Source organism: Aliiroseovarius sp. S2029 (genome assembly GCF_023195575.1).
In the GTDB taxonomy this organism is placed as follows: domain Bacteria; phylum Pseudomonadota; class Alphaproteobacteria; order Rhodobacterales; family Rhodobacteraceae; genus Aliiroseovarius; species Aliiroseovarius zhejiangensis.
Map to the genome: position 1 here is coordinate 510,832 of NZ_JALPQE010000001.1, position 57,244 is coordinate 568,075.

At 58.7% G+C, this 57,244-nt stretch carries 52 protein-coding genes, 1 tRNA gene and 1 pseudogene (2 of these 54 running past the window's edge); 26 read left to right on the forward strand and 28 right to left on the reverse strand.

Annotated elements, in window-relative coordinates:
• Together MUY21_RS02565 and MUY21_RS02570 are read left to right on the forward strand one after the other, a co-directional pair.
• On the forward strand, positions 1 to 449 hold the 3' portion of the coding sequence (locus MUY21_RS02565) for an amino acid ABC transporter permease (RefSeq protein ID WP_248408819.1). The gene continues 382 nt to the left of window position 1, outside the view; only the last 449 of its 831 coding nucleotides appear in the window; the start codon falls outside the window, past its left edge; its stop codon occupies positions 447 to 449.
• Positions 449 to 1,177, forward strand: a complete 729-nt coding sequence (locus tag MUY21_RS02570; RefSeq protein WP_282568912.1) for an amino acid ABC transporter ATP-binding protein — start codon at positions 449 to 451, stop codon at positions 1,175 to 1,177. The genes MUY21_RS02565 and MUY21_RS02570 overlap by 1 nt, the downstream gene beginning before the upstream one ends.
• A gap of 17 nt (positions 1,178 to 1,194) precedes the next feature.
• Here MUY21_RS02570 and MUY21_RS02575 read toward each other — a convergent pair whose 3' ends face one another.
• From MUY21_RS02575 to MUY21_RS02600, 6 genes are all read right to left on the reverse strand, one after another.
• Positions 1,195 to 1,815 carry a YdeI/OmpD-associated family protein gene (locus tag MUY21_RS02575; protein ID WP_248408820.1) on the reverse strand — a complete coding sequence of 207 codons (621 nt, stop codon included), beginning with the start codon at positions 1,813 to 1,815 and terminating at the stop codon, positions 1,195 to 1,197.
• Positions 1,816 to 1,880: 65 nt separating this feature from the next.
• On the reverse strand, positions 1,881 to 2,408 hold the full coding sequence (locus tag MUY21_RS02580; RefSeq protein ID WP_248408821.1) for a DUF308 domain-containing protein: 528 nt from the start codon (positions 2,406 to 2,408) through the stop codon (positions 1,881 to 1,883).
• Positions 2,409 to 2,437: 29 nt separating this feature from the next.
• Positions 2,438 to 3,988 carry a phospholipase D family protein gene (locus MUY21_RS02585; protein WP_248408822.1) on the reverse strand — a complete coding sequence of 517 codons (1,551 nt, stop codon included), beginning with the start codon at positions 3,986 to 3,988 and terminating at the stop codon, positions 2,438 to 2,440.
• Positions 3,989 to 4,391: 403 nt separating this feature from the next.
• Positions 4,392 to 6,488: an FAD-dependent oxidoreductase gene (locus MUY21_RS02590; RefSeq protein WP_248408823.1), complete on the reverse strand. Its 2,097-nt coding sequence runs from the start codon at positions 6,486 to 6,488 to the stop codon at positions 4,392 to 4,394.
• A gap of 296 nt (positions 6,489 to 6,784) precedes the next feature.
• Positions 6,785 to 7,618: a methyltransferase domain-containing protein gene (locus MUY21_RS02595; RefSeq protein WP_248408824.1), complete on the reverse strand. Its 834-nt coding sequence runs from the start codon at positions 7,616 to 7,618 to the stop codon at positions 6,785 to 6,787.
• Between the two features lie 222 nt (positions 7,619 to 7,840).
• On the reverse strand, positions 7,841 to 8,698 hold the full coding sequence (locus tag MUY21_RS02600) for an NAD-dependent epimerase/dehydratase family protein (protein WP_248408825.1): 858 nt from the start codon (positions 8,696 to 8,698) through the stop codon (positions 7,841 to 7,843).
• 91 nt (positions 8,699 to 8,789) lie between these two features.
• Between MUY21_RS02600 and MUY21_RS02605 the strand changes: the two genes are divergently transcribed.
• Positions 8,790 to 9,674 (forward strand): LysR family transcriptional regulator, encoded by an 885-nt coding sequence (locus MUY21_RS02605; RefSeq protein ID WP_248408826.1) that lies wholly within the window; start codon positions 8,790 to 8,792, stop codon positions 9,672 to 9,674.
• Between the two features lie 170 nt (positions 9,675 to 9,844).
• Here MUY21_RS02605 and MUY21_RS02610 read toward each other — a convergent pair whose 3' ends face one another.
• Positions 9,845 to 10,477: a GntR family transcriptional regulator gene (locus tag MUY21_RS02610; RefSeq protein WP_248408827.1), complete on the reverse strand. Its 633-nt coding sequence runs from the start codon at positions 10,475 to 10,477 to the stop codon at positions 9,845 to 9,847.
• A gap of 200 nt (positions 10,478 to 10,677) precedes the next feature.
• Between MUY21_RS02610 and MUY21_RS02615 the strand changes: the two genes are divergently transcribed.
• From MUY21_RS02615 to MUY21_RS02635, 5 genes are all read left to right on the forward strand, one after another.
• Positions 10,678 to 11,643 (forward strand): tripartite tricarboxylate transporter substrate binding protein, encoded by a 966-nt coding sequence (locus tag MUY21_RS02615; protein ID WP_248408828.1) that lies wholly within the window; start codon positions 10,678 to 10,680, stop codon positions 11,641 to 11,643.
• A 21-nt stretch (positions 11,644 to 11,664) separates the two neighbouring features.
• Positions 11,665 to 12,105 carry a tripartite tricarboxylate transporter TctB family protein gene (locus tag MUY21_RS02620; RefSeq protein ID WP_248408829.1) on the forward strand — a complete coding sequence of 147 codons (441 nt, stop codon included), beginning with the start codon at positions 11,665 to 11,667 and terminating at the stop codon, positions 12,103 to 12,105.
• 21 nt (positions 12,106 to 12,126) lie between these two features.
• A complete protein-coding gene (locus tag MUY21_RS02625; RefSeq protein ID WP_248408830.1) occupies positions 12,127 to 13,632 on the forward strand; it encodes a tripartite tricarboxylate transporter permease in 1,506 nt (501 codons plus the stop codon).
• 24 nt (positions 13,633 to 13,656) lie between these two features.
• Entirely contained in the window at positions 13,657 to 14,028 is a 372-nt protein-coding gene (locus tag MUY21_RS02630) for a hypothetical protein (RefSeq protein ID WP_248408831.1), read from the forward strand.
• A gap of 71 nt (positions 14,029 to 14,099) precedes the next feature.
• Positions 14,100 to 15,359 carry a hypothetical protein gene (locus MUY21_RS02635; protein ID WP_248408832.1) on the forward strand — a complete coding sequence of 420 codons (1,260 nt, stop codon included), beginning with the start codon at positions 14,100 to 14,102 and terminating at the stop codon, positions 15,357 to 15,359.
• 266 nt (positions 15,360 to 15,625) lie between these two features.
• Here MUY21_RS02635 and MUY21_RS02640 read toward each other — a convergent pair whose 3' ends face one another.
• The 5 genes from MUY21_RS02640 to MUY21_RS02660 all read right to left on the reverse strand — a co-directional run bounded on the left by MUY21_RS02640 (position 15,626) and on the right by MUY21_RS02660 (position 21,516).
• Positions 15,626 to 15,943 (reverse strand): carboxymuconolactone decarboxylase family protein, encoded by a 318-nt coding sequence (locus MUY21_RS02640; protein WP_248408833.1) that lies wholly within the window; start codon positions 15,941 to 15,943, stop codon positions 15,626 to 15,628.
• Positions 15,944 to 15,965: 22 nt separating this feature from the next.
• Positions 15,966 to 16,982, reverse strand: coding sequence for a GTP 3',8-cyclase MoaA (moaA, locus tag MUY21_RS02645; protein ID WP_248408834.1), 1,017 nt, complete (start codon positions 16,980 to 16,982; stop codon positions 15,966 to 15,968).
• Positions 16,972 to 17,499 (reverse strand): DUF2478 domain-containing protein, encoded by a 528-nt coding sequence (locus MUY21_RS02650; RefSeq protein ID WP_248408835.1) that lies wholly within the window; start codon positions 17,497 to 17,499, stop codon positions 16,972 to 16,974. Before MUY21_RS02650 ends, moaA begins: the two co-directional genes overlap by 11 nt.
• Positions 17,496 to 18,767, reverse strand: coding sequence for a gephyrin-like molybdotransferase Glp (gene glp / locus MUY21_RS02655; protein ID WP_248408836.1), 1,272 nt, complete (start codon positions 18,765 to 18,767; stop codon positions 17,496 to 17,498). Before glp ends, MUY21_RS02650 begins: the two co-directional genes overlap by 4 nt.
• A gap of 79 nt (positions 18,768 to 18,846) precedes the next feature.
• Positions 18,847 to 21,516, reverse strand: a complete 2,670-nt coding sequence (locus MUY21_RS02660; protein WP_248408837.1) for a molybdopterin-dependent oxidoreductase — start codon at positions 21,514 to 21,516, stop codon at positions 18,847 to 18,849.
• 116 nt (positions 21,517 to 21,632) lie between these two features.
• Between MUY21_RS02660 and MUY21_RS02665 the strand changes: the two genes are divergently transcribed.
• Positions 21,633 to 22,346: a response regulator gene (locus tag MUY21_RS02665; RefSeq protein WP_248408838.1), complete on the forward strand. Its 714-nt coding sequence runs from the start codon at positions 21,633 to 21,635 to the stop codon at positions 22,344 to 22,346.
• Here the strand turns inward: MUY21_RS02665 and MUY21_RS02670 are convergent.
• Positions 22,319 to 25,120, reverse strand: a complete 2,802-nt coding sequence (locus MUY21_RS02670; RefSeq protein ID WP_248408839.1) for an ATP-binding protein — start codon at positions 25,118 to 25,120, stop codon at positions 22,319 to 22,321. The genes MUY21_RS02665 and MUY21_RS02670 overlap by 28 nt on opposite strands.
• A 37-nt stretch (positions 25,121 to 25,157) precedes the next feature.
• Between MUY21_RS02670 and torT the strand changes: the two genes are divergently transcribed.
• Positions 25,158 to 26,111 (forward strand): TMAO reductase system periplasmic protein TorT, encoded by a 954-nt coding sequence (gene torT, locus MUY21_RS02675; protein WP_248408840.1) that lies wholly within the window; start codon positions 25,158 to 25,160, stop codon positions 26,109 to 26,111.
• Between the two features lie 374 nt (positions 26,112 to 26,485).
• Complete coding sequence (locus tag MUY21_RS02680) at positions 26,486 to 26,665, forward strand: hypothetical protein (protein ID WP_248408841.1); 180 nt, start codon at positions 26,486 to 26,488, stop codon at positions 26,663 to 26,665.
• A gap of 27 nt (positions 26,666 to 26,692) precedes the next feature.
• Here the strand turns inward: MUY21_RS02680 and MUY21_RS02685 are convergent, their stop codons facing one another.
• The gene (locus MUY21_RS02685) at positions 26,693 to 27,262 is read right to left on the reverse strand and encodes a hypothetical protein (protein WP_248408842.1); all 570 of its coding nucleotides are present in this window, start codon (positions 27,260 to 27,262) and stop codon (positions 26,693 to 26,695) included.
• A 308-nt stretch (positions 27,263 to 27,570) separates the two neighbouring features.
• Positions 27,571 to 27,660 (reverse strand) — tRNA-Ser (locus MUY21_RS02690).
• A gap of 403 nt (positions 27,661 to 28,063) precedes the next feature.
• Here MUY21_RS02690 and MUY21_RS02695 point away from each other — a divergent pair.
• Both MUY21_RS02695 and MUY21_RS02700 read left to right on the forward strand, forming a co-directional pair.
• Positions 28,064 to 29,944 (forward strand): cation:proton antiporter, encoded by a 1,881-nt coding sequence (locus tag MUY21_RS02695; protein ID WP_248408843.1) that lies wholly within the window; start codon positions 28,064 to 28,066, stop codon positions 29,942 to 29,944.
• Between the two features lie 115 nt (positions 29,945 to 30,059).
• A complete protein-coding gene (locus MUY21_RS02700) occupies positions 30,060 to 30,743 on the forward strand; it encodes a Crp/Fnr family transcriptional regulator (protein WP_229836490.1) in 684 nt (227 codons plus the stop codon).
• Positions 30,744 to 30,931: 188 nt separating this feature from the next.
• Here the strand turns inward: MUY21_RS02700 and MUY21_RS02705 are convergent, their stop codons facing one another.
• On the reverse strand, positions 30,932 to 33,634 hold the full coding sequence (locus MUY21_RS02705; RefSeq protein ID WP_248408844.1) for a hypothetical protein: 2,703 nt from the start codon (positions 33,632 to 33,634) through the stop codon (positions 30,932 to 30,934).
• Between the two features lie 272 nt (positions 33,635 to 33,906).
• Between MUY21_RS02705 and MUY21_RS02710 the strand changes: the two genes are divergently transcribed.
• On the forward strand, positions 33,907 to 35,037 hold the full coding sequence (locus MUY21_RS02710; protein WP_248408845.1) for a helix-turn-helix transcriptional regulator: 1,131 nt from the start codon (positions 33,907 to 33,909) through the stop codon (positions 35,035 to 35,037).
• Between the two features lie 578 nt (positions 35,038 to 35,615).
• Here MUY21_RS02710 and cydX read toward each other — a convergent pair.
• The 8 genes from cydX to MUY21_RS02750 all read right to left on the reverse strand — a co-directional run bounded on the left by cydX (position 35,616) and on the right by MUY21_RS02750 (position 44,870).
• Positions 35,616 to 35,741, reverse strand: a complete 126-nt coding sequence (cydX, locus tag MUY21_RS02715; protein ID WP_248408846.1) for a cytochrome bd-I oxidase subunit CydX — start codon at positions 35,739 to 35,741, stop codon at positions 35,616 to 35,618.
• 25 nt (positions 35,742 to 35,766) lie between these two features.
• Entirely contained in the window at positions 35,767 to 36,927 is a 1,161-nt protein-coding gene (cydB, locus tag MUY21_RS02720) for a cytochrome d ubiquinol oxidase subunit II (RefSeq protein ID WP_248408847.1), read from the reverse strand.
• Between the two features lie 5 nt (positions 36,928 to 36,932).
• Positions 36,933 to 38,546 carry a cytochrome ubiquinol oxidase subunit I gene (locus MUY21_RS02725; protein ID WP_248408848.1) on the reverse strand — a complete coding sequence of 538 codons (1,614 nt, stop codon included), beginning with the start codon at positions 38,544 to 38,546 and terminating at the stop codon, positions 36,933 to 36,935.
• A gap of 99 nt (positions 38,547 to 38,645) precedes the next feature.
• Entirely contained in the window at positions 38,646 to 40,253 is a 1,608-nt protein-coding gene (locus MUY21_RS02730; protein ID WP_248408849.1) for an ATP-binding cassette domain-containing protein, read from the reverse strand.
• Complete coding sequence (locus MUY21_RS02735) at positions 40,250 to 41,914, reverse strand: ATP-binding cassette domain-containing protein (protein ID WP_248408850.1); 1,665 nt, start codon at positions 41,912 to 41,914, stop codon at positions 40,250 to 40,252. The genes MUY21_RS02730 and MUY21_RS02735 overlap by 4 nt, the downstream gene beginning before the upstream one ends.
• A 238-nt stretch (positions 41,915 to 42,152) precedes the next feature.
• Positions 42,153 to 43,793 (reverse strand): lysozyme inhibitor LprI family protein, encoded by a 1,641-nt coding sequence (locus MUY21_RS02740; protein ID WP_248408851.1) that lies wholly within the window; start codon positions 43,791 to 43,793, stop codon positions 42,153 to 42,155.
• Positions 43,769 to 44,404, reverse strand: a complete 636-nt coding sequence (locus tag MUY21_RS02745; RefSeq protein WP_248408852.1) for a hypothetical protein — start codon at positions 44,402 to 44,404, stop codon at positions 43,769 to 43,771. Before MUY21_RS02745 ends, MUY21_RS02740 begins: the two co-directional genes overlap by 25 nt.
• Entirely contained in the window at positions 44,391 to 44,870 is a 480-nt protein-coding gene (locus tag MUY21_RS02750; protein WP_248408853.1) for a hypothetical protein, read from the reverse strand. The genes MUY21_RS02745 and MUY21_RS02750 overlap by 14 nt, the downstream gene beginning before the upstream one ends.
• Before the next feature lie 457 nt (positions 44,871 to 45,327).
• On the opposite strand from MUY21_RS02750, the gene MUY21_RS02755 reads away from it, so the two are divergent.
• Complete coding sequence (locus tag MUY21_RS02755; protein ID WP_248408854.1) at positions 45,328 to 45,591, forward strand: hypothetical protein; 264 nt, start codon at positions 45,328 to 45,330, stop codon at positions 45,589 to 45,591.
• Between the two features lie 219 nt (positions 45,592 to 45,810).
• Here the strand turns inward: MUY21_RS02755 and MUY21_RS02760 are convergent, their stop codons facing one another.
• The gene (locus tag MUY21_RS02760; protein WP_248408855.1) at positions 45,811 to 46,596 is read right to left on the reverse strand and encodes a hypothetical protein; all 786 of its coding nucleotides are present in this window, start codon (positions 46,594 to 46,596) and stop codon (positions 45,811 to 45,813) included.
• A 253-nt stretch (positions 46,597 to 46,849) separates the two neighbouring features.
• A complete protein-coding gene (locus MUY21_RS02765; RefSeq protein ID WP_248408856.1) occupies positions 46,850 to 47,959 on the reverse strand; it encodes a dienelactone hydrolase family protein in 1,110 nt (369 codons plus the stop codon).
• 143 nt (positions 47,960 to 48,102) lie between these two features.
• On the opposite strand from MUY21_RS02765, the gene MUY21_RS02770 reads away from it, so the two are divergent.
• Entirely contained in the window at positions 48,103 to 49,137 is a 1,035-nt protein-coding gene (locus tag MUY21_RS02770) for an AraC family transcriptional regulator (RefSeq protein WP_248408857.1), read from the forward strand.
• A 249-nt stretch (positions 49,138 to 49,386) separates the two neighbouring features.
• Here the strand turns inward: MUY21_RS02770 and MUY21_RS02775 are convergent, their stop codons facing one another.
• On the reverse strand, positions 49,387 to 50,013 hold the full coding sequence (locus MUY21_RS02775; protein ID WP_248408858.1) for a DUF2306 domain-containing protein: 627 nt from the start codon (positions 50,011 to 50,013) through the stop codon (positions 49,387 to 49,389).
• Complete coding sequence (locus MUY21_RS02780) at positions 50,006 to 50,716, reverse strand: hypothetical protein (protein WP_248408859.1); 711 nt, start codon at positions 50,714 to 50,716, stop codon at positions 50,006 to 50,008. Before MUY21_RS02780 ends, MUY21_RS02775 begins: the two co-directional genes overlap by 8 nt.
• 81 nt (positions 50,717 to 50,797) lie before the next feature.
• Here MUY21_RS02780 and MUY21_RS02785 point away from each other — a divergent pair, with 81 nt between their 5' ends.
• The 10 genes and pseudogenes from MUY21_RS02785 to MUY21_RS02830 form a co-directional block, all read left to right on the forward strand.
• Positions 50,798 to 51,250, forward strand: a complete 453-nt coding sequence (locus tag MUY21_RS02785) for a helix-turn-helix domain-containing protein (RefSeq protein WP_248408860.1) — start codon at positions 50,798 to 50,800, stop codon at positions 51,248 to 51,250.
• A 1-nt stretch (position 51,251) separates the two neighbouring features.
• On the forward strand, positions 51,252 to 51,476 hold the full coding sequence (locus tag MUY21_RS02790) for a hypothetical protein (RefSeq protein WP_248408861.1): 225 nt from the start codon (positions 51,252 to 51,254) through the stop codon (positions 51,474 to 51,476).
• A 74-nt stretch (positions 51,477 to 51,550) separates the two neighbouring features.
• Complete coding sequence (locus MUY21_RS02795; protein WP_248408862.1) at positions 51,551 to 52,105, forward strand: class I SAM-dependent methyltransferase; 555 nt, start codon at positions 51,551 to 51,553, stop codon at positions 52,103 to 52,105.
• A 28-nt stretch (positions 52,106 to 52,133) separates the two neighbouring features.
• Complete coding sequence (locus MUY21_RS02800) at positions 52,134 to 52,499, forward strand: VOC family protein (RefSeq protein WP_248408863.1); 366 nt, start codon at positions 52,134 to 52,136, stop codon at positions 52,497 to 52,499.
• A gap of 750 nt (positions 52,500 to 53,249) precedes the next feature.
• A complete protein-coding gene (locus MUY21_RS02805; RefSeq protein ID WP_248408864.1) occupies positions 53,250 to 54,167 on the forward strand; it encodes a LysR family transcriptional regulator in 918 nt (305 codons plus the stop codon).
• 107 nt (positions 54,168 to 54,274) lie between these two features.
• On the forward strand, positions 54,275 to 54,898 hold the full coding sequence (gene wrbA / locus MUY21_RS02810) for an NAD(P)H:quinone oxidoreductase (RefSeq protein ID WP_248408865.1): 624 nt from the start codon (positions 54,275 to 54,277) through the stop codon (positions 54,896 to 54,898).
• A complete protein-coding gene (locus MUY21_RS02815; protein ID WP_248408866.1) occupies positions 54,898 to 55,536 on the forward strand; it encodes a DsbA family protein in 639 nt (212 codons plus the stop codon). The genes wrbA and MUY21_RS02815 overlap by 1 nt, the downstream gene beginning before the upstream one ends.
• Positions 55,537 to 55,548: 12 nt before the next feature.
• On the forward strand, positions 55,549 to 55,698 hold the full coding sequence (locus tag MUY21_RS02820; RefSeq protein ID WP_248408867.1) for a hypothetical protein: 150 nt from the start codon (positions 55,549 to 55,551) through the stop codon (positions 55,696 to 55,698).
• 22 nt (positions 55,699 to 55,720) lie between these two features.
• A pseudogene (locus tag MUY21_RS02825) lies at positions 55,721 to 56,622 on the forward strand (EamA family transporter).
• A gap of 26 nt (positions 56,623 to 56,648) precedes the next feature.
• On the forward strand, positions 56,649 to 57,244 hold the 5' portion of the coding sequence (locus tag MUY21_RS02830) for a DUF4386 domain-containing protein (RefSeq protein WP_248408868.1). Its footprint extends 103 nt past the window's final position; the window shows 596 of its 699 coding nt (coding positions 1–596); it begins with the start codon at positions 56,649 to 56,651; its stop codon lies beyond the right edge, outside the window.

Genomic DNA, 57,244 nt, shown 5'->3' on the forward strand with positions numbered 1-57,244 from the left:
TGATCGGCTTCGGTGTGCCCGGTCTTGGTCTGCAACGCCCATGGAACAGCCCCTATATCTGGGGGTCTCTGGCGTTGATCCTGACCTATTCCGCCTATGTGGCCGAGATCTTTCGCGCAGGCATAGAAAGCATCCATGAAAGCCAGCGCGCCGCCGCCAAATCGCTGGGTCTTTCACATGCCGACATCATGCGCTATGTCGTGCTGCCGCAGGCCATCCGCCGGGTGGTGCCGGCCAATATGAACATGCTGGTTGCATTGCAAAAAGACGTCGCACTGCTGTCCTTCATTGGCCCGGTCGAGCTTCTGCGACAAGCCGGGGTGCACAAATCCCTTCTGGCAAACTTCACGCCCTATGTGGGGGCTGCAATCATCTTTCTGGCGGTCACGATCCCCGTGACCCGCTTTGCCGATTACCTGATCGCCAAACAGAACAAGGCGCGCAGTTGATGTCCGTGTTGCGCCTGTCAAATGTCACCAAGTCCTTCGGCGCGACCCAGGTGTTGCGCGGCATTGATCTTGAGGTCAACGAGGGTGAGATGATCTGCCTGATCGGCGCGTCAGGGTCCGGGAAATCCACCCTTCTGCGCACGATCAACCTGCTTGAGCCGATTGACGAAGGCGAAATCTGGTTCGACGGGCAGGACATTTCGCTGCCCGATGTCGCCCCGCAACCCATCCGGCGCAAGATCGGACTGGTGTTTCAGAGCTTCAACCTGTTTCCACATATGACCGCCGTCGAAAACGTGCTGCTGGCGCCGTCGCGCGTGTTCAAGCGGTCCAGAAAAGACCTGCTGCCCGAGGTGACGCAACTGTTTGAGCAGTTCAACCTGAAGGACCGGATGCAAGCCTATCCGGATCAGTTGTCAGGCGGTCAACAGCAGCGCGTCGCCATCGTGCGCGCGCTGGCAATGCGGCCCCGCATCATGCTGTTTGACGAGGTGACATCGGCCTTGGACCCGGAACTGGTCAGTGAGGTGCTGGACACGCTCTTGAAGCTGAAGGCGCAGAACATGACAATGATCCTGGCCACCCATGAGATGGGGTTTGCCCGCGAAGCTGCCGACCGGGTCTGTGTGCTGGATGGGGGTAAGATCATCGAAACCGGCACCCCGGATCAGATCTTCAATGCCCCGCAAACGAAACGCGCGCAGGCTTTCCTGGCCTCGGTTCTGTGACGAGCACCCACGGCGTGTTATCGTTCATTGGCGCCCTTTCCGGCCAGTATCTTGTCACGAAACCGGTCAATGCGGGCAAAACGCGTGGCTGACTTCTTTGCCGACGTCAGATTGATCACATAGCTCCTTTGCCGTCCGGGCGTCAGCGCGTCGAAGGCAGACGCCAGGTCGGGATCTGCCGCCAGAACCTCGACCAATTCGTCGGGCAGGTCAAAACTGGCTTCGGTTTTTCGGGGCAGAACGCCGGCTTTGGCATATGATGTCGCCTCGGCAAGGTAGGATCGGATCACCTGGGCCAAGGCCGTGACCTGTGCCGGATCGGTAAACCGGATCAGGCAAGGGTTTTGGGTGTTCAGCCCCGGTTTTTCCAGGATATTCTCTGGGTCTTTCATCAACGCGGCGTTGAAGAATGTCAGGCGGAAATCACCGCGAAACGCGCCAATCAACGCGATGTTGCGACCCCCAAGCATATAGCAGGGATGCCCCCATTTCACGGTCTCGGACAGCCCGGCGCCCAGACATATGGCGCGTAGGTCGCGCAATCCGTCCGCCCAGATCCGGGTGGAGCAGTCAGGCGTGGCAAAACGCCCGCATCGCCCGCAGCCATCGACAAGATAGTCGTCCACATCGGTGATCATCCCAGACCCCTCCTAGCCGACCCGCCTGCGTTAACGCTCACGCCACCGGCCAAAAAACCTCTAGGCTACCGCAAACTCTTTACTATCGACTTGCGTGCCAGCGCGATCACGATCAGCGAAACACCGTTCGAAATCAACTCGATCGCCAGATAGACCCCCAGCACCACCGCCGCCGATTGCGGGAAGTTCGAGAAGATCATCAGGGCCAGAATGATGGACAGGGCGGCAGACGCAATCATGATCCAGCGAAAGGGGCGAAATTCGGCCCGGAACGCCAGGATCAGTCGGAACAATCCGGCCATCATCAACATAATCGCTATCGTATAGGTCAGGGCCAGCATACCTTGCAGCGGGTTCGCCAACAGACTGATTCCCAACAGAAGAAACAGCACCCCGAGCAGAAGCAGCGACAGGCGCGCGCCCCAACCCTGATCGCGAAACGCTGAGATCGCGACGATCAGACCGATCAGCACGAAAGACCAGCCGACAAGGATCTCGGCGGTCAACGACGCAGCCAGCGGATTGGCCAGTGCCAGAACCCCGCCGACAAGCGAAATGATCCCGGCGATCATCCAGAATATCCAATGTCTCATAGCTTTACCCTTTCGTGTTGAACTGATGGTCACAGAAGCCACTCGATCGGCAGCACACCCAATACGAAGATCGCCATGCGCTGGAACAGCGTCGCGCCGGGTTCATCGTCGTGCAGGATCGTTTGCCCGTTTTCGGAAGCCTCAACCCAGACCAGATCGCCATCCGCGGCAAGATCGGGCTGATAGCTGACATCCCGCACCGGGCCATCAAACCCCGCACTGACTTGCCGCGCCAGGGTCGGGCTGTCGATCAGAAATCCCATTTCACAATTCAGAATGGCAGATCGTGGATCGAAATTGAACGACCCTATGAAAACGCGCTGCTGATCCAGCGCAAAGGTCTTGGCATGCAGGCTGGCCCCTGACAGGCCGAAGGGCATGGTCTGCAGCGCCGCCTCCTGCGTCCCGCCGCCACGCAGCTTGAGCTCGTAAAGTTCGACACCGGCCTGCAACAGCCTGGTCCGGTATTTCGTGTAGCCCGCATGAACCATCAGCACATCCGTGGTGTTCAGCGCATTTGTCAGAATGCGGACATCCTTGCCGTCGTTGGAAAGCGCGGTGAACCACTTTGTACCTTCGCGCCCCGGAACGAAATACGCCGATACTAGGTCAAGCCGGTTCTCGACCGTCCCCATGATGCTGCCCAGACGCGTGATCATCAATTGGTCGCGTGTCGCCACACCCTGACTCTTGACGGGATCATCCGCCACCAGTTGCACATCCGTCCATTCCAGCGCTGCATTGCCTTGTGCAAACCTCTGGGCGCTGGCATCCGTCTGCGCCTGAAACACCTTTGCCTCATCACTGCCTTGAACATCCGCAACTCGGGCGCTGAATGCCTCGATCTCGCCCGAACCGTCGATGATGGTCTCGACCCCGAAGACCGACGGGCTGTTCCAATAGGCGTCGAATACGCGGGTGGTGTCGTCCACCACAGCTCCCACCGCCAGCACATCCATGTCGATATAGAAATTGTCGTCACCGACCTGAAAATACTCATCCCCGATATTGCGGCCGCCGATAATCGCGGCAGATCCATCCACGATCAGCGATTTGTTGTGCATCCGTCGGTTCATGCGAAAAAAGTCAAAGGAATACCCCAGATGCTTCGGGTTTCGAATGGTGGACGGATTGAAAAGGCGAATCTGAAAATTGTCCTGGGCATTCAGCGCGGCCATGAACCCGTCCAGCCCCGGCACCCCGTTGTCATCCAACAGCAACCGCACCCGGACCCCGCGCTGCGCGGCCTTGTGCAGCGCGTCAAGCATCAGGATGCCGGACACGTCGTCATGCCAGATGTAATACTGCGCATCAATCGACTGTTCGGCGGCGTTGATCAGGGCAAGCCGGCTGGCGATCGCGTCATGCCCGTTCTGAAGGGGCAGAACGCCGCTTTTGCCGGGATGAGCCGCACCGGCGCTGCTGACGCGCGCACCCAGCGCCGTAGATGTGTCGGGCGGCAAAGCGCGGCTGACAGGTCGGTCAGAGATATCCGGTAAAGGAAACACCAGCCGCGCAACGATGATGGCAATGCCCAGGACAAGGACGATCTTGGCGGCACGAACAATGAAACGTCTCATAAGGGGATGCTAGAAACACGGTTCGGTCCTGTATAGTCGAAACTTCGCGAACCCACCCCCCTTGATCACGGATCTTGTTGACGATGCTTCGCTTTTGTTCGCTCAGCCCGGGCTCAAAGGGCGTGAAAAATTCGTAGGCTCAGAGGTCGCAACCGGCGTCTCACATGCGGACAACCATTTGCCGCAATGAAATCTTCTGACCAGATCGGGGCGTAGATCACCAGCTTGGTGGCATGACCGCAGACAAAGGCGCATCTGCCCGGCTGTGAAGGTCGGTGTTTGGGTCAGGCTGCATGTCCGATACACAAGCACCCCTGCCGCATTCTGGACGAAATCGCTGACTGAATCCAAAGCAATTGACGTCGATAAAGACGCTCTGCCTGCCCCCAAATCGTTTTCCAAGTCATGGTATTTGCCCTACATCTTCCCGCATCGGTTCAGGTGGCACTTCAAACTCGATGTTTCGGGCGAACGAATGGCCGGAGTAAACCGCCATTGCGATCAACGACGGCGCAAGGCAATCGCCGATCCGGGTCACGGTTTTGATACCCGCGTCGCGCCATTGCTCTTTCATCGCGATCAGGCCATTCCAGACAGCATCATTTGGCATTCGCGAGGTCACCAGGACCAATGTCGCACACGCAATTTTCCGCGTTTCGCCGCTGTAAATGCAAGCGAGCGTTACGGCGTCGTCCGACATGCCCGTGAGTGTGAGCAGCGGCATGATCCGCACATTCTTTTCAATCAGGCGCCGCTGAATCCGGTCCTGTTCCAGCGTCCTTTCCGACCAAGGGGAGACAATGGACGACGGCGTCACGAAGATCACCTCTTTCCCGGCATCGGCCAACATCTCGGCCAGGACACTGGCCATATAAAAGCGGTCGTCGTCAAAGATGACCACCGGACCGTCCGACGCCACGGCGTTGGCCCCGTTTGTCATCAGATCATCGGGTGTGAGCACCCGGTTTTGGTCCAGAAACGGCATGGGTTTGCGATGTGCGCGGCCCATTCCATCGCGCCGCCATGTTGCACCGGTGGCAAGCGCAATATGCGGCATCTGATAGTCCAGCAGGTCTTGCGCCGTCAGGGCGCTTTCCAGATACAGCTCGGCGTTCGGGACCTGTTGAAGCTGCCATAGCCGCGTGTCGCGCACCCGCCCCCAGGCCGCCAGACCTGGAAGCGCCGCCTCAAGGGTCACGCGCCCGCCCCAGCTATTGCCCGCATCGGCCAGCATCACATCCGCGCCACGTTGGCTGAGCGCGCGGGCGGCCTCCAACCCGGCGGGGCCGCCCCCGACAATCAGCACCGGTTCGGGGTCGGCAAGCCGCGGGATGACCTCGGGATGCCAGCCGCGCCGCCATTCCTCGGCCACGGTCGGGTTTTGCGTGCAACGCATCGGGCTACTGGTATTGTCGCCCATCACGCAGATATTGCAGCCGATGCATTCGCGGATCGTTTCAATATCGCCGGTCTTGATCTTGTTGGGCAAAAACGGATCCGCAATCGAAGGTCGTGCGGCGCCGATCAGGTCCAGTTGCCCTGTCCTGATCAGACGCGCCATTGTATCCGGCGACGTATAGCGCCCCACCCCCACCACGGGTTTGGAGGTGACCGATTTCACGAAGCCGGTATATTTCTCCTGAAAGCCCTCGTCGGAAAACCGCGATGTCTGACTGTCATTTGACCAATCAGAGAGGTTCACATCCCACAGGTCCGGCTCTTCGGCCAACGCCTCGATGATATCGCGCGCCTCGCCATCATGCTGCATGCCGTCCGCGCCAAGCATCTCATCGACCGCCAGACGAACGGCGACGGCGCAGGTGTCGCCCACAGCCTCTTTGGTATCCTGAATGACCTCGCGAAACAGACGCAGGCGGTTTTCCAGCGATCCGCCATACTCATCTGTCCGATGGTTGTGCCGGGCCAGCAGAAAATGGTGAAGCAAGGTCATGTCGTGACCTGCATAGGCATAGATGATGTCGAACCCGGCCTCTTTCGCACGCTTTGCGGCTGAGACATGCCACGCCCTGAAGGCAGCAATGTCCGACTTGTCCATTTTCCGCGCCTGCACAGGATCGTCGCCGTCCACGATGGCGTCAGACGGCGCAAGCGGTGCAGCGCGCGAGTAGCGATTGGCCGAGTGCAAGCCGTTATGGGCCAACTGGATTGCCGCAAGGCTGCCGTGTTCGTGAATGGCGTCGGTCACAAGGCGCAGGGCAGGAATGTCCTCTGCCCCCCACAGCCGCGCTTGATTGGAAGGCGTCAGGTCCGAGGTTGGGTGGATTTCGGTTTCCTGCGTCGACACCACGCCCCAACCACCTTCGGCCTTGATGCCCCTCAGACGTGCCTCGGACCGCGGATAGCGATGGCCCATGCCCGTGCAATGAGGCACCTGATAGAAACGATTTGGCGAGGTGACCGGTCCGATCTTCACAGGTTCAAACAACAGATCGTATTGGGCAAGGGTGTCGTTGGATTGGCTTCGCGATTTATCTGACATCTGCTTCCACGCACTTGGTTTTACAGGCTCGGGAATAGTAGGCCCACAAGCGGCGGGCATTCAATTGGGAACATCCGTGCATGCGACATCCCGGCACCGCCAAAGCCGTTGCCCCTGCCTGAACTCCAAGCTGCAAAGCAACTGGTCAAACCAACCATTTGCCAACAGCCCCGGAAGCCGATCGGCACACCGACACGTAGCGAACGCGGCCGTCGTTCAATGCACAGACATATCCACCAACCGAAACGATCCGGGCCGCGCCTGCTCAGGGACCCGCCCCACATTACGATAACGAACTACACGGCCGTCGCTGCAGTTACGACCGCTGGAATTGGCACGATCCAGTCAGGCCCCGCCCCGTGTCTTTCCAGTACCTTGGCCACAACCGCCGCCCGAATAGCCGCCGCATGTGATGGCGGTTGCGGGCGCAACAAAGCACCGCCTCTGGCGGTTCCTTCAAGAAAGAAATCATATGGCGCGCCCGGGTCATTGACCTGCCAGTTTGATGCCACCGTGGATTGTCGGAGATCCGCAAATCCAGCCTCCTCCAACACGGGAAAGGCGATCGCGGGATCAGCATAATCATTCGCGCCGGGCCCCGGTGGCAAGGCGATGTGCGGGGCACCGTGTTGTTCAATAGCACCAAAGACATACCCAAGGGCGCTATCAACCTCTGGCCCGCACCACACCGAAAATGCCAATCGGCCACCGGGGCGGAGAACCCGGCGAGCCTCGGCCAGAACTTTCGGGGGATCGGGCACATGCGGCATCCCAAACCCGATTGTCACAGCGTCAAAGGTCTGATCCTCGAAGCAAAGCGACATTGCATCGCCTTCGACAAACTGCGCCTCCGGCACAGCGGCCCGGGCCATCTGAAGCATCGCGGGCGAGAAGTCCAAGCCCGTCACCCGTGCACCCGCCCCATGAAGACCAGCGGACACGTTTCCCTGACCGCAGCACAGGTCAAGCACATGTCTATCTGGTCCCGCCTCAACCGCCGCGACCAATGAGGGGACGACCATGTCTGCCGCCATGGCGAACACTGTCGCATAAGATCGTGCGACATCGGGTTTCGCCCATTCACGTTTTTCAAGTGCGGCGAAACTGTCCGGCTCGTGCGTCCCTGACATCCTCATTTCCCACGTGTTGCGCCTATCAAAGAGTGATCGGACAAGATGCAATGTCAATGAAATCGTCTGATGAAGCATCGCTGAACATTGCTGCGTGCAGGAAAAAAGCCGATCTCTTGTGTGGAAAAACGGGTCATCACGTTGACACCATGAAGGACTGACCTGGGTCGATCATCATTTCCGCTCGGCTTGAACATGGCCCAGCAAGTCTTTCAAATCCACTTACACCGACAGCATCTGGCGCAGAACACTATCCAGAGGCGTTACCGCAAAGTCCGGTAGCAACTGAAGAAGTCGTGTGTCGGACAAGGCATGATCCGTGGCCCACAGATATCGCATCTCGTTCATTTCGCGGGCGAATTCCCATACGGGCGCTGTCAGCGTGAAAAGCCACCAGGGGAAGCGAACAAATTTCAGCTCCTGTTCGAGGATTTGTTCCAGCCCGTCCCTGATGTCGCGCGCGGTGAGTGTGTGCCCCGCAAACGGCACGTCTTCGAACGCGCCAAGCTCGCCACGCATCTCGGCCAATGCAACCGCGGCGCGGGCCCAATCAGGTAAGAAACACATCGCCTGCAGTGTGTCGATTGCGCCGGGAACAGTCACCTTGTTGCGCTTTATCCTGCGCAGGAATACTTGGGACATCGGACAGTCTTGGTGATCGGGATCCATGAAGTTTCCCGCACGCAAGACGATCGTCTGCACACCACTGGCCGCATAGTCCTGCTCCATTCGCAGGCGGATGGCGCCCTTTTTACTGACGGGGTTGGGCGGTGTCGTTTCGGACCACAGCCCTGCCGTGTCACCGAAGTGATAGACATTTCCCGGAAGGATCACGGTTGCATGTGCGCTTTTTGCGGCGGCAATCACCTGTTTTGTGATCCTGGGAAGTGTGCCTGCCCAGTTGTGATAATTTTGCGGGTTCATCCCGTTCACAATCACGTCGCACCCTTGCGCAGCTTGGCCCATATCGTCGCGGCCACGATTGTACCGCCTGACATCCCAACCCGCCGCCTCGAACGCGCGCGCGCTGTGCCGCCCCACTTTTCCCGACGCGCCGAGGATCAAAACACGTTTTGTCATCCTAACCTCCTGTTTGATATCGGGAGGAAAGTAGTAAATTCATAAGTGGACTATAATTGCATATAAATTGAGATTTGATATTCATTTTTGAATGAAGGCAGGTGATCTCGACTGGACCTATATCCGATCCTTTTTGGCCGTTGCCGAAACAGGTTCTCTGACCGCGGCCGCCAAAAAGACGGGGCAAAGCCAACCGACACTCGGGCGCCATATCAAGGCGGCGGAAAGGGCGCTTGGCACGCAATTGTTTGTCCGGACCACGGGCGGACTGCACCTTACCGAAGCGGGGCTGAGCCTGCTGGGCCCGGCCCGGGACATGGGCAATGCATCTGCGCGTTTCGCAACCCTGGCAGCAGGCCGCGACGCGCGTCTGAGCGGAACCGTTCGTATCACCGCCAGTGTCGTCGTGTCCCACTATCTGCTGCCAGCCATTATCGCTGATCTGCGCCAGATCGAGCCGGACATCGACATCGAACTGGTTCCTTCTGACACCTCAGAGAGCCTCGTGTTCCGCGAGGCCGATATCGCCGTCCGGATGTATCGACCAACCCAACTGGACATCGTGACGCGGAAGATTTCTGACCACGCGCTGGCGTTATACGCGTCAAAAAAGCAGATCGCCCGGCAGGGAAATCCTCAGAGATTTGAAGACCTGGCAGCGATGGATTTTGTCGGATTTGACAGGTCTGACATGATCATCCGGACGATGCGGGCCCTTGGGTTTCCCGTAGATCGGAACTTTTTCGCGGTCCGGTGCGATGATCAGGCCACCTATTGGGAGCTGGTGCGCAACGGGTGCGGCGTGGGGGCGATGCAAACCATCATCGGCGACACTGATCCCTTGGTTGAACGGCTTGAATTTCAGCCTGATCTTCCCAGCCTGCCCGTCTGGCTTGCCGCACATTCAGCTTTGCACAAGACCCCGAGGGTCAAGCGCGTGTGGGACCATCTGGCCCATCACCTCGCGCGACAGTGATCGGGATCTCATGCAAAGGCCTGGGTTTCCCAGAAGCTCCCATTGCCCATTGCGGGTTCTTATCGCCGGTGCCTTTTCGGATGGACGATGCATTCCCAGCACGGGGAACCCGCGGTCCAAAGCGGTATACTGTTGCTGGCACGCACTCTGCATGACGCGAAGCCGGCATCCTAAAGCGGATCAGGCTTGAAAGCGATGTTCAGATGGATGCGGTAGGAGCTTTCGATATGGTCCTTCGCAGCCTTCTCGGCGCGATCGGGATCACGGGCGCGGATGGCATCGACGATGGCTTTGTGCTCGCGGTACAGCTCTTCGGGGCGACCTTCCGGGATATATCGCGCGCCCCGCAGCAAGGCGAGGTCATCGCTGATCGCGTTGAACGCCTTCAACAGATAGCGGTTCTTGGCGGCATAGAAGATCGCATGGTGCAGATCCCAGTTCACCTGGTTCAGCGTGCGGATATCCGCATCTTCACCATGCACGCGATCAAGGATGACCTCCATCTGCTCGATTTCCATATCTGACGCGTGCTGTGCGGCAAAGCGCGCGGCGATCCCCTCCAGTTGTTGGCGCAGCAGGTAAAGTTCGGATATTTCCATACGGTCCAGTTCGGCCACGACTGCGCCGCGCTGCGGTTCGATGGTGACGCGGCCTTCGGACTGCAGTCGGCGAATTGCCTCGCGAACCGGGGTACGGCTGATGCCGAGTCGTTTCGCGATGGACGCTTCCTTGATTCGTTCCCCCGGATGGAACTCTCCCTCGCGGATATCTTCCAGAAGCTGGCGATACACCAGTTCGGCCAACGGCACATCCGGGTTGTCGGCTACAATGGAAATTCCGTGTCCTTCCAGTTTTCTAAAGCACCTTGAAGAGCTGATGTTGCTCGTTTCAAAGCCAGCGTCGGAACCAGTTAATACAAAAATATTGAATTCTCAAAATGTTTCTGATTGTATGCATTTAAGAACATTATATCAAAAATGTGTCTGCCAACAGGAGGAAGCTGATGTTTGCCGCAATGAAATCTATTGCTTTGGGGGCTGCGATCGCAGTTGCCAGCACCACCCTTGCCATTGCACAGGATTATCCCAAGAAACCGGTCAGCATGATCGTGGCCTATTCGCCCGGTGGCGGCACCGATACCGCGGCCCGGATCATCGCGAATTACATGGAAAAGCACCTTGGTCAGCGGCTGGTTATCCGCAACAAGCCCGGTGCGGGCGGTCAGGTCGGCTTTTCGGCGCTGGCACGGGCGAAGAACGATGGTTACACCATCGGATTCATCAACATCCCGTCGATCTTTCTGGTGAAAATGCTGCGCGATGACGTGCCGTTCGAGATGTCGGATTTCGAACCGATCGGCAATATTCAGTTGGACCCGGTGGTGCTGACCGTGCCTGCCGACAGCCCGTTCGAAACATTCGCGGATTTTGCGGAAGCCGCGAAGGCAAATCCCGGCGGTTTGACCGTTGGCGGTGACGGGCCGCAATCGAACAACCAGTTGCAACTTGTCGTGGCCGAAGATGCGCTTGGCATTGACGTGAATTTCGTGCCCTTCAACGGGTCGGGTCCGGCCATCACCGCGACGCTTGGCAATCAGGTCGATGCTTCGGTGCCGTCCGCAAGTTCGGCAACCGGGCAGGTGAACGAAGGCCGTCTGCGCGCGCTCGCCGTGTTTGCCGATGCGCGGTACCCCTATCTGCCCGACGTGCCCACCATCGCCGAGGCTTCGGGGGCCGAGGTTCAGAACATCGGCGCATCCATGCGCGGTGTCGCGGTGCCCAAGGGCGTCGCGCCCGAGCAGAAAGCCGTTCTGGAAGAAGCCTTCAAGAACGTGGTCAATGACCCCGATTTCATCGCGCATATCGAACGTCTGGGCCTGCCTCTGACCTATATGACCGCCGATGAGTTTGCCGACTATCTGGCTTCGGCTGAAGAAGGTATCGGCAAATATGTCGATCTGCTGAAATAAACCAGACCGGGGGCCGTGATCATGATGACCGACCGCAACAAGGATCTTTTGTTTTGCGCTTTGGCGATTGTCGCGGCCCTTTCGGTACTGGTGGCCAGTTTCAGCTATCAATCCGCGTCGGCTTACTTTCCGCAGTTGCTGGCTGTCTTTATCGCGATGCTCGCTGTTGTGTTGGGACTTCAAAGGCTGAAAGCCCCGGCTGAGCCGGTTGAGAAGCCTGACCACGCAGACCTTCTTGGTTTTGCAAAGGTGGTCATCAGCATTCTGGCCTATACCGGCGCGATGCTGGTGGTCGGGTTTCCAATTGCGACGGTGCTGTTTCTGACGCTGATGATGCTGACCCTGGGCGAACGCCGCCTGCACCTGATCCTGCCGGTCGCGCTTGGCCTGACTGGCTTGCTCTATTTCCTGTTTTTCTGGTTCCTCGGCGTCTATCCGCCCGAGGCCATGATAACGTTCTGATCCCGTCGGTGAGATTTCCACATGCTTGAAAACCTGCTTCTTGGACTTGAGACGCTTTTGACGCCGATGGCCTTGTTCGCCGTAACCATCGGAGTGATCGGCGGAGTGGTGATCGGATCGCTGCCCGGGCTGACCAGCACGATGGGTGTGGCGCTGCTGATCCCGCTGACCTTCTCGATGCCGCCCGAAGCCGGGTTGGCGATGCTGGGCGGGATCTATCTGGCCTCGACCTATAGCGGCGCGATCAGTGCGATCATTCTGAACATTCCCGGCACACCGGCGGCGGTGGCGACCCTGCTGGACGGCCACCCCATGTCGCAACGCGGCGAAACCACCCGTGCGCTTGCCCTTGCCACCTTCGGGTCCAGCATTGGCGGTGTCCTAAGCGTCATCGCCCTGCTTTTGCTGGCGCCACCCTTGGCCGAGTTTTCGCTGCGGTTCGGGTCGCCCGAGTATTTCCTGCTGGCGGTTTTCGGCATCACCGTGATCGCGTCCCTATCGGCAGGCGCCATGTCCAAGGGGCTGATGGCAGGCGCGATGGGGCTGTTGCTCAGCACCATTGGCTCACACCCGCTGACGGGCGAGCTGCGTTTCACCTTCGGGCAACCATCGCTTTATGACGGCATTCCGATGGTGGTGTCGCTCATCGGGCTGTATTCGATCCCGGAAGTGATCTCGATGATCAGCAACCGCACAAACGTCGTGCTGCAAGCTGATGTCGCGGGCAGCAAAGGGGCGCTGTCTTACCTGGGTGAAGTGATGGCGCGCAAGGTCAACGTGCTGCGATCATCGCTGATCGGCATTATCGTGGGCATCATCCCCGGTGTCGGATGCAGTGTTGGCGGGTTTCTGTCATATGACGCCGCCAAACGCGCCTCGAAAACGAAAGAGGAATTCGGCAACGGCTCGCCCGATGGGGTGATCGCCAGCGAAACCGCGAACAACGCTGTCACCGGGGGCACGCTGATCCCGCTTTTAACACTGGGCATTCCGGGCAATCCGGTGACGGCGGTTTTGTTGGGCGGGCTGATGATCCACGGGCTGCGTCCGGGGGCCGACCTGTTCACGCTGAACGCCGATATCACCTATGGCTTCATCCTCAGCCTGCTGCTGGCGAACATCCTGTTCGTCCCGGTCGGCCTGATCTTCGCACGCTATTGCGCCAAGGTCATCATGGTCCCGCGCGAGATTCTGGCCCCTTGCATTCTGGCCTTTGCGGTGATCGGCGCTTATTCGATCCGCAGTTCGGTGGATGACATTCTGATCATGCTGGCCGTGGGCGTGATCGGCTTCGGCTTCAACTATTTCGCCGTGCCCCGCGCGCCGCTAGTGCTGGGGTTGGTCCTGGGCACCTTGGCTGAGGGCGAGTTGGCCCGGTCGCTGGCCCTGGTCAGCGGTGATGTTCCGGCGTTCCTTCTGCAACTTGTGACGCGCCCGATCTGCATTGTGCTTCTGATCCTGTGCGCCTTTGCGCTGTATCAGGGCGTAGTTCAGCACCGGCGCAATTCTCACATGCTCGACAGCTAAGAAAAACCAAAGGGAGACTTCAAAATGATCCGTAAACTGACCTGCACGACAATCGCCGGCCTTCTCGCAATGTCATCGGCGCTGACCGCACAAGAACTGACAGCCCAAGGCCCGGCAGTTCTGGACAAGGAAGGCATGCTCGAGATTTCCGGCAGCGGATTTACCGCCGATGCGCCGGTGCTTTTGCTGTTCACCACAGCAGATGGCGTGACCGCAGAAATCGGTTACGCGCTGGAACCGCAGCCGGTTGCAGACGCGGACGGGAATTGGGCGACAACCTGGTCCTATGGCCGCTTTGTCTCGAAAAAGCTGGTCGCCGCGGGTGATTTCACGCTTGCCGCCACGGATGAGGAATTGAACGAATTGGCGACCACGTCGATTACCTTCACGGAATAAACCACCACTCCAAGATCTTCCTGTCCGCCCAAGCGGGCAGGAAACTTCCCAGTTAACCAGGAAAGCTCGGAATGTCCTCTCACGCCCCTATCCGCCGCGTTGGTGATGCCAGCGCACACCATTTCTTTGGCTATTACAACAAGTCGAACTTCGATCGCGACGACAAGCGGTTGTTGGGGCAGCGGGTGGATCGCTTCACGGGGGACATCACTGGGCAAGAGACTGCGATCGTGGGCTATTTCGACCTGAGCGCCAGTGACCAATTTCACGAGGTCGGACAGACAACCACGTGGAACTGGCAGATGGGCAGCCAGTTGCAATGGGTCGGCAAAGCGAACCAGATCATCCACAACGCCCGTTGGGATGGCCCGGCGCGCGATACGCCTTACCCGGATTTCTGTTCGAAATTGGTTGACCTAGACAGCGGAACGACACGCACCCTGCCCCTGCCGGTCTATGTGCTGGCCCCGAACGGGGACTATGCGCTTTGTGTGAACTACTCGCGCTTCATGGTGACGCATAAAACCATCGGCTATCCCGCCACGCAGGCCGAGCCGGAACTGGACCTCGCCCCTGCCGATGATGGCATCTACCGTATGGACATGGCGACCGGCGGCTATCGGCTGATCCTCAGCCTTGCGCAGTTGAAGGCGCATCAGCCAAGACCGTCGATGGACAAGGCCATTCATTGGATCACCCATCTGGAGGCCAACCCATCCGGCTCGCGTTTCCTGTTTATCCACCGCTGGACCGAACGGGTCGAGGATGAGACTTGTTTCCTGCATCGCCTTTATACCGTGAACGGCGACGGCACGGATTTGCGCTTGCTTGAATGTTCAGACCACCCGCTGCCGCAACTCGCCGATGATTTTGACCCAAATGCAGTGGGAACATTCGATTATGAAAAGTCGGAATACCAGATCTCGCATCCGATGTGGAAATCAGACAGTGAGGTGATCGTCTGGGGGCCTCATGATGGGGCAATCCATTATCACCTTTATGATGACACGACCGGCGAGGCGCGGGTCATCGGGCCGGGCATCCTGACCGAAAACGGGCACATGACCTATTCGCGCGATGGCCGCTGGATTCTGTCCGACACCTATCCCGATGCCAACACGAACGAACGTATCCTGTTTCTGTTCGATACGCAGACCGACACGCGACATGATCTTGGGTCATTCTACACGCCGCCGGATCTGGGCAAGCACAACCGCTGCGACCTCCACCCGCGTTGGAGCCACGACAACAAGACGGTCTGCATCGACTCTGTCCACGAAGGCACCCGGCAAATGTATCTGGTGGATGTAACAGATATCGTATCAGGGTAGCGGCTCCTGCGGACTTGTTCCCCATCGCAATAATCCCATTCAAGTGAGCGAATTACGGGTGGTTGCACATGGCCCGCCGCCATGCTGTTTGCTGCATTTCACCTTTTTTGCAGCCAAATGGGCTTACGGCGCGTCATCTTCGGTGGCGCAGCAGGGCGTCCCGGTTCGATCGTCAAATCGGGGCAAGCCCGGTCTGTTCCGCACCGGGGTTTCAGCGTTGCGACATCACAGAATTATTCACGCCGCACTTTGTTCAGAACCGCCGATCAGGACTGATCCGTTACATCCGTGATCCACGTCCAGCTTGCGACCGCGCGCGGGAAGCCAAGTAGCCCGATGGCCAGAAACGCCGTCTGGTGCAGATCGTCGACCGGAAGATTTTCCTCCAATGCACGGCGCGCATGCGAATGCACGGCCCCTTCGGACCCGGCCCCGATGGCCAGCGCGAGCTTGACCAGCCGTTTTTCGCGCGCGCTCAGCCCACCGGTGTCGGCGATGGCGGATCCAAGGGCGGAATAGGCCGACCAGACATCGGGATGTTGTTTGGCAAGATCGCCAGCGGCACCGGGAAGATCATCAGTCATCGAAGGGTCCTTTCAGGTTTGGTTAGCCGCCCAGAGCAGACATGAAGCGTTTCACAGACGGGCGGCAGACGGTACGGGTATCAAAATCATGCCCTTTGGGTTTAGCCGAAATCGCCTGTCGCAGCAAAGCATCAAGTGCCTGTTCCCCTGCCCCAAGCGCGGGCCGAAGATCGACAGAACCTTCCTGGCCCATGCAGGTGTAAAGCCGCCCCGTGGCGCTGAGCCGCACGCGGTTGCACAGCGCGCAGAAATTACACGACATCGGCGAGATCAACCCAAGCCGACCGCCGGTCTCGGAAATACGCAGATAGCGCGCCGGACCTCCGGTGCTGTGGGCAACGGGTGACAGGGTCCACCGATTTGCCAGCGATGCCTCCAGTACATCAAGTGGCAGCAGTGTGTTGGCGCGGTTCTGACCTGTCTCGCCCATCGGCATTTCCTCGATCAGGGTCAGATCCATGCCACGGCCATGAGCAAAGCGGATCATGTCGTCCAACTCGTGCTCGAAGGCGCCACGACTGGCAATCGCGTTCAGCTTGATCTTCAGCCCGGCGGATTGCGCCGCATCCAGCCCGGTCAGCACCTTGTCCAGCGTGCCAAGCCGGGTGATCTGATGATAGCGTTCGGGGTCGAGCGTATCGAGCGAGACATTGACCCGGCGCACACCGTGCCTGACAAGCTCATCGGCATAGCGCGCAAGCTGGGTGCCGTTGGTGGTCAGGGTCAGTTCGTCCAGCGCACCGGATTTCAGGTGGCGCGACAGATCTGCCACCAGATCCATGACCCCCTTGCGCACCAGGGGCTCGCCTCCGGTCAGGCGCAGCTTGCGTACGCCACGGCGGATGAACAGATCGGACAGGCGCGCCAGATCCTCGATGCTCAGCAGGTCGCGTTTGGGCAGGAACACCATGTTTTCGGCCATGCAATAGGAGCAGCGCAGATCGCAGCGGTCGGTCAGGGACAGGCGCAGATATGTCACGGCGCGGCCGAAACTGTCGGTCAGCGCCGGCGGGGTGGCACGGGGGGTATCAAGCGGCATGACGGTTCCTTTCAATCCGGTCCAGCCAGGTCAGCACGGCGTCGGTGCGCATCGGAAGATCGCAGGCCAAGTCGCCGCCGAATTCTGCCCAGCTTTCGGCATAGGTGGGTCGCACGGCGGTCAACACCGGCACGTTCAGCGCCAAAGCTGTGCCGATCAGATCACGAAACCCGCGCCCCTCGCTTTCGCCGCGCCCGAAGCGGTTGAGGATCAGCAAATCTGCCCCGGCGTGCAACTCAGCCTCGATAAAGGCTGCGCAATCCGCAAGTGCTCCGGGGTGCAGGCGGCAGCCATGCGAGCCATTGCCGAGCGGCTGCGAGATGCGAAACACTTTGCCGGATTTCAGCGTGGTCAGGTCCATGTCAGCGCAATGACATTCACCTGTTGCGGATCCGCGGGTTTGCAGCGCGCCACGCACGATTAACCCGCGTTCCGCGAGGGTTGCAGCGATCCGCGCAAAAAACCCGTCGATATCCCCGTGGTCAAAGCGGATTGCGGCCAGCGGTCGGTGTCTCATGCTGGCGCTCCCGTGGTGTGGAATGGGTGCCAATGCAGTCTGTCGCCATGCTTGACGGCCGAAATGTCCGCCGCGACGGTTGCCAGGCCGTCGGCCCCGGTCAGCGGCAGCAGCGTGGCAGACACACCCGCGCCAAGCCGGTGCAGGATGGGCAGGCCCTGCGCGTCATAGCCCCCCAAACGCACCGGAAAGACCTCGGCCCGGCCCGGCTTGCGTTGCCAGTCGAACCCGGCGCAGGCCGGGGTGGTGGCAAAGGGCGCGGGCTCGGCTCCCGTCATGCGGGCAAGCTGCGCCGATACGAAAAGGTGAAAGCCGACATAGACGGCAAAGGGATTGCCCGGCAGCCCGGTAAAAGCCGCATCGCCCAATGTGCCGAACATGACGGGTTTGCCCGGTTTGATCGCCACGCGCCAGCCGCTGATGCGACCGCCCGCCGCGGTCAGCGCCTCGCGGATGTGATCCTTGCCGCCCATCGACACCGCACCTGACGTCACGATCAGATCAAACCGTTTGCCAAGTCCGGCGAAGTGCGCGGTCGAGGCGACGGGATCGTCCGGCAGTATGCCCAGATCGCTGATTTCGGCACCATGCTGCGCCAGCAGGGCGCAGAGCAGTGGGCGGTTGGCATCGGGGATCTGCCCCGGTCCACACGGCCCGGTTGTCACCTCTTCGCCGGTGGAAAACACGGCAACGCGCGGGCGGCGCACGACAGTGACTTGGCGCAATCCGTTAGCCGCCAGAAGACCGATATGCCGTGGTGCCATGCGCACCCCCGTGCCGAGCAACACCTCGCCCTTGGCCTGATCACTGCCCGCGCGGCGAATGTTGTCACCCAGCTTCGGTGGGCAAGAGAAATGAACCTTGTGGGATTTGTCGATGCATACCTCTCGCATGACGACAGTATCGGCCCCTTCGGGCAGCGGGGCGCCCGTATAGATGCGCATCGCCGCACCGTCAGGGAGCTTGCATGGCGCGTCGCCTGCCGCCACGGTCCCGGCAATGGGCAGGCAGCAGCGCCCCTCAAGATCGGCAAGGCGCAGTGCAAAACCGTCCATCGCCGCGTTGTCGAAAAATGGCATCGCTCGGGTGGCACGGATGGTCGTGGCGGTGGTGCGACCCAGCGCGTCGGCCAGCGGCACGGTGTCTTTATCGGTGATCGGGGTGACTTGCGCCAGGGCGCGATGCACGGCGTCAGGCACGCTCATCATATCGGTGGTATCAGAGAGGCTTTCGCAGCTGCACCCACCAGTGACAGAAGCTATCAACATCGTCCTCTCCTGAAATTTTTGTTGAGATCATCGTGGTCAGCGGGCCGGTCAGCCGGCCCGCTGCATGTTTTGCCTGCGTTCAGTTCGCGTCGGCGGCGTTCTTCATCAGGTAATCCATGACAAGTTCGCGTTCGCTTTCTTCAAGACCGGCGCGTTCGAACATGGACGGGACGATGCCTTTCCACTGCTGCCGTGTATAGTGCGTTACCTCGCGCGGGGCGTGGCAGACGGTGCAGCGTTCAAAGAACATCTTCTCGCCGGGGGACATGTCGGCGTAAAGGGCTTCGGTCAAAGCTTCCAGCCGCTCGGCCCCGACCGCTTCATCGTCGATCGCTGCGATTTCCATGTCCTCGATGATAGCCGGTTTTTCATAGGCCATGTTCGGACCTTCGGGGTCTTCACATTTGCGCATCTCAACCAGCACGGTGTTGGCCGTGGTTGCCTGTGCCAGCCCCGATGACCGCTGTGTCGAGGTCAGGAAGTTCACCAGACCCGAGTTGCAACGCCCCTTGCTGTCCAGTGACGGCCATGCCCCTTCATAAAGCGAAACCACACCCGGCATGATGTCGTCGCTGACAACAGCCCCAACGATCACCGTGCCACGGTCGTTGTACAGCTCGACCAGATCGCCATCTTCGATGCCACGATCAGCGGCGTCCTGCGTGTTGATCCGCACCGGTTCGCGGCCTTGCACCTTGTAGAGGGCGCGCAGCTTTTCGGATTGGTCCATCTGGCTGTGCAGGCGATACCACGGGTGGGGCGACACGACGTGCAACTGACCTTCTTTGGCGTTGCCGAGATATTCGTGTTTTTCCATCCAGACCGGCATGCCGGGGCAGTCGTCGATGTCCATGGCTGAAATGCCTTCCGAGAACATCTCGATCTTACCCGAATCCGTGTGCAGCGGGCTGCCTTCGGGGTCGTTGTAGAACTCACTGTGGCGGGTCCATTTGCGCGCCGCATCAGGCACTGGCATCCGGGCATAGCCCTTTTCCCAGAACTCTTCGAACGGTGTTTCTGCTGCAGCCCCCGAGGCTTCATAGGCGAGCTTGATGTGATACATCTTGTCCTCGCCGTCGGTGAATTGCGCCCACAGCCCCAGCTTGTCGGCCAGGCCTTCGAAGATTTCATAGTCGGGCAGGCTTTCGCCCACAGGCTCGATCACCTTCTTCATCGCATAGACCTTGTCGTTCGAATAGGTCCCGCCCGAGGTGATGTCGTCCTGTTCCAGCGTCGAAGCGGCGGGCAGAACGATGTCGACCCAACGGGTTGCGGCCGTCCACCAAACATCGACACAAACAATAGTCTCGACCTTCTCAAGCGCACGGATCAGGCGGTTTGTGTCCTGCTGGTGCGACATGAAGTTGTTGCCGGCGTTGAAGATCATCTTGATGTCGGGATAGGTGTTCGTGAACCCGTTATAGAAGAACTCTTTGCCCGGATTTTCCAGCGCCTCGGTGATGCGCGAAGCCGGAACGACCTTTTTGACAAAGTTGCGTCCCTGGCTCATGCCGACAGGCGTACGTGCGCCGCTTTGTGGCATGCCGCCGTTACCATAGTGCCACGAGAAGCCAATTCCCGAACCCGGTTTACCGATCTTGCCGGTCAGGGCTTGGAAGTTGACAAGCGACCAATAGGCCATTTCGCCGTGCTGCGCGCGCTGGATTGCCCACGATCCGGCAACCTGCGTGTTCGACGTGGCAAGCAGTTCGGCCAGTTCTTTGATCTTGGCTTCGTCAATGCCGGTGATGGCGGACGCCCAGGCCGGTGTTTTTGGTGTGCCGTCGTCTTCGCCCTTCACATAAGCGGTCCACTTGTCGGCGCCGACGGTGTATTTGTCCATGTATTCACGGTCTTCCAGACCGTTTTCCAGAACGTGATAGGCCATACCCAGGAACAGGGCGGTATCGGTGTTGGGGACGACCTTGACCCATTCTGCGCCAAGGTATTCGTCCGACGCCGTGCGTTGCGGGTTGATCGAGATGAACTTGACGCCTGCGTCGCGAATTTGTTCCCACGGGCCATACATGCCGTGGTCAGCCACGCGATATTCGATACGGTTGTTTTTGATGGGGTCACAACCGACCAGCACGAAAACCTCGGTGTTGTCGCGGATGACTTCCCAGGCCGTCTGACCGGAATAGACCTCCATGTCGCCGATCACGCGCGGCAGAAGCACTTGCCCGGCCCCGGCCGACCAGTCGCCAGCGGTGTTGGTGCAGCCACCGATCAGGTTGATCAGGCGACCCTGCATCACGTTGGGGCGGAACGACCCGGCGTTCGACCAGCCGCCATAGGACGAGCTGAAGATCGCTTCGTTGCCGTGGTTGGTGGCAGTGTCCAGAAGCGCCTTGGCGGTCAGGCTCCAGGCCGTGTCCCAATCGACGCGGACATATTCTTCCTTGCCGCGCAGTTCGGGTTTGGTGTCGCCGGTTTCCCAGCCTTCCAGATAGGATTTGCGGACCATCGGATAGTTGATGCGCGATTTGTCATAGGTGCGGTCCATGACGCCATAGGTCAGCATTTCTGTCGGACGGGCGTCCAGTTCCATGATCGCGTTGACGCCAACCAGTTTGCCATCGCGCACGACGGCTTCGAACGGGCCATAGTGGGTGGCGTGGAACGCGCGGTCCCGGAACGAGTTGGGGTCAAGTGCGGCAAGCGCGGTGGTTCCCATCAGATTGGCTGCTCCGAAGAAAGCGGCACCGCCCTGAAGGAAAGCGCGACGGGTGGGTGTGGTAAGTGACATAGTGAGCCTCCTTGGCTGAGAAACTTGCCCCAGTCCTAATCTCCGGCCTCCGCACGGACCTTGATACGCCGCAAAAGGGCTTGTTCGAAATTGTAAAGAAATGTAACATTCGCGGAATGTCTCAGCATATCCTCATCGTCGAAGATGATCGCGTCACCCGGATGCGCCTTGCCGCTTATCTGCGCGAACAGGGCCACCGTGTCAGCGAGGCCGAGGATGCCGAAGCGATGGAACATATCATCGCCATGGACCCGCCCGAACTTCTGCTTGTGGATGTCAATCTGGACGGCAAGGACGGGCTGACCATCACCCGTGAGCAGCGGGCCAATTCGCGGGTCGGTATCATCCTTCTGACCGCACGTGACGATCAGGTCGACAAGATCGTGGGGCTTGAAATGGGGGCCGATGATTACGTCACCAAACCCTTTGACAAGCGCGAGCTGGCCGCGCGGGTCAAGAACTTGCTGGCCCGGATCAACGATATCGGACTGGCACCCGAAGGGCCGCCCCCGATCAGCGAATTCGGGCCATGGTGCTTTGATCGCATTCGCCGCCGACTGGTCAGCCAGGCACGGGTCGAACCGCTGACCAGTATTGAATTCGGCATCCTGAAGGCGCTGACGGATTACCCCGGCGTTACGCTCAGCAGGGCGCGGATTGCTGACCTTCTGGGCCGCGGGCATCAGAAATCCAACACCCGCACAATCGACGTGGTGGTCGGTCGCCTGCGCAAAAAGATCGAGGATGACCCCGCCTGCCCCGACTGGATTCTCACGGTGCATGGTGAAGGCTATCGCTTCGTTCAGCCCTCGACCGCCGAGACATCCTGAAGCCCGGTCTGCGCAGCGGCGGTTTCGAGCATCGCGCAGGCGTCCTGCGCGGCCGTCCGGACGGCGTCTATACGGGCGGGCGTCAACGTGCCCTTGTCGCCTTCGATTTGCGCCAACTGGCTGCGCAACGCCTCCAGCCCATAATTCGACACGGCCCCTTTCAGCCGGTGAGCAAGCCTGCGCCGCGCGTCGGGATCGGCCTCTTCGATCTCGCGCAGTGCCGAAGGGATATCGCTCAGAAGATCGCGCAACACCTGCGCCGTGGTTTCGGCGCCTAGATCGCGGATATCGCCCTGCACGCATTGAAGCACTGCTTCATATCCCGGCGTTCCCATGCCCGGCCTGGACGCATTCTGCGTCGTGTCGTGTATACCTTCCAGCAGTTCAACCAACCGGCGCGGCGAGATCGGCTTGGCCAGAATACGGCTGACGCCAAGCCGGTCACGTTGCGCCTGCGTATCGTCAATCGCGCGTGCGGTCAGCGCGGCCACCACCGCATCGCTCCGAATGGGTGCCAGTTGCCGGATCACCTCTTCGCCGGACATATCCGGAAGGCCCAGATCAACAAGGATCAGGTCAAACACCTCTTCCTTAGCCGCCGCCAGCCCCGCAGCCCCGGTTTCGGCCTCGTGCACTGTGCATCCCAGCCGCTCAAGATAGCCCCGTGCCACCATACGGTTCACCGCATGATCCTCGATCACCAGCACAGATTTGCCAACATCTTCGGGCAAGGCGACGTCATGCCGCTCGATCTGGTCCGGGTCGCCGATGCAGACGGGCACACTCAGGGTAAAGCGGCTGCCCATGCCGGGCTCGCTTTCCACCGTCAGACCGCCACCCATTGCTTCGGTCAGATTGCGCGAGATCGGCAAGCCCAGCCCGGCACCTTCGGTCCAACTGCGCGCCACGTCATCTTCGCGGGAATAGGCGTCGAAGGCGCGCGCCAGGAAAGCCCGGCTCATCCCTGCGCCGGTGTCTTGCACGACGAACGACAAGACGGCCTGTTCTTCGTCTTGATCCATGGCAAAATCCACCGACAGGGTGACCGATCCTGCATCAGTGTATTTCACCGCATTGGACAAAAGGTTGGTCACGACCTGGCGGATCTTGACAACATCACCGATCACCACAGGCGGCACGGTCGGCGCCAGATCGACATTGGCCTCAAGCCCCTTTTCCCGGGCCAGGGCCGACAGATAATGGCCCAGCTGCCCGGTAAACTCGCGCGTGTCGAAATGCACCGGGTTGGCCCGGACGGACAAAGGCTCGCTCCCGGAATAGACGATGATATCGTTGCTCAGCTCCAGCAACTCCCGGGCCGAGGTCAGCGCGGTTGCGATGCGATTGCGGTGCGCGTCGCTCGTTGCCTCGGCCTGCAACAGGTCAAGCATCCCGATTACGCCATTGAGCGGCGTGCGGATTTCGTGGCTCATACGGGCCAGAAACTCTGACTTGCCGCGATTGGCGGCCTCGGCCTCGGCGCGGGCCTTGTCCGAGGCGCGCATTTCCTCGACCACCTCACCCGTGCGCGCCACAACCGCCTGCTCAAGGGATTCCTGCAATCGCGCCGCCTGCATCGCCCGCCGGCGCAGGATGTTGAGCGCCTTTTCCATGCGCCCGATCTCATCGCGCCCGGAAATGGGCACCGGCGTGCCGAACTGCCCCTGTGCCACGGCAATCACCCGGTCCGCCACGTTGCGCAGGCGCGCGACCAGTTCCTGCCGGGCATAGACCCAGGCCCAGGCGCCCAGCGCGCCCGACAACACCACCAGCGCCAGCAGCCCGTTGGCCAGACGCGCCGTCAGGGTGTTGGCCCGGTCGATCTGCGCCAGGCTCGTCTGCTGCACCTGTTGGCGGACCGTTTCTGCATGTTGCGACAACGCCTCCACCCGGCTTTGCAGCTCTGCGCTGTCGTCGGCAACGGCTTGTTTCAGCTCCATCACGCGCAACGAAAGCGCAATCAGGCCTTCGGCTTCCAACGCCTGCTCAAGCATCGCGAGCAGCCTGAGCGCCTCGTTGCGACCCGCCTCTGTCGGCATGAAAGGCACGCGTCGCAAGAACAGGGCGTGACTGCGTTCAAATTGGCCGCGTGCCTCTGCAATCTGCTCGGGTCGGGTCAGTTGTGGCACCTGCTGCAATCCCAGGCGCAGCGCCTCGGCGGCGCGCAGCAGTTCTGTCAGTCGGTCAAAGGCAAAGAAATCCTGATCCGCCAGCCGATCCAGCCGGGGGCGTGTGTCAACGCCCGGGCTGGCATGAATGTCGGCAATCCCGGCAGTGATCTTCAGTCGCGCCAGATCAAGCTCTGCCTCAAGCAGCGCGCCCAGTTCCCGACCGATATCGCTGGCTGCCTTAGTCTGCTCCCGCAATCGTGCATCAAGTTCCAGCGCCTCCTTGGCATGGCGCGACATGGTGTCGACGATGGCCAGAATGTCGGATTGCATCGGGTTGGCGGGCGGTTTGTCACTGATCCCTTCCAGGGTCTGCACGCCGTCCTGAATACCCGTGACGGTCCGTTTCAGCGCGGTGGACAGATCATCCTGTGCCGTGGCCGTATCGGCCTGGGCGAAAGACACCGCAAGCGAACGGACCACATTAGCCTCGGCCGCGATCCGCCCCGACAACGCCATCGCGGGGCTGTTTTGTTCGATCAGACGGCTGTTGGAGACGATCAGATAGCGGTTGACGCCCACCGCGGCCACGCCCACCATAAGGGCCAGAAACCCCATCAGGGAGAACACGAGCATTAGCTTCTTGTCGAAAGACTGGCGTTGCATTCCCGCAACCTACGCAAGGCGTTGGACGACTGCAATCGTGGCCATTGTCTTCGCTCTGGTGCTGACCGGGCTGCGGGCGGAGCCGGTTTCTGCCAACACCCCCCGGCAGGTCTGCGTGCTGGTGCCACATTTCAAGGATGAATACTGGCTCAGCGTCGGATACGGGCTTGAGCAGGAAGCCCGGCACCATGACATCGAACTGCTGTTTTACGAGGCTGGCGGATACCGCGCCCTCGCCACCCAGATCGCCCAGCTGAACGATTGTGCGGCCCGTGGGGTCGACGCGATCCTGATCGGCGCCGTCACCTCGGACCATGCCGAATTGCTGTCGGCCATTCGCGACGTGTCGTCCCGGGTGCCGGTTCTGGGATTGGTCAATGAGCTGCGCAGCCCTGACCTGTCGGGGCGCATCGGGGTCGATTGGCGGCAAATGGGCCTGGTTCTTGGCAGCTATCTGGCAGATCTGCACCCGGCGGACACGGTCCCGCAGCGCGCGGTGCTCGTGTCTGGCCCCGAAGAGGCAGGGTGGACCGGCCCGCTGGAACAGGGCCTGCGCGAGGGGCTGGCGACAAGCAGCATAGAGATCATCGCCGTTTTCAGTGCCGATACCGGCCTGCGTCAGCAACTGGCACTTGTGGAAGAAGCCTTTGCCACCATTCCGAAAATCGACCTTCTGATCGGCAGCGCGCCCGCCGTCGAGGCCGCAATCGGCCTGATCAGCAACACGGGCCAGAACAGTGATGTCAGGCTCGCCTCGACTTACATCAGCCACACGATCAAGCGCAGTTTGACGAATGGCCGGATCCTTGCAGTTCCGTTTGACGATCCCAGACAACAAGGCATGCTGGCGATCCGCCAATTGCTGTCTGTTCCGGGAAAAAGCCAGCACGCCGCGATGGGCCGACCGGAGATCGTGTTGGTCAGCGGTCAAGACGAGGTGACCGACAAAGTTGTACTGTCCCCGGCCGACTACTTTCCCGTTATCCAGTAAATCAGCATTCTTGCCGATCTTCGAGGATCAGGTCGATTACAGGTCACAATCAGGTTTGAACCGGCCCGCGGACGCATTGCCAACGCGTTTCGTCGGCGCCGTGGGCAAGGGTCGTGACGCCGGGCAACCCCCACTCGCAGGCCTTCATCGCAGACACCTCACCCTCACGAACCAAACGAATGAACAGGCGAAGATAACCCAAGCGGCGACCGTTAGGGGAGCGTCAGTTGCCCGTGTGCGTGCCCACAGCCGCCCTAGCCGCCCCGGTGATGGATCAGCGCCTAGGCTGATCCTGCGCGGCCCTGCCAGCCGTCTCCGAGCGCCTGCACCATATCCTGCACCATGTGCCGGAAAGCCGATGGGACGTGCCGGGCGTGCTTGCTGTAGGCATTGCTTCCCCGGCGACCACGATCAACGCCGCGTTAGCCGCCGAAGGCTTGGCCGTAGACCTGACCGAAACCGCCTTGCTTGCCGTGCCGCTCTACACCGTCACCGCGTCGGATCGTGCCCGCACCCTTGAAGTTTGCCGCAGCACCTACGCCGTCGCCGCCTGACTAACCCTCCCTAAGTGCCAAGGGCAACTAAGCCGCGTCTTCGGGCGCCGAATCTTTTTGTTCAATTTCCGCCGTGGACGCTGGCTCTGCATCGTCGGATTGCTTCGGAATAATCGGATACTCAAACGTCGGCGAGTACTTGTTCCGCCAAAGCGCGTCTTGCACCACAGCCTTAAGGCGGCGTTTCGTAGCGTCTTCTAGAAGTTCTTCCAGCTTATCTTCGGGCACGAGAACGCTGTGAGATGTTCCCAGTTCCAATGCGACCGGGCAACCATCTTCAATGTCATAATTCGAAAGGCTCGTATGCACCCACCCAATTCTGCTAGGCCAGCGGCGAAACCTAAATATATGTTCCAGATAGTCTTTTGTCGTCGGCCTTCGCCATGGATAAAGTAGGGAGATATTCGTGAGATGCACCGTATGCGGGCTAGGGTTCTGCACCGCAACGCTCACGCCATGCACATATTCGCCTTCCACTTGCTCAACAGCAAAAATCAACTTTACTCGAATTTTTGGCCGCGCCCGCGACACGTTCCATGCGAAGACCGCAGTTGAAAGCAAAGCGGCGTAGATCGCCAAGTATTTTGTTAGGTCCATCAGAACTCACTGTCGCAGGGTCCGAGCATACTCCACAATATATGGTGGAGCGCGGGGGCGAAGCAACAAGACGTAGATAGTCGCATTTGGCGGACAAAGTTAGGGTTGAAACACGATACACATGCCGAATTCATGCGTGTTTCAGCCAAAGGATTTGACGGTGATGATTGTCGCCGGGTGCGACATGCAGTCACGTCTTCGTGAGCGAAAGGCGGGGCTTTCGGTCTGTTGCAGGCCCCAAAATTCCGTGGGTAGTTCGTGGGTAGGATTGATTGAGCGCCGATTTATCCAATAAAATCAATTGGTAATGGCGGAGACGAAGGGATTCGAACCCTCGAGACGGTTTCCCGCCTACTCCCTTAGCAGGGGAGCGCCTTCGACCACTCGGCCACGTCTCCGACGACGCGTATAGCCAAGCGGGGATGGGGAATACAAGGCGAAACTTGTGCTCTTTCGAAAAAGATCGGGGCCTGCCATCTTTACATGCGCAGGATTGCTGGCTCAGCCTGTTTGTCGCGATCTCGGGTCCAGTCACGGCGCTGGCACGTGTCAGTCGCAGACACCGCAAGCGGGTTGATCGTGATTGTGCCGCGGTCGGACGGATGGCGGTACAGCTCTGAAACGCACATGGCCCAGGAAGCCTGACACGTTCGGCAAAATCTTGACCCAGTCCGGTGCACGGGGTTGACTGAGAGATGAACGGGTTAACCATCGTGCGTTTCACCCGCGCACCACACCGTGTGCGACGCTGCACGGGCCAGTGCCTGGCCCGGTCGGCTTGCCAAACAGACAGGATGCCCGATGACCGCCGAGTTCATGCTGATCACCTACACGCTGTTTCTGGCAGGGGTTCTGGCAGTGCCGATCGCATCGCGCCTGGGGCTTGGGTCGGTGCTGGGGTACCTGCTGGCCGGGATCATCATCAGCCCGTTCTTGCACGCAATGGGCGCGGATGTGGTCGCGCTTCAGCACTTCGCAGAGTTTGGCGTCGTTATGATGCTGTTCGTAGTCGGGCTTGAGATGAACCCGCGCGCCCTTTGGGACATGCGAGCGCGGATCTTCGTTCTGGGCGGGTTGCAGGTGATCGTCACAGCGGGTCTGGTCATGCTGATTGCGATGGCGTTCGGCCTGTCGCCTGCCATCGGATTGGCCATAGGGCTGGTGCTGGCCCTGTCTTCGACCGCCATCGTCAACCAAACCCTGCGCGAAAAGGGGCTGTTGCGATCTGACGGGGGGCAGGCGAGCTTCTCGGTGCTGTTGATGCAGGACATCGCGGTCATTCCGATGCTGGCCCTGATCCCCTTGCTGGCGCAGCGGGACCTGGCCACCACCTTGTCGCACGGGGCGGGTGATGCGGGCGATCACGGTGCCGGTGCATCCCATCTGAACCTCAGCCTGGTTGACGGTCTGAACGGGTGGCAGACGGCGCTGGTCACGCTGGGCGCCATCGCGGCGGTCGTATTCATCGGCATCTATCTGACAACACCCGTGTTCCGGTTCGTGGCCCGCGCCAGGTTGCGCGAGCTGTTCATCACCGCAGCATTGATGATGGTCCTGGGCATTGCGCTTTTGATGACACTTGTCGGACTGTCTCCGGCCCTGGGCACTTTTCTGGCGGGGGTCGTGATGGGTGGCAGCGCCTATCGGCATGAGTTGGAAAGCGACATCGACCCGTTCAAGGGCATTTTTCTTGGCGTCTTTTTCATCACCGTCGGGGCCAGCATTGATTTTGAATTACTGGGTCAGAACATCGCGCTGGTTCTGGGGTTGACGGTTGGGCTGATCGTCTTGAAATCCACCGTACTGATGGTGCTTGGCCGTGCTTTTCATCTGACGGGCGGTGACAAGTGGTTGTTCGGTCTGGGCCTTGCCCAAGCTGGTGAGTTCGGGTTTGTCCTGTTGACCTTCTCGGTTGCCAATGCCGTGATCCCCAAGGAAATTGCCGACCTCTTGCTGCTGGTGGTGGCGCTGTCGATGCTGCTGACACCCCTTCTGTTCATCCTTTATGACCGCGTGATCGCACCAAGATACTCGCATGAGGACCGGCGCGACGCTGATCCGATCGAGACACCGGCCCAGATCATCATCGCTGGCCACGGCCGGTTCGGCGGTATCGTGAACCGGGGGCTGCGCGCCGCCGGGTATGACACGACGGTGCTGGACTATTCGTCCGAGCAGCTTGAGATGCTGCGCCGGTTCGGAATCAGCGTACATTTCGGTGATGCCACTCGTCCCGATATGCTGCACGCCGCCGGGATCGAGGACGCGAAGATCCTTGTCATCGCGATCGACGGGAAAGAGGCGATCACCGAAATGACCCGCTATGTCTGCGCGCATCATCCGCATGTGCATGTCATTGCCCGTGCGGTCGACCGCAACCATGTCTATGACCTGTGGTCCGTGGGGTGCCGCGACGTGATCCGCGAAGTGTATGACAGCTCGCTGCGGATGACCCGTTCGGCGTTCGAGGCGCTTGGTCACGGTCGTGCCACGGCAGAACGTATGGTGGCTGAGTTCGACGCCTCGGATCGTGAAGTGATGCTCGACCTTGCCCAGCTGCATGACATCGACACGCCGACCGTTGAAAACGAAGCCTATATGAAACGGGTCGATGAGATGATGAAATCCTGGGAAGAACAGTTGGCCGGACGTGTTGTCAGGGCAACCCGCTCTGGCGAATAAACCCGGGTGCACCAGATGCATTCAGATGGTGGACGCCGCCGGATTGCGCAGATAGAAACGATGCCGGAACAGGATGGCGCGCTGCTTGCACAGTGCCGTTTACAGGGGAAACACAGTGCCACTTGAAAAGTATAAGACGATTGCGCGCAATTCTCTTTTCATGCGCGCGCTACCCGATGTGCATGTGGACGCGATCCTGTCACAAGCGACATGGCGGCATTACGAGCGTGGCGAAACACTGTTCATGCAAGAGGAGTCTGCCGATGCGATCCACATTGTCTTGGATGGCTGGGTGAAGCTCTACCGCATGACGCGCGGCGGCACCGAAGCGGTGGTGAGCGTCTTCACCCGTGGCGAAAGCTTCGGCGAGGCCGTCGCCCTGCGAAAACTGCCCTATCCGGTGTCGGGCGAGGCAGCCACCAATTGCGAGGTCATGCATATCCCGACCAATGTCATGGTTCAGCTTGTGAAACAGGATCCCGAGGTCGCCTTGTCCATCCTGTCCTCGACTTTCACACATCTGCACGGGCTGGTGACACAGCTTGAGCAGTTGAAGGCCAAGACCGCACCGCAGCGTGTGGCCGAGTTTCTGCTTGGCCTGTGCGACGGCACGCCCGACGATTGTGCGATCAAATTGCCATACGACAAGGTTCTGATCGCAGGACGTCTGGGGATGAAACCCGAAAGCCTGTCACGCGCCTTTTCGCGGCTGGGGGCGTATGGGGTGCGGATTGACAAGGCCAGCGCCATCATCAGCGATGTGCAGCAATTGCGGGACTACGCCCGCGACGACGGGTAAGACAAGGCGACCGTGGTGACATCGCACAAATCGACCTATTTTCTAGCTCGGCCCATTGATCTGCTTCTTCGAGACAATCATTCTTGATCGGGTGTCACCCCATACAAAACCCCTCTGCGCCCACCAGTTCCTGAAACCGGATCAGAGAAACCCGAAAATCAGTGGCGCAGACGCAGAGGGCCAAACACTCACAAAAGGGCATTCCAGTCGGTGAGACCAGAGACATCCAACAGTGCAATCTCTTCGCCGCTCGACAACTCTACGACCGTGTCCAAACTGGCATCACCTCCGACGTCAAGCTCGGACAATCCGGTGATGGTCACGCCGCCCTCAAGGACCAGAAGATCCTCTCCGACCGTGAAATCTTCGATGATGTCATTGCCGTCGCCGAGGCTGAAGATGAATTGGTCAGCGCCGGCTCCACCTATCATGACGTCAACTCCCGCACCCCCGGTGATGGTGTCGTTGTCCGCACCGCCATCAAGATTGTCGTCGCCGACCCCACCCAGAATCGTATCGTTCCCCAACCCGCCCTGGATCGTATCGCTGCCGGCTTGTCCGTCGATAAGGTCATCGCCAGCTTCACCAAGAAAGAAGTTATCCGCACTGCTGCCAGTGATGGAGTCGTCGGTGCCGGTGCCGCGAATTTCCTCGATATCCTTGATCAGGTCCTGATCGCCGAAACCGTCAGTCACGGTCGCAAAACCGTTTCCATCGACCACGGACATATCGACCGAGATGCCTTCGAAACCACCGTAATTCGCATCGTCATGATAGCCCAGCATCTGTTGCCCTATCGTTCCGTCGACGATGTCATCCCCCGCAAATGTGCGAATGAACTGAAAACCAAAACCGCCAGTTACGTCGTCATCGAACTCGGTGCCGCGAAGGGCTTCGATCCCGGTAAAAGTATCAGTATCCCCAAACGGATCCTTCACAGTTCCTGAGCCCTCAACGGTCGGGCTAAATGTTGCCACGATCCCGGATGTTCCGCCCTCTCCGGCGGACAGTTGATACATCAGATTGTCCCAACCATCGCCGCCGTGAATCTCATCATCACCGCCATGAGGGTCGAATGCGTCGTCATCGTCGGATCCTATGAGGTTGTCCGCGAAATTCGTGGCGTTGATCCGTTCGATATTAACCAGAGTATCCGTGTCGCCGAACGTGTCCGTCGCGGTTTGGGTGCCAAGGTTTACGGTGACGCCCTGAGACCCTCCTTCAAATGTTTCCTCCATATAGTCCGCAGCGTCCCAACCAGAATCGTCGTCAACTACTCCATCGCCGCCATCAATCAAGTCATTTCCAGCGCCTCCTGTAATCCAGTCTTCTTCTCCGCGTCCGAAAATCTGGTCGTCACCTGCATCGCCATATATATTGTCTCGTCCCTGTGTCCCGAAGATGGTTTCAGAATTTGGGGTGCCGAAGATGTCGAATCCATCCACGAACGTCCACAAAGCCAACGTCGTGTTGGAAAACACGAGGTCTTCGATATTGGTGATTACGTCGACACCGTCGCCAGTTCCCCCGACATCCGTGACCTTGTAGGTGCCGTCGCCGTTGCTTATGACGTCATAGTCGTCATTGGTCCCGCTCAGGACGATCTGGTTGAACCCTTCGCCACCATCGATCGTGTCATTCCCGGCACCGCCTTCGATCGTATCGTCACCCGCACCACCATCAATGGTGTCGTTTCCGGCCCCCCCAATCAAAAGGTCATTGCCCGCTAGACCCAGAAGCGTGTCATTCCCCGTGTCCGATTCATCGCCGCCTCGCAAAACATTGTCGTCGTCGTTGCCCGTGATGTGATCGCTGCCCTTCCCACCCGTGGCATTTTCAATGCTGATCAGGATATCAACTTCGACTTCGTCCTGTCCCGTCGGGGAGACATCACCAGTCGCAATGCCAACCGGCGTGGTCACCGAATATCCTTTCGACGACAGATAATCCCCTATTGTGCCGTTGTTTATTGTCATCGTGCCCGACCGATCCTCGGCGCGGAGATCAATCGTGACCCCATTTGTGACAGATGGGTAGGCCACTGTATCATTGCCTAGCCCACCGTCGATGATGTCATCGCCCAAACCGGCCCCGGCAATAATCGTGTCGTTTCCGGCACCGGTGCGCACGATATCGTCCCCATCGCCTATCGTGACGGTATCATCACCGGACCCCGTGGTAATGTCATCGTCGCCACTGCCTGTTGTCACGACGTTGTTGCCGTCACCCGCGTCGATTACATTGGTGCCATTGCCGGCCGTGATCGTATCGTCGCCCGAGCCCGTTTGGATATTGGTGTCAGTATCATCAGATATTGTGACCGTTTCATCTTCTGTCGAATCTGACAGGTCTATCTCGGTCACGTCCGGCGGGGCAGTGGGGTCGATCTCTACACCGTCGACAAAAACCTTCAGGCATTCAAAGCTTCGCGCCGTCAGACCCAGTGATGTGAATGTGAATGAGCGCGCGGCAGATGTATCCGAGAGCCAGTTCAGAAAGCCCGCCACATCCTCTTTCACTGAGCACTCTGCCCATTCATCCGCCGTGAACTCGAGCCTGAGTGTGTCGTGCCCCTTGCCGCCATAATATGCGTCATTGTGATACGCATTCCGAGCGTTGTCTGCTGCGACAAATACAGCGGTATCATTGCCGCGACCGCCACGCAGGACGTCTGCTCCTGCGCCGCCAATCAGAAAATCATCACCGCGCTGACCGTAGATGTAGTCGCCACCATCGCCACCGCTGATCCAATCATTGCCGCGCCCGCCGAAAACAAAGTCGTTCCCCGCGCGGGCATGAACTTCGTCATCGCCCCCAAATGTAAAAATCCAATCAGATGAGTCTGTGCCCCGGACGATGTCATTCCGAGAGCTCTTGAATATGAGTGCCATTGGAGCCTCCGTGATAAAATGCGGACGAAAAGACTCACCAAATTAGATGAACGGTTTTGGTCTGACATGAACCAGTTGGGCTAAGTTCCCTTGGTATCGCCGGTCATTTCATGCCGATCTGAACCTGCCTCGGGGTCATCTGCAAACGAACTCCCGACGGAACTGATCTTGGATTCTGGGCAAGCCGGTTCGCCATAAAGCGGTAAATCTGCTATAATCCGCGCCGATAGATCAATTTCTGGTGGAGCTGTTGCCTTCGACAGAGAATTCCTATGTCTGTAAGTCAAACTGATTTTACGCGGCTGACAAACCTGATTTTCAAAGCTGCGGTTGATCCTGGAAAGTGGCAAGATTTTCTGGACGCCCTACACCAACTGACAGGCGGTGTGCGCACCCATATGTTCGGGCAAGATGTCAGGTCGAACACCCAGTCCGGAATAAAAAGCTCTGGATACGATCCAGAAGCAGTCCGCTCTTATGCCGAGTATTATGGAACAATGAATGCCTGGGTTCCCGGTTTCATGAATCGCGCAGCAGGATCGGTCATGCACGCCGAGGAAATGTGTCCTGTGGAAGACCTCGTAAGAACCGAGTTTTACAATGATTGGGTGCGGCCCAATGGTGACATTCTGGGTGGTGGCGGTGCGGTTATTTTCAATGACAGGCGGCGCAGCTTCCTGCTGGGGGGCAACATTCGCCGACGGGATATCGAGACAAAGCAGGATCAATGGATGGCGCTCGTCGCTCGACTGGTGCCCAGCATTCAACACGCAATAGAAATAAATCAGATGATCGCAGCCAAGGTCGTCGAACAGACGGCCGTCAAGGTCTGGCTTTGGCACCCACCTTCGGTTGTCGCGATTGATGGTCAACGCCGGGTCCGTTTCGCGAATGAAGAAGCTCAAACATTAATAAACGAGGGTGCCGTGTTTTGCTGCGATCTCCGAGAGAGACTGTTTTTTCGAAGCCCGCGGCTTACACGGTTGCTTGAAAGGTTGGCAGACAGACTTGCCCGGCATGATCTAACCCTTGAAACCACGTTCAGAGCCGTCGATCGGAGGAACGGGCAAGTGTTCAGGTGTCGAACAGCAAGGCTTGCACTTCGGGATGACGCCACGATGTTTTCAGATCTCGGGCTGATCGGAAGGCCGCTTCTGATGCTGTGCATGATGCGCGATCAGCATGCTACAGATGCAAAAGGGATGTTGGTCGAGCTGTTCTCGTTGACACCCTGTGAAGCGGAGGTCGCAGAGAGTATCGCCGAAGGTCGGTCGACCCGAGAGATCGCAGAATTTCGCAAGGTCAGCATTCACACAATCCGCAACCAGCTTAAATCTGCGATGTCAAAGATGGATGTCGTTCGGCGAACAGAATTGGTTCGCAAGGTGCTGACTTCTATTTAAGAAGATTGGCTGGCAGCCCCAATCCGGTTCATTTTCCGAGATTCAATATCATGGGTAAAATATCATTTGTTCTTCACTTTTCTCAGCAAGGATCACAATAAACCCGTTTTGGCGAACAGCTTCCATCTTGGTGTGGCGCGGTGATCGAGCAAAACAGGAGGTAGCGTTCCGGTCTTCCTGTAGGTCTGAGCTACCGTTGTCCTTCGCATCCCATCCATTCCGTATGCGATCGGCTCGCGGCTGATCGACGTGACCCGGTCGCAAACAATCCGTGCGGATTGACGACACCTCAATGCCCAGAGTGCTTCATGCCGCAGCAAGCACTTGTTTCCACAAGCGGCCAATCTCTGGTGTGTTTGATGAGGTCTCGAACCGCTGGACACGCTGGCCTATCAGTTAAACCGGTTAGCCAAGATTTGTTCAGTTGACGTCATACGATCATAGCCGTTTTTCAGCGCGTCGCTCAGCAAGTTTCGGTCATTCTGCTTCACAAGGTGCGGGTGTTGCGCTAGCGCCGGTCCCTGCGGTTTCAATCGCGGGCAACCGGCGTTGAGTTGCTGTGTTGGCTGAAAGCTGTGTTACCCCTTCCCGATATCCGGTTGCTCCGACAGCACGCGATCACGGCGCATTTCTAGCCACATTGCGTTCACGACCGCAAACATCGCGGCCAGGGGCAGGCCAAGGAGCCAGGCAAAATACCACATTCTGTTTTCCTTCCGGTTAAGCGTGCTAGTAGGCGGAACTGGATTCTGTCACGTCAGCTTCGGTGACCTTCCCCCAGAGCACTTTGTAAACCCACGCCGTGTAGGCAAGGATCAAGGGCATGAAGATGACCGTCGCGACCAGCATGACGAACAAGGTCTGATGTGACGAGGAGCTGTCCCAAACGGTGAGGGACGATCTCGGATCAATCGACGACGGCAGAATGAACGGGAACATCGTCAGCCCGACCGAAGAGATCGCGCCAAAGATGCCCAGTTTGGACCAAAGCAGGGTTGAGCCTTCGCGCCCTGCTCGCATGCCCAATACGGCCATGACCATTCCGATGAGTCCCAGAGCTGGTGCAAGAGCGATCCAAGGGCGCGCGGCATAGGCTGTCAGCCAACTGTCCGTGCGCACGACCTCGGAGTAAAGCGGGTTGGACGGGCCGTTTGCCGCGATATCCGATGCGAAGGCATACCCCTCGATGCCAAAGGCCAGCCATACGCCAGCCAACACATAGCCCGCGATCGTTACAAGGCCAGAGACAGAGCCGATGGCGCGTGCGCGCGTAGCAACAACCCCTTCGGCCTTGAACGAGAGCCAGGCCGCGCCGTGGGTCACGAGCATCGCAAGGGATACGACACCTGCTAATATCGCGAAGGGGTTCAGCAACCCGAAGAACTTCGCATAGAAGGCGCCTTCATAGCGGGCGAAAAGATCTGGCGTCAGTTCGAATGGGACACCTTGCAACACATTGCCCACCGCAACACCGAAAAGCAGGGCGGGCACGGCACCACCAGCAAAGAGAGCCCAGTCCCAAGCCGTGCGCCACCGCGCGCTTTCGCGTTTGGAGCGGTATTTGAACGCGACGGGCCGCACGATCAGCGCGGCAAGAATGACAAACATTGCAAGGTAGAAACCCGAGAAGCTGACCGCGTAAAGCGGCGGCCATGCGGCGAAAATCGCGCCGCCGCCGAGGATGAACCACACCTGGTTTCCTTCCCAGACCGGGCCGACGGTGTTGATGGCCAAGCGCCGTTCCGTGTCGGTCTTGGCGACGAAGGGCAGCAATGCACCGACCCCCATGTCAAACCCATCCGTAAGTGCAAAGCCGATCAGCAGCACGCCCAGCAGCGCCCACCAGATCACGCGAAGCACGTCATAACTGATAAATTCATGCAGGATCATGGCATTTACTCCGCTGGTGTTTCGGCAAAGGGGCCTTTGCCATCGTGGGTGCGCAGGCGGTGTTCGTGCCGCGCGGTCCAGGCTTCGGTTTCCTCGACATCCTCGAACGGCCCCTTGCGGATGTATTTCAGCATCAGGCCCATTTCGACGACGAAGAGCACGGTGTAGAAAATCATGAAACCGGCCAGTGTCAGCAGCAGATCGGCGACCGACAGGTGACTGACCGAAAGCGCAGTGGGCAAGACACCGTCAACTGTCCAGGGCTGGCGGCCGTATTCTGCAACGAACCAGCCAAGCTCGGCCGCGATCCACGGTGTCGGGATGATCAGGACGGCCCCCCAGAGCGCCCAGCGCGGATAGTCTTGCCCGCGGAAGCTGGAGCGCCAGAAGAAATAGGCCATGATCGCGATGAAGCTGAAGCCCAGCCCGACCATGATACGGAAGGCCCAGAACAGCGGCCAGACCGTTGGCAACGTGTCGTTGGAGGCTTGCACGATCTGAGCCTCGGTGGCGTCACGCGGATCATCTACGTAGCGTTTGAGCAGGAAGGCATAGCCAAGATCGCCACTATGCGCCTCGAACGTGCTGCGCACATCGGGGCTGGTGGCGTCGCGTTCCTCGCGGATCGTCATCAGCGCATCATAGGCGATGATGCCCGACCGAATGCGGGTTTCGGACTCGGCAATCAGATCGTCGATGCCCGCGATATCCGTTGTGAGCGAGCGTGTTCCGATTAGCCCCATCAAATAGGGAATATGCACTGCATATTTCGTTTCTCGCGCTTCCTGATCAGGCAGGCCGATCAGCGTGAACGACGCCGGCGCCGGTTCGGTTTCCCACATGCCTTCGATCGCGGCGAGCTTCATACGCTGGGAGTGCGTTGCAGAGTATCCGGATTCATCCCCCAGAACGACGACCGAAAGTGCCGCGGCCAGACCGAACGAGGCAGCGACGGTGATGGAGCGTCGTGCCAGTTCGACGTGCCGCCCCTTCAGCAGATACCACGCCGATACGCCCAGGACGAAAACCGAAGCCGTGACATACCCTGCCGAGACCGTGTGGACGAACTTTGCCTGCGCGACCTCGTTGAACATGACCTCAAAAAAGCTTGTCATTTCCATGCGCATCGTGTCGGGGTTGAACTCGGCTCCAACCGGGTTCTGCATCCAGCCGTTTGCAATCAGGATCCACAGCGCCGAGAAGTTCGAGCCGATGGCGACAAGCCACGTCACGATGAGGTGTCCCACTTTGCTCAGCTTGTCCCATCCGAAGAAGAACAGACCGACGAATGTGGCTTCGAGGAAGAAAGCCATCAGACCTTCAAGCGCGAGCGGCGCGCCGAAAATGTCGCCGACGTAGTGGCTGAAATAGGACCAGTTCATCCCGAACTGGAATTCCATGGTGATACCCGTGGCCACGCCGATCGCGAAGTTGATGCCGAAAAGCATGCCCCAGAATTTTGTCATTTGCCGCCAGATCGGGCGATCCGTCATGACGTAAACCGTTTCCATGATCGCGACGAGCACCGCCAAGCCGAGTGTGAGCGGCACAAACAGGAAGTGATACATTGCTGTCATTGCAAACTGCAGGCGTGACAGCTCGACAATATCGAACTCCATTTCCAGTCTCCTAGATTTCTGTCCAACGTCATGCCGTTGGTGCAATTTCCGGTAGTGGGATCTGGCCGCGCAGTGGCGGTCGTCACAATATATTCGGCGCTACCGTCTTATATCTAATTTTTGAGATATATTAAAAACGGGGTGATCTGCGCTGCGGTGCAGTGTCGCAAGGATCGCCGCTTCAGGTAACATCCCACGTATCCCTGTCAGGACGCGCGAAGCTGTGGCATCGTCAAGTCCCTCAATCGGTTCATCCAAAAGTAGCAGTTTCGGCTTCCGAAGCAAAGCGCGCGCAAGTGTCAGTCGGCGCGCCTGACCGCCTGAAAGACCCGTGCCGCCCTCGCCAAGCTGTGTTTCAAGCCCGTCCCGCGCGCGCACGACATCATCAAGCGCAACAGCCGCAAGTGCGCGCCACATCTCTTCATCCTCCGTCTCGCCAGAGAGTGACAGGTTCTCGCGGATCGTCCCCGCGATCAACGCACTGCGTTGCGGCACCATCGTGACTATGTTGCGCAATTCCGCGTCAGGCCATTCCGCGACCCCTGTGCCGAGAATAAAGACGCCTTCACTGGCGGCCATACCGGCAATCTGCATCAGCAAGCTGGTCTTGCCGCCGCCGCTTGGCCCGGTCAGAACCGCCGCCTTGCCTGCTTCAAGTTGAAGCGTCAGATCCGGGGTGTCGACCGATAGAACCGGCTCATCAGGCTTGGAGTCCGGCCTGACCGCCGTTGCGGGTATCGGTCCGGGGGCTTTCCCGATCCGTTTTGCCGCACCTGCCATCCTGCCGAAGTCGGCCACACCGCGCGCAAAAGGTGGCAGGGCTTCGGCCAGCGCCAGCGCAACAAAGACGCCAATAGCGCCGGTTGCCGGGTCGAGCGCACCTTGCCCGACAAAAGCTGCCCCCACCAAAAGGGCCAGCCCCGTCACCGCCGCGGTCAGAACCGAAAGCGCGGCGATTGCGTTACGATCCGAAAGGTCAAGCGCCCGCATCATCTTGCGCGTCGAGGCATCAATCGCCAGCAGATCGGCCTCACGATCGGCAATGCGGGCGCGCAAGATCAGCGCCTGACGGTCCCGGATCATGTCGATCATGCCGCGCCGCAAGGCCTGCGATTGTGTTTCGACCTGATCCGACGGAACGATGCTTTGACGCGCCAGCCTCCAAAACACCAGAACCGCGACCGGCACATAGCCGAGCAGGACGGCAGCGGCAACTGCCCACCCGGCCAGCCATGCAAGCGCAAGAAAGACGACCAGATGCGTAAGCAACGCGGCCAGCCCGGGCAGGACAAACCTCAGAATGACACCGTCGAGCGCATCGACGTCCGAGATGATGCGGGTGAGTTCCGCCTCACCGCGCAGGCGGGCCAGTGCTCTTGCATCAAGGCCAACCTGACGGCGCAGCAATGTCACCCGCAGCGCCGCCAGTGCCCGCAGGGTCGCATCATGGGTCAGCAGCCGTTCGCCATACCGTGCAGCCGTGCGACCCAGTGCCAGAAACCGGACACCTGCCGAGGGGCGAAACACGTCAAAAGCAATGCCAACACCCGCCAGGCCAGCGATCCCCGTTGCGGTGATGAACCAGCCCGACAGACCCAGAAGTGCCGCCCCCATCAACAGAACGATCACCGAGAGGGCGGCGCCACGGATCATGGATTTGGGCTCTGCCGTCAGCAGCATACGGATGATGGGCAAAAGCGCCTTCATGACCCCACCTCTACAATGGCGTCCATCGCGCCAAAGACGGCCGGATCATGCGTCGCCACGATCAGACTGTGGCCTGCGTCTTTCAGCCGTTTCAGCGATGAAATGGCAAGCTGTGCCGTTTCGGGGTCAAGATCTGCTGTCGGCTCGTCCGCAAGGATGAGTTCGCGCCTGCTCAGAACCGCGCGAGCAATCATCAGGCGACGCGCTTCGCCACCCGATACGCCGCCACCCGTTTCACCCAGACGGGTGTCCAGCCCATCGGGCAATCGCCTGACGATCCTGTCTGCCTCTGCAAGCTCAAGGGCGTTCCGGAGCGCGGCTTCATCCGCGTCGGGGTCAAGCCAGTCGCGCAGTGTTTGATCGGCAAAATGTGGGGTTTGCGGCACCATTGCGATACGCGCGCGCCACGCGTCTGCCGTGTCCTCACCCAACGTCTTGCCACATACGGTTATGCGCCCCCGAGCGAGCGGCACAAGACCTGCAATGGCCTCAAGTGTTGTGCTTTTGCCGGCACCGCTGGGGCCGACAAGCGCGAGGGATTCACCCGTGTTCAGCTTGAAGTCCGGCAATGGCAATATCCGGTCCGAATACGCGACAGCGGCTCCGCTGACCGCGAGCGTGATCGGGCCGCGCAAAGGTGCAGTTTCGCGCGCCGTGCCCAGAAACGCCACGCGCCCGGTCGTATCAAGCTCTTCCAGTTCGGCCAACACCGACAAGCCCGCCGCGCGATCATGCCACGCTGCAGCAAGATCGCGAAAGGGCTGAAAGAACTCGGGTGCGATCAGCAAAAGAAACAGGCCTTCCCCAAGTCCAAGCTGGGCTCCCCAGCTTCCGAAGGTGATTTCCCCCAACAGCGTGAAGCCCACAAAAACCGCTACCATCGCGACACCGATGGCGCTGAAAAGTTCCAGCACAGTCGATGACAGAAAGGCCACACGCAGCACTCTCATGGTCTTGACGCGCAAGGCCTCGGCCCGTTCCTCGAAATCCGCCGACGCGCTCTCGATCGCGCCCAGCAGGCGGATGTCGAGCATCGCCGAAAGCCGGTCCATAAGCATGGCATTCATCGTGCCGACTTCGACCATCTGTCGCCGCGATGCTTCCTCGGCTGCCATACCGACCAGTGCCATGAAAACGGGGATCAACGGTCCTGCGACCAGCAACACGAGCCCTGCAACCCATGAGAACCAGAATGTCACCGCCAGCAAGACAAGGGGCAGGATCGCCACGCGCACCATGGCCACATGATACCGCGTGATCCACGGCTGAAGGAGCGGTAGCTTCTGCACGGCAAGCGCAGCGACCTCGGCCGAACTGACGTCGGCGCGCGCGCGTGCCTCGCGCGAGATGAGAGCCGCACGTTCACGCGCAATGGTCCGATCTGCGGCGTCAAAAAGGCAGGCGCCGGCCGCCCGCGTCAAGAGCGCGCGCAGGACGCCGCCCAGAGTGAAAAGCGCGGCTGCAATGCCGGTTCGGGTCATTTCACCCGTCACCCAGCCCGAAATGGCCCATGCCAGCGCACCCGCCTGCACAGGCCAGATCAGACCAGACGCAACAGACAACACACCGGCAACGCGCAACTGACGCGCCACCGGCGCAATGATCCGCGCAGTAGCAAGCCTGCGACTTGATTTCGTGTTTTGCTGCTCCGGCCTTGCCATGGTTCTGTGCTTTCCGCAGTTGCTCTGGCGTGGCGACGGGCGACTGAAACTCACACCGAAAGCACTTCCCTGACCATTTCGTATAGAGGATTGGGCGCAACCGGCACTAGCCCGTATGGCGAAAACTCTGAATTTCTCCGTTTATTGAAGCTTTGTCCTGAGGTCTGCACCCGTCATTGGCCCGAAGGTCGATTTCGCGCGTCCCGCAATGAGACGCCCCTATGATGCACTTCCAACGCTATTGCAATTGTGCGGCCAAAACTCTGTTTCGTGAACCGGTCATTTCCATCAAGCATAGCGCGAGGTTCCAACGGATGAAATTGTCGTCCAGATTGACGCGCTCGGGGCGACACACCCGATTGCGCGCTCGGATCCATGCGCGCTGTTCCGTTAACACTACGTCACCCAGTTTCGCCCGCGCAGCTTTGTAGAGCGCACCAAGACGACCGTCAGCATCTGCCAAGGCTGGATATGAACAGATTACCTCTGCGGCTGGATCAAGATCGCCGTTACAATCAAAGCTCGGCCCCTTTATGTCACTTGTCCAATCAGGCAGCCACTCGGGAAATGCGATATGTAATTCTGGTGCCCTGGACCAACTGCCCACCGCCCCCAGCAGAAGAAACCGGTTGATCGGATAGCCGCGTTCGAAATCGAGTACCCGGACCTCAATAAGGTCGGCACCGCGTCCATGTACATAAGTTCCTTCTCCTCCCGGAAAGTGAATGTTCTCGTTGAAGGTGCGCGCATACCATCGACCGTCATCACCGCGGTAGGCGCTACACTGCACTGGGCCAAGACCAGACAAGAGCCCTTCAGTGAAAAACGCGCTTGGATCGTTGCCCGGCACCAAGCGACTGACAGTTGTAATGGCGGTTGTCTTTTCTGAAACTACTTCCGGAAACCTCCCTCGCGCGAATTTCGTGGAGGCGACGGTCCAGGTTCCATCTGCGGTGAGATCTGGATTGCCAAGAGATTCCACGGATGACGCAATGCCGATCTGCATAGTACGTCCCGTGTTGGCCCGAACCAGAAAGCTGCATGCGGCGCTCGCGCCCACCCCGGTAATCTCGGTCGGGTAGTCCAAGGCAGACGTCAGAACAGTTGCTTTGATCATTGATGCCCCTATGAAACTATCAACCAAGACAAACCGTTCGTCTATTGGCCGCGTGTCAACCAGGTAACTGTCTTTCGTAAGCATTCCGAATACAAAATCAGGTGAGATTTGCCAGTTCGACATCCGCCCTGCGATCTCAGTGATCGCGGCTTGTGCCTGGCCATAGAAACTTTGTGCCATTTGCTGAGTAAGGCTGTCTGTCAATGGCGTGCCAGCCGGGATCTGAATAGCCGAAGGAATTTCAGAAAAGGGCGCGTGGAATCCAAGCACGCCGTCCACGTGAATGAAACGACTTGGCCAACTGGGCAACCCACGCATGACGATGGCGCTGCCACCAAGGAACGCAATCGCGCAGGACGAAAGACAACGGTCGCCTGGCCCGACGAATGTGGTCGCGGCAAGTGCCGATATCGTGTCCGCGATCAAAAGACCTTCGTAGAAATCGCCGCCGTCACTGTCGAACGACACGACAATGTCCTTGAACATATCGACGTTCCAATCGGGCTTTTCTTCCCGCAGCATTGCCCCCAGTCTGTCTGCATCTCCCGGCTCGATCCGACCTTCGACGCGCAGGTGTGGCATCATGGCGAATGATTTGGCATCACCTGCTGCCATGGGTTCGCCGACAGTCTGGGCCGGATAGACATACTGGAATTCGACTTCTATCGGGTCAGACCAATAGATTTTTGCCGCGAGAGCAGGTGCGACATTCAAAGCGCACATCACAATGGCAGTTATCAGCCTTGAAGCCACCGAAAACATGTTCCCTCCATCACATATTCTTCAAGTGCGATCCCAAGGCCGCCGTTACCCAGGGTGGTGCGAGTTTCATCAATCATTGGACCGTAGAGTTCGTGAAAGCTCGTAGCGTACTCGCAGATTGCATGATTGGTGGTCTTCGGATCACACTGAGCAAACATGTTGAAAACTCCCAGATTGAACGGGGGTTTCGCACAGATTGCCAAGCGGTCGAGACTATCTGTAATTTCGGCGATCGCGAGCCGAAACTCCTTTTGACCGGCTTGATCCAACTCACCGACGATCGTGTTCTCAATAAACGCCTGAATGGGAGCACTGGACGCACCATAGCCGGCTTCCTGCAAAAGACGTACGTCCTCCCAATGGGAATACCATCGGTCGTTTAGAAAGCGCCGGTTCTCGCCGAGCTGACCTTGACTGAACTCTTGCACCAACGACATTGCTGTATCAACGTGCCGATCAACCCGCGTAAGAGATAGCTCGAACACTGCGTAGGCACCTGCCAGGATAAGCGCGATAAATTGAGCCGTTTCAATATTGGCAAGGCGCTTGATGGAGCGCCGCGAGCTCGAACTCCGCTGGGTCTGCGCCGGTTTTTCGCTACTCGCACTCATTCAATCTGAGCTCCGCCACCTTGTCCTCCACGTCACCTGAAGCCCCTTTACGAGTGAACTTGGTGCCCTCTTTGGCGTCCACCACATCGTCGAACCTGTCGCGAATGCATGTAATCTGTTCCCTTGAAAGAACGACGACCACGGCTTTCATATTGACCGGAAGGTGGCCGAGCCCCGGCAAATCCCGCATCTGTTTTTCGGTGAAACGGATCACGCTGTCTTGCAGTGAATTCAGGGTGCTGGCGGAACTGATCTGACCTGGAGACGGCTTGACGACGCTGTCTTCGCAGAAGCCAACAAAAACAAGGCTCGGCCCAATGCCAACAGCATCAAGGTACATGTCTGCTTTTGCCCTTAGACACTCCGCCTGACTGAGGTAGAGCAATGGGCCGTGTGCTTCAGGCTCAATGGCAGGATCCTGTGCTGCGACAGGCCCTGACGCAGCGCCACCAAGAAGAAAGGTCAAAAAGAATGCCCTTAAAAGCCAAGAAGAAACACGCATTGTAATAGCATACCAAACGGCTGGTGAATCACAAAACTCAAAGTTGCGGCAACTATGGCAACCCAGACTGTTCCGACCTTCCGCGAGCACCGTCAAGACTCACTGCATTCTGCGGATTTCCTTGGAAAATCTTTGACCTGAGCGCGTTGGTTTAAGGCATCGCGTTGATACCTTTCAGGTGTCGAGTTCCTGCTTGGTATATTGGCTGAACCATGTTGATTATGCTCGCTACATCAATGGCTCAACACGAGTCAGGCTCACACAATTCCAGCTTGGTTCGATAAAGGTTGCCCTTCATCCGCTCGAAAAAGCAAACCGCTATCGCGGGATATCTCGACCCCAAGACCATGCGGATTGATGGGTCACGGGATACGAGATCAAGAACAGGGAGACGTCAGATGATGCCGTTGAACCTGACCGGTTGAAACCAGTCGGTGGGGGGGCACACCCGCCCCGGGGGGCTGCACCGGTCTACATCCAGGAGATCATCGCGCGCCTGAACTCCATCTTTGGTCAGGCGACGCCTAGCGAAGAGCAGATCAGCTTTGTGAACCAAAACGCGGCGATCGCCTCGAATAACGAAGTGGTCATGGCGCAGGTGGAGAATAACTCGAATGAGCAGGCTCTGAAGGAAAAACACCCGGTATTGTGGACAATTGGACTTTGGATTTCTCACCTTCACTAGCGCAGCCTTCCTTCGCGCTTGCAGCATGCATTTCGCTGCGTTGCAGTTCACCTCTCCGATGCGGTCATTCAGCCGGGCACGGTAGCGATAAACCCCAATCTCGCCTTCTCCGCGCGGTGTCAGAGCCTTCGAGAAGCAGTACGATACGCACTATGATTGTGGCCGCGCCGGCTTTTGCGAGAGTCCATAAACAACGCAGTTCACTTGACCGTCAGTGCGTTAAGGCTCAACTCCCATCGTTTCCAGTAGTGTCGCTTCCATCACCCACCAGCCACGCCGATAATCCGCCCCGGTATAATACAAATGGACCGTCCCGGTTGATGTATTGAAAAAGACCTGAGGCGCGATGATCTCATCGGTTTCCCAAGGTGGTCCAGACTGCGTCAACAACGGTTGTTCAAGGGTTTCGTAGGGCCCAAAAGGATGTCTGGCACAGCCCGCAAAAATTGCTTCTTGGGTGCTCGAAATTTCACCGGTTCTAGCTGCAATGTAACCGCCGTCCGGCATCTGCGTGATTTGACCCTCCATTCCGATTGGCGCGTCTATTTCTCGAAACCCTGTCCAACTGCGCCCGTTGTCGTCTGACTGCGCGCCCAACACCCAAACCCGGGTTACATTCTGAAAATCATCCCATCCCAGGAACGCCATCAGCAGTTTACCGTCATGATCGATGACAGATGGCGAGGTGATCACCCGAACGTTCCTGCCCGCCATGCGTCCTAGCGGCACCACCGGATCGGGAAGCACAGTGTAAGGCCCGTCAAATGCGCCCGCGACAGCAAGGTAGATTGCGGATTCGTAAGTTTCCTCGTTTGCGTAGCCGATGAAATAGATTTGATGCTCACCATCCGGTCCAAGCCGGTAGAAAGGCGTTTCCTTGGATTGCGGCATGGCGGCGCCGGTGCTGGCCCCCAGCAATGTGCCTTGCCGTTCCCATTCACCGCTTGTTGACTGGCTAGCCAGCTTTATGGACGGAAAACCGCTGTCGTCACCAGTATAGATCATACGGAGGTCATTTGATCCATCGCTGATGACATGTCCGTCAGAGGCAACTTCGTATGACCCAAGGGCAAACCGGTCCCGGAACACGGGTTCTTCGGAGCGTTCCCAGGTTCCTTCAAGGGAAGGACAATTTGCCTGTTGTGCTTGGGGTGCGGTGCATGACGCTGTGAAAAACGCCAAAGATATGACTGTGCGTATCAGCATGGTGGGTTCCCTCATTTTTCAGGTCGTCGCGTTGCGAAGCGGGCTGTGATCGTCACTGTAACGCGGTCGTGTCAAGCAGCGCCGTTCGGTCCGTCTTCACCTGCCATTCAAAAGTTTCCAGAAATCCCAGTATCCGGGCGGACAGGTCATCGTGGATCGCCTGCCGCGCACGGCCCCCAGCATCATCGCACAATGGGTCAGGTTCCCCTTCACGTGCGAGGATTTCCGCACCTTTGGCGGTGCATTGTGCCAGAAAGCTGAAGTGGCTCGCATCCGGTACGATTTCGTAGCGCGCGCTGGGGATCATCTCCGCTGCAGGGCGTGCGTAAACACCAGCAGGAACATGCGTTTCTTCGCCAAGATTGATCACCAGCATCGGGATATCAATTGTCGACAGGCTTTGCTTGGTTAGCGTGCTGACAATGCCGGGGTCGATGATCACTGCCGCCCGAATGTGTGGATCACGCAGGTCCTGCCCAGCAGGTGACAGATCCATGGCGTGCAGGTCTATGCCTCCGCGTTTCAGAAAAGCACAATCCGACATGCCCTGATCGCCATTGTCACAGAAGTTTTGCAGGGCATCCGGATCGACCCGCGCACCTGCAAGCGCCATGGCTGTGTATCCTCCAGCTGAGAAGCCCAGAGTTGCGATCCTGTCGGTGTCGATAAAAGGATACGCCTGCGGGTGCTCCACCATTTCTGCAATCACGGCAGAAATATCGGCGGGCCGTTCCCAAACGCGAACGGCGGCTTCGGCGGATGCGTTTCGGCTGGTCGTTCCAGGGTGATTGGGCAGTACAACGACGTAGCCCGCCTTGGCCAGTTTCGATGCGATCCAACCGAACTGGGTGGCATTCCCACCAGCACCGTGGGATACTAGGATCACTGGATATCGGCCCTCGGCCGAAGGGGCGTCACGCCCGGCCCGCGTGCCGTGGAAAACACCGTTGCCGCCCACAGTCACGTCACGCCTGCCCGGAGTGGCGGGATACCAGACATGGAAATCGACGGATTTGTCCCGAACGGGTGCATAAGCACTGCCATAGGTTATTCCTACAGTGCCATTATAGGCGGGAGCAGATACATATATGATCCCCCATGTGCCGAGCCCGAGTATCGCTGCAATCGCGAGTATCTTCGTCAATAACTTGAACTGTGCCATGTGAAACACTCCTGTTCTTTGTGCGGTGTCCCTACTATCTGAACCGACTTCACGAGAGTTTCGTCCTCAAACGCGTTTCAGGTCGCCCTTGAACACGTTCGAGGATAGGTTTCCGGACAGAAACTCAGCGCCGGAAACACGATATGATCTTTGTCCCGTTGCCTTTATTCGCGACGATCTGCCTGCTCTTTGTCCTTGCCTACATGCTTCGGACTCGCGATTTCACCGTGCAATCCAACGTGCTGTTTACCTTGTTGGTGGGCCTCTATGCGCTTCAGTCGTTTCTCTTGACGCTAAGATGGGGATACGCGCGCGACGAACTTGGGCCCGAAATTGCAATGCTCGCCCCCGCTCTGCCGGTCTGCGCCTACCTCGCGTACCGAACCCTGATGGAACGACTGACGTTTCGCCAGCTTTGGCCAATGGCCGTCGTGTTGATGAATTGGATTATCCTCGCCGTGTGGCCATGGCTTGCCGATGCCGCAATTCTGCTTACCTATCTCTTTTTCGGTGCGGCGATCTTGTGGAGTCTTCGCGCAAAGGGAGCGAACCTCGCGCTCGCGCGACTTGAAGAGGTCGGAAAGGCGGCAGGGGCGATGTTCATGACAGGTGTCGCGCTTATCATTTCTTCCGTCGTCGATCTGTTCGTGTTTGTCGATTTCATGCGAACGGGCGGTCAGAATGTCGGCCCCACCCTTGGCCTGATGCAAATCGGCTTCCTGTTGTGCATCGGCATTCTGGCGCTTTGGGGCCAGTCAAGCGGCGCACGTCCGCACAAGCTAGAACCCGAGATCGCAGCCCCTTCTACCACCGAAGAAGACGAAGCTATTATGGCGCGGCTTGATGATCTGCTGAATGAGCATAAATTGTACCGAGATACGGACCTCAATTTGCGGCGTTTGGCGCGACGCTTGGGGTTGCCAGATCGTCGCGTTTCGCAGGCAATCAACAGAACCCAATGCATCAGCTTGTCACAGTACATAAACGGTTTCCGGATCAGGGATGCCTGCGGGCAGTTGGCAAAAACCGATCAATCCATCCTGCAGGTTTCAATGGCAGCTGGTTTTCTGTCAAAATCGAACTTTAACCGCGAATTCCTGCGTGTCACGGGACAGACGCCGACACAATGGCGACAATCCAGGCAGTGTGAGCCCGACCCCAACGATGCACCTAGTTGAAGAGCAGCAGTTTCAGGACGGATAGGGCAATTCGAGGAAACGGACATTCACGAGTGGCGCAGCATCATGAAAACCCGAGCTTTGTCATTGAATTCATCGGCAATCTCGAAGTGACCGTTGTCGAACAGAAAAAGACACCTAGCGATCGCGATACCCGGGGCCACCGCATGGAGCGCAGAAACCACTTTGATCGGTGCCGCACTTCGAACGATTTTCGGCGATTTGCAGATTAACGGAGTTCGAGCTTGATCATCTTGTTGGTGCGTCGCCTCTTGTGCGCCTTCGTCGAATCCATACTTCCGCACACAAGAGGTTGGAAACCCAACTCAATGTCACCGCCGCAAAGTAGGCCGCGCTACTTTCATTCCCGGTGCCCGCCAGCACCGGCACCCAGACGCTGAACGTAATGAAGAAGAAGGCCAGCGAGAAACTCCGCAAAACCCATTCCCGATGTAAAGCGATGTTGCCGTTTATGATCGTCAAGTAGGCAACCAAGGTGGTTGTGAACCAACAAAAGCCTAACAGGAGGAACGATAACCTCGCAGCCAAGCTCACGTCAAAAAACATCGCATTGATCACTGCCGCGATGCTCGCAAGATAGGCACTTGAAACGTAGGCCCGACCAATCCAGCGGTGGGCTTGTTGAAATCGAATGCGGATTTGTGTGTTGAACTGGATAATCCCGGTGATCAGGGCGATACCGCCTGCCAAGGCATGTAACTGGAAAAACAGCGGCAATGCGCGACTCTTGCCAGTTTCGACAAAACCTGATCCGGCTGCGATCGCGAAGCCCCCGTAAAGCACACATGTGACCGCAAAGACGGCCCAGAGTGCACGTGCTGCGGCGCGCCACTGCATGAAATGACATTCAAGCATAAGCATTCCCTGGTCGAGCAATTCTCGGCGTTTTCTGGAATGTCGAAAGTTCCGAGACAGCGGCCCGCTCAAGACGGTCGCAAGACCCCGGTCCTCGTGGGTGATCGCTGCCGGAAACCAAATCAGTGGCCATCGACCCCGCGTAACCAAGCGACAGGATTGTGACGGCGACCCAGACGCGCTTTCTCCGAAACCGCAGGCCGATTAACGCGGCAAGGCCGAGTCCCAGACAGATTTCGAAGATCATGAAAATCCGGCCATTGTAACGTGGATCCCAGTAGGACACGGGCGAGCGGAATACCCAATCCGTGAACGGCACCCACTGAGCACGCGCATCGTCATGGTGCAGCAGGAAGTCAGTGCCGACATGCAAGAGCGCAGAGCTGGCAAAGACGAGCACGATCAATACGACCCTACGCGACAACAGACCAGGCACGAGCAAGCCCGCGAGGCTGAGGGCGATGAGAGTGAGATATGCTGGGATCGAGTTCAGCAGAATTTGCAGCGTTGTCCATGGCTCCTCCCAATAGCGATAGTGGAACACCTCGCATCCGCTGGCCCCTCGCATCCGCTCGATGACGAACATCGCCCATACATCGGCATCCGGCACCAACGCACCCAAAAGGCCAGCCAGCGCGATCGTCCGGTTTCCCGGTCTGGTGAAGACAGCGGCGCTGACCAGAAGGTGGGTTTGCGTGAACAATGTCGGCTCCGCATATTTGACAACCAAGTTGCCATCTTCTATTATGACACCCAAGTTGTCAATATGGAGCCCGGAGACCACATGACGCACAAGCAAGAAGAACTGGTCGCGCTGATCAGAGAAATCAGGACCGCATTCAACCGGCTCAAATCCGTTGCCGAAGTCCTGCATACCGATCTGGAGATCAATCCGTCGATGCGGGCGATCCTTCAGACGCTGATTAATAAGGCGCCGCAAACGGTTCCTGAAATCGCCAGGGCAAAAAGTGTCTCGCGTCAGCATGTCCAAAAGAACATGAACGCCCTTCTGCAAAAGGGTCTTGTTCATGCGCAGAACAATCCGGATCACAAGCGATCAGTGCTGTTTCTCCCCACCCTCGCGGGAAAAAAGCTGTTTGCCGAAATCCAGGCACGGGAAGAAGCACCAATGACCGAATTGGAAGAGGCTCTGGCTGCGTATGACGTTGCAGCTGCTGTTCGCTTACTGGCCTGTCTCAACAAAACGATTGAAACCATGATGGAGAAAGGAAGCTGACATGTCGCAGCAATCGAAACGGCAGGGCAAGACCTTCGGGATCGTCCTTTTCACGCTACTTTTATGGGAGATCGCGAGTCTGTGGGCCTGGAATACCTTCGCAGCGGATCTTCTGGGGCTACCGGAGATGAAATATCGCCATGCGCTTGCCCTCGGCATCCTGCTGCTTTCGGCTGGCGGGTTGCTGGCAATGCCCCGGTGGATTTCCCGGTCAGGGCGCGCGTAGTGTCCGTGAGGTCGAAAATCGTCGCACAGTTTCAACACCCATCGGGCCTGTTGGGCGGGTTGGCTGGCCGGATCATGGCGGCGCGGAAGTCGAACCGCCTTCGAAATGAAAAAACCGTCGCGTTGATGGACCTTCAGCCTGATAGCCGCGTGCTTGAAATCGGCTGCGGTCCCGGTCTGGCGCTGTCAAGATGTGCCTCTGTTGTGACGTCCGGCCGGGTGGTCGGTCTTGATCATTCAGGCGTGATGATCCGGCAGGCCAGTAGCCGATTGCAAAGTCAAGGGGTCGTCAACAGGGTGGAGTTGATAAAAGGGGGGATCGACGCGCTCGCCGGTTGGCCGCAATCCTTCGATCGCGTCTTCTCGCTAAATGTCATTCAGTTCCAGAGCGATAAGCTAGGCTTCTTTCGTGCAGCGTTCGATGTTCTGATTCCAGGTGGGCTCTGTCTGACCACCTATCAGCCGCGGCTGAACGCAGATGGTTCGGAGGCCGCGCGCCGAATGATCACCACGATCGAAGAAGCGCTTCATGCAGTCGGTTTCGAGAACATATCCAAGACCGAGATCATTGGCGGAGCCACTCCGGCGATATGTGTCGTCGGCCAGAAAAACGATCCTCACAGAAGCTGACCCACTAACAAACCAAAGGAGATTAACTATGGCACAAGTTCTTGGTATAGGCGGCTTTTTCTTCCGCTCCGAAAACTCCCATGCGCTTGCAGAATGGTACGAGACTCATCTGGGCATTCCACCAGCCCCAACTGCGCCCAACAAGCAACCCTGGATCAGCAAGCAAGGCGTTACAATCTTCTCACCTTTTCCGAAAGACAGCGACTATTTCCCCGAGGACCGGGGCTTCATGCTGAACTTCCGCGTTGCGGATCTTGATGCAATGCTCAAAGTGCTAAACGCTGCCGGGATCGAAAGCAGCGACCAAGTCGAGATGGAGGGTATTGGAAGGTTTGCGCGCATCCACGATCCGGAGGGTAATCCGATCGAACTTTGGGAACCCGTGCAAGGCTAACCAAAAAAAAATATGAGAATGAACTTCCTTGTCAGATCGCCGGATTGGCGCGGAAGCCCAAAAAATGCGGCCTCAATATGTTGAGTCACGTTGGTTGGGGTAGACTCATAGAGCTAGCGAAACCAACCGCCCTTGTTGGGCGCGATGAATATCTCGATCACCCGCGCCGCAAAAAAGTTTTCTAATCCTAATATTCGGCTTGGCCGATGAATGGCCAATCCTACCACCACACTGCGACGCTGAAATCTAGGCGTTTGCCGCGATTTTCGTGCTGCGCGCTCGCAGTGGGATATCAGCACTTCCGCTGTGGGCTCACAACTCACTACGGAGGCGGCGCATCAACGGGTCGCCGGACTATCAGTATCGCAATCATTGCCGCCCCATCGCCGACATAGACCAAGGGTATCGGCGCTGCGGAGCAGCTACTCCAGATTGGTCACACGCAGCGTTTGCAATGCTTGCACCCTGTCCAAGACCTCGGTGCAGGTCATACCTATATAAAGATTATTTAGGCATGCGCCTCAGATTGAAGACGACAGCCGTCGACCTGGACATCACGCAAAACACTTGGCATTCAAAGAAAAAAATCGCTCCACCCCGGCGTCGGCTTGGTTTGCAGTCTTGCAAAAGCGATAGCGACTTCGCTGTCGTGGGTTTTCACAAGACACAGACCTTGTTGCCAAAAGGTCATGCTGTTCGCATTGGTCAAAACTTGTGCTATCCAGACAGGTGCGCGGCTGATCAAGCGTCGTGGACGACCCTGACCGAGTATCTGCCGAGATGGACAAGCTTTCTGTCATGCACGCCTTTCGCCGCATCGTTGAACGCGGCAGTTTTGCGCGGGCGGCGGATGATCTGGGCGTTTCTGCGGCCCTTCTGAGCCGCCAGGTAAAACTGCTCGAACAGAGCTTTGGGACCACCTTGCTGACCCGGACGACTCGCTCCATGTCGCTGACCGAGGCCGGTCAGATCTACTACGACGAGGCGGCACGCATCCTCGACAACGTCGCCGCGGTTGAAAACCGCATTCGCGACGGCGCCGGGGCGGTGCGCGGTCATCTCAAGGTGAATGCCTCGACGTCTTTTGGCCAGACGGTGATCGCACCCGTCCTGCCGAGTTTTCTTGATGCCTATCCTGACCTCAGGTTGACGCTTTCTTTGGATGATCGCGTGGTGGATATGGTCGAGGGTGGGTTTGACGTTTCAATCCGCATCCGGCCGGCAATGCCGGACTCGGCGCTGGTTACGCGTAAAATCGGCCTCATGCGGCAAAGGATCTATGCGGCACCTGCCTATCTGGAACGTGCCGGAGTTCCAGGCAAGCCTGACGACATCGTGAATCATCGGGTGATCGGTTTCCTGCTTGCAGATCACCTGACCACCTGGACCTTGCACGGACCCTTGGACGCCATCACGCTTGATCTTGATCCACCTGTCCGCGTCGGCAACAGCCTTGTCCTGCGTGACCTGTTGATCGCGGGCCAAGGCATCGGTACGCTTACGGATTTCGTCTCGAACGAAGCCGTGGCGCGTGGCGAGCTTGTGCGCGTTTTGCCAGATTACGAGCTGCCGGCACCCGAGATTTTTGCTGTGACAGCGTCCCGGTTGGGAATGGATGCAAAGGTCACAGCCTTTCTTGATCATCTGCGTGCGGCCCTGCGCGGCTGACATTCTTCAACCAGCGTAAAGAATGAAGTGAAAGCCGGCCGGTTAATCCCGACCGTCCCATCCCCCATCCTCTCAGGCATCGAAACGCGAAACCTCAAGAGGATCAAATGACCCGCATTCTTGTTCTTTACTACTCCAGCTATGGCCATGTCCGCGCGCTTGCCGAAGCAGAAGCCGAAGGCGCACGCAGCATCGCTGGCACTCTAGTTGATCTGAAACGTGTGCCTGAAACGGTGCCTGACGCCGTACGCCAGAACGCTGGTTTTATCGACGACGACACGCAGATCGCGACGCTCTCTGATCTGGAAAACTATGACGCCATTATCTTCGGCACGCCCACCCTGTTTGGGATGATGGCCGGTCAGATGAAAAGCTTTCTGGATCAGGCAGGCGGCCTTTGGGCCCGCAACGCGCTGGTCGGCAAGGTGGCGGGTGTCTTTGCGTCCACCGGATCGCAGCATGGCGGGCATGAGGCGACGCTTCTGTCCACCCAAATCCCGCTTCAGCATTTCGGAATGCTGATTGCCGGGATGCCCTACACTTTCGCCGGTCAGACCACCGCCGATGGCATCGTGGGCGGCGCACCTTATGGGGCAGGCACCATTGCCGGGGCAGATGGATCGCGCGCGCCCTCCGCGATCGACCTTGCCGGCGCGCGCTTCCAAGGTGCGCACGTGGCCCGGATTGCCACGCGCCTGGCTGGCGCAAATCTGCATGAGGAGGCCGCGTGATGGCCTCGCTCACCATAGATTTTTTCCACGACGTCGTGTGCTGCTGGTGCTTCAATATCTCGTCCCGGATGCGCAGCTTGGCCGCCGAGTTCGACCTCGACATCCGGCATCGGACCTTTGTCCTGCAAGCAAGCCGCTCTGAAATGGCGTCGCGCTGGGGCAGCCCAGAGGACGCACGCGAAACCATTCTTGGGCACTGGGTGAATTGCCGCCGGGTCAGTGACCAGCCTGAGTTGGTCGACATCGTCGCCATGCGGTCCGCCCCGTTCGACTACCCACACGGATTGACCGCTGCACTGGGGTGCAAGGCGGCGGAACGGCTTGGCGGGCAGACAGCCCACTGGGACATGTTCGACCGTCTGCAACGCGCCCATTTGACCGAGGCACGTGATGTTGCCGACCCCCGGACCGTATGGGCCGTGGCACGAGAGCTCGGTTTTGAACATGCCGCCTTTGCAAGGGCTTTTCACGACCCGTCTACCACACTGGCGGTCGAGGCCGACAGGCAACACGCCCGCAAACTCCAAGTCCAATCCATCCCCACCCTCATCGTCCGCGAGACGGGCGCACGCCTTGTCAACGGACCGCGCGAAGATCTTGCGGCCCAACTGCGCGCCGCCCATCGCCTAACCGCCTGAAAGGAGACCCTGATGAACCTGTTCTTCCGCCGCACACAGGCCCGACACCGCCGCGACCTTCCATCTGGCGCAACCCGCGACCTGTCACCCCACATGATGCGCGACATCGGCCTTGAGACATGGGCTGCACACCCGCGCGACCATATTCGCCGCCTCTGGTGAGCTGATGACCCGGAGATCCACCATGACCCGCACCACCGACATTTTTCTGACCGCGCTCGCCCCCGCGATTTGGGGCAGCACCTACCTTGTCACGACAGAGGCGTTGCCTGCGGGCTATCCCGTGACGCTCGCCGCGCTGCGCGCCCTGCCCGCCGGGCTGTTGCTTCTCGCCGTCACGCGCTGCCTTCCACCGCGCGTCTGGCTTGGACGGGTCTTCCTGCTTGGCAGCTTGAACTTTGCGCTGTTCTGGGTGCTGCTGTTTGTCGCCGCCTACAGACTTCCGGGCGGGGTCGCGGCGACGCTCTGGGGACTGTGCAGGCCATGATCGTCATCGTGATGGCCCGCGGCTGGCTGGGAACCCCAATCCGGTTCGGAGCTGTGGTCGCGGCTGCAACGGGCGTCATCGGTGTCGCCCTGTTGCTGATTGGGCCAGAAGCGCACCTTGATCCCATCGGCATCGCCGCCGGACTTGGCGGGGCCGCTTCCATGGCGGCGGGCACGGTGCTCAGCCGCAAATGGCAGCCGCCCGTCCCCGCGCTCAGCTTCACGGCGTGGCAGTTGACGGCGGGTGGGCTGATCCTGCTGCCGCTCGCGCTTTTGATCGAACCTCCTTTGCCGCCGCTCACGACGACGAACCTTCTCGGCCTAAGCTGGCTTGGCCTCATTGGCGCAGCGGTGACTTATGCGATCTGGTTTCGCGGTGTGGCCCGACTTGAGCCGGGCGCTGTCTCGATGTTGGGTATGATGAGCCCCGTGACGGCGGTGATCCTTGGATGGGTCTGGTTGGAACAAGCGCTGTCACCGATGCAATTCGCCGGTGCGGTGATCGTGCTTGGGTCTGTCTGGGCGGGCCAGCGCGCGAACCGTCCACGTGCTGGCGATGCCTCGGTGCGCCCTGCCCCGACAAGGGCCAAAGCCGCCTGATTGCAACTCAAGAAAGGATCTTCAGAATGTTCAATCTTACCCTGACAAATGACGTCGCGCGGAAGGTTCGCCAGGCAGGACTGCTGTATCTCATCATCATTGTCACTGGCCTTGGCGCCGAACTTGGGCTTCGTGGTCCGCTCGTCGACTTCGAAAACGCTGCTGGCACGGCCCGTTCCATCCTCGCTGCACCGGTTCAGTTCCGGCTGGCCATCGCCGCTGACCTTTTGATGGCGCTCAGCGATGCGGGGCTTGCCGTGCTGCTCTATCTGATCTTCCGCACTGTCGCGCCGGGTCTTGCGCTCTCGGCCATGGTGTTTCGCCTGATCCAGACCGTGCTGATCGCCGCCAATCTCATGGCCTTGCAGGCCGCGTGGCTGTTTTTGGCCAGCACGGACGGTCCGGCGGATCACGCTGCCCTCGCGCTGCTGCTTCTCAACCTGCACGCGCACGGCTATGATCTGGGACTTGTCTTTTTCGGTGTGAACAGCCTGATCATGGGCGTGCTTGTCTGGCATTCAGGTCTGTTTCACCGCGCCTTTGGGGCCGGACTGGCAGTTGCCGGAGCGGTCTATCTGATCGGAAGTGGGCTGCGCTTCTTCGCTCCCGAGTTTCACGCAGG

Coding starts and splice junctions, on each gene's coding strand:
- MUY21_RS02570 (WP_282568912.1), top strand. CDS start 449: ATGTCCGTGTTGCGCCTGTCAAATGTCACCAAGTCCTTCGGCGCGACC.
- MUY21_RS02575 (WP_248408820.1), bottom strand. CDS start 1,815: ATGATCACCGATGTGGACGACTATCTTGTCGATGGCTGCGGGCGATGC.
- MUY21_RS02580 (WP_248408821.1), bottom strand. CDS start 2,408: ATGAGACATTGGATATTCTGGATGATCGCCGGGATCATTTCGCTTGTC.
- MUY21_RS02585 (WP_248408822.1), bottom strand. CDS start 3,988: ATGAGACGTTTCATTGTTCGTGCCGCCAAGATCGTCCTTGTCCTGGGC.
- MUY21_RS02590 (WP_248408823.1), bottom strand. CDS start 6,488: ATGTCAGATAAATCGCGAAGCCAATCCAACGACACCCTTGCCCAATAC.
- MUY21_RS02595 (WP_248408824.1), bottom strand. CDS start 7,618: ATGTCAGGGACGCACGAGCCGGACAGTTTCGCCGCACTTGAAAAACGT.
- MUY21_RS02600 (WP_248408825.1), bottom strand. CDS start 8,698: ATGACAAAACGTGTTTTGATCCTCGGCGCGTCGGGAAAAGTGGGGCGG.
- MUY21_RS02605 (WP_248408826.1), top strand. CDS start 8,790: ATGAAGGCAGGTGATCTCGACTGGACCTATATCCGATCCTTTTTGGCC.
- MUY21_RS02615 (WP_248408828.1), top strand. CDS start 10,678: ATGTTTGCCGCAATGAAATCTATTGCTTTGGGGGCTGCGATCGCAGTT.
- MUY21_RS02620 (WP_248408829.1), top strand. CDS start 11,665: ATGATGACCGACCGCAACAAGGATCTTTTGTTTTGCGCTTTGGCGATT.
- MUY21_RS02625 (WP_248408830.1), top strand. CDS start 12,127: ATGCTTGAAAACCTGCTTCTTGGACTTGAGACGCTTTTGACGCCGATG.
- MUY21_RS02630 (WP_248408831.1), top strand. CDS start 13,657: ATGATCCGTAAACTGACCTGCACGACAATCGCCGGCCTTCTCGCAATG.
- MUY21_RS02635 (WP_248408832.1), top strand. CDS start 14,100: ATGTCCTCTCACGCCCCTATCCGCCGCGTTGGTGATGCCAGCGCACAC.
- MUY21_RS02640 (WP_248408833.1), bottom strand. CDS start 15,943: ATGACTGATGATCTTCCCGGTGCCGCTGGCGATCTTGCCAAACAACAT.
- moaA (WP_248408834.1), bottom strand. CDS start 16,982: ATGCCGCTTGATACCCCCCGTGCCACCCCGCCGGCGCTGACCGACAGT.
- MUY21_RS02650 (WP_248408835.1), bottom strand. CDS start 17,499: ATGAGACACCGACCGCTGGCCGCAATCCGCTTTGACCACGGGGATATC.
- glp (WP_248408836.1), bottom strand. CDS start 18,767: ATGTTGATAGCTTCTGTCACTGGTGGGTGCAGCTGCGAAAGCCTCTCT.
- MUY21_RS02660 (WP_248408837.1), bottom strand. CDS start 21,516: ATGTCACTTACCACACCCACCCGTCGCGCTTTCCTTCAGGGCGGTGCC.
- MUY21_RS02665 (WP_248408838.1), top strand. CDS start 21,633: ATGTCTCAGCATATCCTCATCGTCGAAGATGATCGCGTCACCCGGATG.
- MUY21_RS02670 (WP_248408839.1), bottom strand. CDS start 25,120: ATGCAACGCCAGTCTTTCGACAAGAAGCTAATGCTCGTGTTCTCCCTG.
- MUY21_RS02685 (WP_248408842.1), bottom strand. CDS start 27,262: ATGGACCTAACAAAATACTTGGCGATCTACGCCGCTTTGCTTTCAACT.
- MUY21_RS02695 (WP_248408843.1), top strand. CDS start 28,064: ATGACCGCCGAGTTCATGCTGATCACCTACACGCTGTTTCTGGCAGGG.
- MUY21_RS02705 (WP_248408844.1), bottom strand. CDS start 33,634: ATGGCACTCATATTCAAGAGCTCTCGGAATGACATCGTCCGGGGCACA.
- MUY21_RS02710 (WP_248408845.1), top strand. CDS start 33,907: ATGTCTGTAAGTCAAACTGATTTTACGCGGCTGACAAACCTGATTTTC.
- cydX (WP_248408846.1), bottom strand. CDS start 35,741: ATGTGGTATTTTGCCTGGCTCCTTGGCCTGCCCCTGGCCGCGATGTTT.
- cydB (WP_248408847.1), bottom strand. CDS start 36,927: ATGATCCTGCATGAATTTATCAGTTATGACGTGCTTCGCGTGATCTGG.
- MUY21_RS02725 (WP_248408848.1), bottom strand. CDS start 38,546: ATGGAGTTCGATATTGTCGAGCTGTCACGCCTGCAGTTTGCAATGACA.
- MUY21_RS02730 (WP_248408849.1), bottom strand. CDS start 40,253: ATGAAGGCGCTTTTGCCCATCATCCGTATGCTGCTGACGGCAGAGCCC.
- MUY21_RS02735 (WP_248408850.1), bottom strand. CDS start 41,914: ATGGCAAGGCCGGAGCAGCAAAACACGAAATCAAGTCGCAGGCTTGCT.
- MUY21_RS02740 (WP_248408851.1), bottom strand. CDS start 43,793: ATGTTTTCGGTGGCTTCAAGGCTGATAACTGCCATTGTGATGTGCGCT.
- MUY21_RS02745 (WP_248408852.1), bottom strand. CDS start 44,404: ATGAGTGCGAGTAGCGAAAAACCGGCGCAGACCCAGCGGAGTTCGAGC.
- MUY21_RS02760 (WP_248408855.1), bottom strand. CDS start 46,596: ATGATCTATACTGGTGACGACAGCGGTTTTCCGTCCATAAAGCTGGCT.
- MUY21_RS02765 (WP_248408856.1), bottom strand. CDS start 47,959: ATGGCACAGTTCAAGTTATTGACGAAGATACTCGCGATTGCAGCGATA.
- MUY21_RS02770 (WP_248408857.1), top strand. CDS start 48,103: ATGATCTTTGTCCCGTTGCCTTTATTCGCGACGATCTGCCTGCTCTTT.
- MUY21_RS02775 (WP_248408858.1), bottom strand. CDS start 50,013: ATGCTTGAATGTCATTTCATGCAGTGGCGCGCCGCAGCACGTGCACTC.
- MUY21_RS02785 (WP_248408860.1), top strand. CDS start 50,798: ATGACGCACAAGCAAGAAGAACTGGTCGCGCTGATCAGAGAAATCAGG.
- MUY21_RS02790 (WP_248408861.1), top strand. CDS start 51,252: ATGTCGCAGCAATCGAAACGGCAGGGCAAGACCTTCGGGATCGTCCTT.
- MUY21_RS02795 (WP_248408862.1), top strand. CDS start 51,551: ATGGCGGCGCGGAAGTCGAACCGCCTTCGAAATGAAAAAACCGTCGCG.
- MUY21_RS02800 (WP_248408863.1), top strand. CDS start 52,134: ATGGCACAAGTTCTTGGTATAGGCGGCTTTTTCTTCCGCTCCGAAAAC.
- wrbA (WP_248408865.1), top strand. CDS start 54,275: ATGACCCGCATTCTTGTTCTTTACTACTCCAGCTATGGCCATGTCCGC.
- MUY21_RS02815 (WP_248408866.1), top strand. CDS start 54,898: ATGGCCTCGCTCACCATAGATTTTTTCCACGACGTCGTGTGCTGCTGG.
- MUY21_RS02820 (WP_248408867.1), top strand. CDS start 55,549: ATGAACCTGTTCTTCCGCCGCACACAGGCCCGACACCGCCGCGACCTT.